General features: G+C 73.2%; 52 protein-coding genes, 3 pseudogenes and 1 riboswitch (2 of these 56 only partly in view). Of the genes and pseudogenes, 35 read left to right on the forward strand and 20 right to left on the reverse strand.

Annotated elements, in window-relative coordinates; all coding sequences use genetic code 11:
• The 4 genes from KKR89_RS16275 to KKR89_RS16290 form a co-directional block, all read left to right on the forward strand.
• Positions 1-744, forward strand: the final stretch of a protein-coding gene (locus KKR89_RS16275) for an alpha-amylase family protein (RefSeq protein ID WP_214765521.1). 951 nt of this gene lie to the left of the window's left edge; the window shows 744 of its 1,695 coding nt (coding positions 952-1,695); its start codon lies beyond the left edge, outside the window; its stop codon occupies positions 742-744.
• A gap of 131 nt (positions 745-875) precedes the next feature.
• A complete protein-coding gene (locus tag KKR89_RS16280) occupies positions 876-1,844 on the forward strand; it encodes an FKBP-type peptidyl-prolyl cis-trans isomerase (RefSeq protein WP_208287404.1) in 969 nt (322 codons plus the stop codon).
• Between the two features lie 164 nt (positions 1,845-2,008).
• Positions 2,009-4,066 carry an elongation factor G gene (locus KKR89_RS16285; RefSeq protein ID WP_214765524.1) on the forward strand — a complete coding sequence of 686 codons (2,058 nt, stop codon included), beginning with the start codon at positions 2,009-2,011 and terminating at the stop codon, positions 4,064-4,066.
• 127 nt (positions 4,067-4,193) lie between these two features.
• Positions 4,194-4,541 (forward strand): nucleotide pyrophosphohydrolase, encoded by a 348-nt coding sequence (locus KKR89_RS16290; protein ID WP_208287402.1) that lies wholly within the window; start codon positions 4,194-4,196, stop codon positions 4,539-4,541.
• Between the two features lie 76 nt (positions 4,542-4,617).
• Here KKR89_RS16290 and KKR89_RS16295 read toward each other — a convergent pair whose 3' ends face one another.
• Positions 4,618-7,194, reverse strand: coding sequence for an ABC transporter permease (locus tag KKR89_RS16295; RefSeq protein WP_214765527.1), 2,577 nt, complete (start codon positions 7,192-7,194; stop codon positions 4,618-4,620).
• Entirely contained in the window at positions 7,194-8,000 is an 807-nt protein-coding gene (locus KKR89_RS16300; protein WP_406565533.1) for an ABC transporter ATP-binding protein, read from the reverse strand. Before KKR89_RS16300 ends, KKR89_RS16295 begins: the two co-directional genes overlap by 1 nt.
• Positions 8,001-8,285: 285 nt before the next feature.
• On the opposite strand from KKR89_RS16300, the gene KKR89_RS18490 reads away from it, so the two are divergent.
• From KKR89_RS18490 to KKR89_RS16310, 3 genes are read left to right on the forward strand one after another with little or no spacing between them, the layout of a single operon-like run.
• On the forward strand, positions 8,286-8,414 hold the full coding sequence (locus KKR89_RS18490) for a hypothetical protein (protein WP_255540142.1): 129 nt from the start codon (positions 8,286-8,288) through the stop codon (positions 8,412-8,414).
• 52 nt (positions 8,415-8,466) lie between these two features.
• Positions 8,467-9,084, forward strand: coding sequence for an L-threonylcarbamoyladenylate synthase (locus tag KKR89_RS16305; protein WP_191783764.1), 618 nt, complete (start codon positions 8,467-8,469; stop codon positions 9,082-9,084).
• A 13-nt stretch (positions 9,085-9,097) separates the two neighbouring features.
• Positions 9,098-9,871: a uracil-DNA glycosylase gene (locus KKR89_RS16310; protein ID WP_372440640.1), complete on the forward strand. Its 774-nt coding sequence runs from the start codon at positions 9,098-9,100 to the stop codon at positions 9,869-9,871.
• Positions 9,872-9,928: 57 nt separating this feature from the next.
• On the opposite strand, the gene KKR89_RS16315 is transcribed toward KKR89_RS16310, so the two are convergent.
• The 3 genes from KKR89_RS16315 to KKR89_RS16325 form a co-directional block, all read right to left on the reverse strand.
• Positions 9,929-10,588 (reverse strand): NAD(P)H-binding protein, encoded by a 660-nt coding sequence (locus KKR89_RS16315; protein ID WP_214765533.1) that lies wholly within the window; start codon positions 10,586-10,588, stop codon positions 9,929-9,931.
• The gene (locus tag KKR89_RS16320; protein ID WP_208287398.1) at positions 10,588-11,478 is read right to left on the reverse strand and encodes an SDR family oxidoreductase; all 891 of its coding nucleotides are present in this window, start codon (positions 11,476-11,478) and stop codon (positions 10,588-10,590) included. The genes KKR89_RS16315 and KKR89_RS16320 overlap by 1 nt, the downstream gene beginning before the upstream one ends.
• A gap of 89 nt (positions 11,479-11,567) precedes the next feature.
• Positions 11,568-11,984 carry a CBS domain-containing protein gene (locus KKR89_RS16325; RefSeq protein WP_208287397.1) on the reverse strand — a complete coding sequence of 139 codons (417 nt, stop codon included), beginning with the start codon at positions 11,982-11,984 and terminating at the stop codon, positions 11,568-11,570.
• Positions 11,985-12,123: 139 nt separating this feature from the next.
• Between KKR89_RS16325 and KKR89_RS16330 the strand changes: the two genes are divergently transcribed.
• Positions 12,124-15,774, forward strand: coding sequence for a TM0106 family RecB-like putative nuclease (locus tag KKR89_RS16330; protein ID WP_214765536.1), 3,651 nt, complete (start codon positions 12,124-12,126; stop codon positions 15,772-15,774).
• 68 nt (positions 15,775-15,842) lie between these two features.
• A complete protein-coding gene (locus tag KKR89_RS16335) occupies positions 15,843-16,259 on the forward strand; it encodes a hypothetical protein (RefSeq protein ID WP_214765539.1) in 417 nt (138 codons plus the stop codon).
• 45 nt (positions 16,260-16,304) lie between these two features.
• Here the strand turns inward: KKR89_RS16335 and KKR89_RS16340 are convergent, their stop codons facing one another.
• A complete protein-coding gene (locus KKR89_RS16340; protein ID WP_214765804.1) occupies positions 16,305-17,060 on the reverse strand; it encodes an RDD family protein in 756 nt (251 codons plus the stop codon).
• Positions 17,061-17,114: 54 nt separating this feature from the next.
• Positions 17,115-17,231, reverse strand: a pseudogene (locus tag KKR89_RS18645) (DUF2510 domain-containing protein); the annotation flags it as partial.
• Positions 17,232-17,369: 138 nt separating this feature from the next.
• Here KKR89_RS18645 and KKR89_RS16350 point away from each other — a divergent pair.
• Entirely contained in the window at positions 17,370-17,555 is a 186-nt protein-coding gene (locus KKR89_RS16350; protein ID WP_214765541.1) for an antitoxin, read from the forward strand.
• A gap of 140 nt (positions 17,556-17,695) precedes the next feature.
• On the opposite strand, the gene KKR89_RS16355 is transcribed toward KKR89_RS16350, so the two are convergent.
• Positions 17,696-19,186 (reverse strand): MFS transporter, encoded by a 1,491-nt coding sequence (locus KKR89_RS16355; RefSeq protein WP_251140928.1) that lies wholly within the window; start codon positions 19,184-19,186, stop codon positions 17,696-17,698.
• Between the two features lie 208 nt (positions 19,187-19,394).
• On the opposite strand from KKR89_RS16355, the gene KKR89_RS16360 reads away from it, so the two are divergent.
• Positions 19,395-19,826 (forward strand): NUDIX domain-containing protein, encoded by a 432-nt coding sequence (locus KKR89_RS16360; protein ID WP_214765543.1) that lies wholly within the window; start codon positions 19,395-19,397, stop codon positions 19,824-19,826.
• A 46-nt stretch (positions 19,827-19,872) separates the two neighbouring features.
• Here the strand turns inward: KKR89_RS16360 and KKR89_RS16365 are convergent, their stop codons facing one another.
• Together KKR89_RS16365 and KKR89_RS16370 are read right to left on the reverse strand one after the other, a co-directional pair.
• Entirely contained in the window at positions 19,873-20,040 is a 168-nt protein-coding gene (locus tag KKR89_RS16365) for a hypothetical protein (RefSeq protein WP_208287391.1), read from the reverse strand.
• Positions 20,041-20,149: 109 nt separating this feature from the next.
• The gene (locus KKR89_RS16370) at positions 20,150-20,953 is read right to left on the reverse strand and encodes a TetR/AcrR family transcriptional regulator (RefSeq protein WP_214765545.1); all 804 of its coding nucleotides are present in this window, start codon (positions 20,951-20,953) and stop codon (positions 20,150-20,152) included.
• A gap of 97 nt (positions 20,954-21,050) precedes the next feature.
• Here KKR89_RS16370 and KKR89_RS16375 point away from each other — a divergent pair, with 97 nt between their 5' ends.
• Together KKR89_RS16375 and KKR89_RS16380 are read left to right on the forward strand one after the other, a co-directional pair.
• Positions 21,051-22,010, forward strand: coding sequence for an ABC transporter ATP-binding protein (locus KKR89_RS16375; protein ID WP_214765548.1), 960 nt, complete (start codon positions 21,051-21,053; stop codon positions 22,008-22,010).
• Positions 22,007-22,774: an ABC transporter permease gene (locus tag KKR89_RS16380; protein WP_214765551.1), complete on the forward strand. Its 768-nt coding sequence runs from the start codon at positions 22,007-22,009 to the stop codon at positions 22,772-22,774. The genes KKR89_RS16375 and KKR89_RS16380 overlap by 4 nt, the downstream gene beginning before the upstream one ends.
• 83 nt (positions 22,775-22,857) lie before the next feature.
• Here the strand turns inward: KKR89_RS16380 and KKR89_RS16385 are convergent, their stop codons facing one another.
• Positions 22,858-23,061, reverse strand: coding sequence for a hypothetical protein (locus tag KKR89_RS16385; RefSeq protein WP_208287387.1), 204 nt, complete (start codon positions 23,059-23,061; stop codon positions 22,858-22,860).
• A gap of 102 nt (positions 23,062-23,163) precedes the next feature.
• Positions 23,164-24,072: a hypothetical protein gene (locus KKR89_RS16390; RefSeq protein ID WP_214765554.1), complete on the reverse strand. Its 909-nt coding sequence runs from the start codon at positions 24,070-24,072 to the stop codon at positions 23,164-23,166.
• 422 nt (positions 24,073-24,494) lie between these two features.
• On the opposite strand from KKR89_RS16390, the gene KKR89_RS16395 reads away from it, so the two are divergent.
• The 9 genes and pseudogenes from KKR89_RS16395 (at position 24,495) to KKR89_RS16430 (ending at position 37,970) form a co-directional block, all read left to right on the forward strand.
• Positions 24,495-25,445: an ABC transporter ATP-binding protein gene (locus tag KKR89_RS16395; protein ID WP_214765557.1), complete on the forward strand. Its 951-nt coding sequence runs from the start codon at positions 24,495-24,497 to the stop codon at positions 25,443-25,445.
• Entirely contained in the window at positions 25,442-26,299 is an 858-nt protein-coding gene (locus KKR89_RS16400; RefSeq protein ID WP_214765560.1) for an ABC transporter permease subunit, read from the forward strand. Before KKR89_RS16395 ends, KKR89_RS16400 begins: the two co-directional genes overlap by 4 nt.
• A gap of 28 nt (positions 26,300-26,327) precedes the next feature.
• Positions 26,328-27,875 (forward strand): sensor histidine kinase, encoded by a 1,548-nt coding sequence (locus KKR89_RS16405; protein ID WP_214765563.1) that lies wholly within the window; start codon positions 26,328-26,330, stop codon positions 27,873-27,875.
• A complete protein-coding gene (locus KKR89_RS16410; protein WP_214765566.1) occupies positions 27,872-28,546 on the forward strand; it encodes a response regulator in 675 nt (224 codons plus the stop codon). Before KKR89_RS16405 ends, KKR89_RS16410 begins: the two co-directional genes overlap by 4 nt.
• Before the next feature lie 129 nt (positions 28,547-28,675).
• Positions 28,676-29,935, forward strand: a complete 1,260-nt coding sequence (locus KKR89_RS16415; RefSeq protein WP_214765569.1) for a hypothetical protein — start codon at positions 28,676-28,678, stop codon at positions 29,933-29,935.
• A 181-nt stretch (positions 29,936-30,116) separates the two neighbouring features.
• The gene (locus tag KKR89_RS16420; RefSeq protein WP_214765572.1) at positions 30,117-36,053 is read left to right on the forward strand and encodes a DUF3320 domain-containing protein; all 5,937 of its coding nucleotides are present in this window, start codon (positions 30,117-30,119) and stop codon (positions 36,051-36,053) included.
• A gap of 104 nt (positions 36,054-36,157) precedes the next feature.
• Positions 36,158-36,382: pseudogene (locus KKR89_RS18650) on the forward strand (DUF6301 family protein); the annotation flags it as partial.
• Between the two features lie 136 nt (positions 36,383-36,518).
• Complete coding sequence (locus tag KKR89_RS16425; RefSeq protein ID WP_214765575.1) at positions 36,519-36,680, forward strand: hypothetical protein; 162 nt, start codon at positions 36,519-36,521, stop codon at positions 36,678-36,680.
• Between the two features lie 624 nt (positions 36,681-37,304).
• Entirely contained in the window at positions 37,305-37,970 is a 666-nt protein-coding gene (locus tag KKR89_RS16430) for a DUF4352 domain-containing protein (protein WP_214765578.1), read from the forward strand.
• A gap of 506 nt (positions 37,971-38,476) precedes the next feature.
• Here the strand turns inward: KKR89_RS16430 and KKR89_RS16435 are convergent.
• Entirely contained in the window at positions 38,477-40,078 is a 1,602-nt protein-coding gene (locus KKR89_RS16435) for an Eco57I restriction-modification methylase domain-containing protein (protein ID WP_214765580.1), read from the reverse strand.
• Positions 40,079-40,093: 15 nt separating this feature from the next.
• Positions 40,094-41,224: a hypothetical protein gene (locus KKR89_RS16440; RefSeq protein ID WP_214765582.1), complete on the reverse strand. Its 1,131-nt coding sequence runs from the start codon at positions 41,222-41,224 to the stop codon at positions 40,094-40,096.
• 597 nt (positions 41,225-41,821) lie between these two features.
• On the opposite strand from KKR89_RS16440, the gene KKR89_RS16445 reads away from it, so the two are divergent.
• Both KKR89_RS16445 and KKR89_RS18415 read left to right on the forward strand, forming a co-directional pair.
• Positions 41,822-42,121, forward strand: a complete 300-nt coding sequence (locus KKR89_RS16445; protein ID WP_214765806.1) for a hypothetical protein — start codon at positions 41,822-41,824, stop codon at positions 42,119-42,121.
• Between the two features lie 804 nt (positions 42,122-42,925).
• Positions 42,926-43,084 carry a hypothetical protein gene (locus KKR89_RS18415; RefSeq protein WP_251140929.1) on the forward strand — a complete coding sequence of 53 codons (159 nt, stop codon included), beginning with the start codon at positions 42,926-42,928 and terminating at the stop codon, positions 43,082-43,084.
• A gap of 35 nt (positions 43,085-43,119) precedes the next feature.
• Here the strand turns inward: KKR89_RS18415 and KKR89_RS18420 are convergent, their stop codons facing one another.
• The 3 genes from KKR89_RS18420 to KKR89_RS18425 all read right to left on the reverse strand — a co-directional run bounded on the left by KKR89_RS18420 (position 43,120) and on the right by KKR89_RS18425 (position 47,550).
• Positions 43,120-43,935: an NERD domain-containing protein gene (locus KKR89_RS18420; protein WP_251140930.1), complete on the reverse strand. Its 816-nt coding sequence runs from the start codon at positions 43,933-43,935 to the stop codon at positions 43,120-43,122.
• A gap of 219 nt (positions 43,936-44,154) precedes the next feature.
• Complete coding sequence (locus tag KKR89_RS16455) at positions 44,155-45,591, reverse strand: ADP-ribosylglycohydrolase family protein (protein ID WP_214765584.1); 1,437 nt, start codon at positions 45,589-45,591, stop codon at positions 44,155-44,157.
• A gap of 864 nt (positions 45,592-46,455) precedes the next feature.
• Entirely contained in the window at positions 46,456-47,550 is a 1,095-nt protein-coding gene (locus KKR89_RS18425; RefSeq protein ID WP_251140931.1) for an antitoxin, read from the reverse strand.
• Positions 47,543-47,654, reverse strand: a riboswitch (SAM riboswitch). It overlaps the preceding gene by 8 nt.
• A gap of 497 nt (positions 47,655-48,151) precedes the next feature.
• Between KKR89_RS18425 and KKR89_RS16470 the strand changes: the two genes are divergently transcribed.
• From KKR89_RS16470 to KKR89_RS16510, 9 genes are all read left to right on the forward strand, one after another.
• Positions 48,152-48,646 carry a DUF6318 family protein gene (locus tag KKR89_RS16470; protein ID WP_256443256.1) on the forward strand — a complete coding sequence of 165 codons (495 nt, stop codon included), beginning with the start codon at positions 48,152-48,154 and terminating at the stop codon, positions 48,644-48,646.
• Positions 48,647-48,678: 32 nt separating this feature from the next.
• Entirely contained in the window at positions 48,679-49,536 is an 858-nt protein-coding gene (locus KKR89_RS16475; protein WP_251141117.1) for a hypothetical protein, read from the forward strand.
• Between the two features lie 169 nt (positions 49,537-49,705).
• Entirely contained in the window at positions 49,706-50,938 is a 1,233-nt protein-coding gene (locus KKR89_RS16480; RefSeq protein ID WP_214765588.1) for a Fic family protein, read from the forward strand.
• Between the two features lie 199 nt (positions 50,939-51,137).
• Complete coding sequence (locus KKR89_RS16485) at positions 51,138-51,425, forward strand: hypothetical protein (RefSeq protein ID WP_214765592.1); 288 nt, start codon at positions 51,138-51,140, stop codon at positions 51,423-51,425.
• Positions 51,422-52,759 carry a putative T7SS-secreted protein gene (locus KKR89_RS16490; protein ID WP_214765595.1) on the forward strand — a complete coding sequence of 446 codons (1,338 nt, stop codon included), beginning with the start codon at positions 51,422-51,424 and terminating at the stop codon, positions 52,757-52,759. Before KKR89_RS16485 ends, KKR89_RS16490 begins: the two co-directional genes overlap by 4 nt.
• A gap of 32 nt (positions 52,760-52,791) precedes the next feature.
• Entirely contained in the window at positions 52,792-53,385 is a 594-nt protein-coding gene (locus KKR89_RS16495; RefSeq protein WP_214765598.1) for a hypothetical protein, read from the forward strand.
• Positions 53,382-53,996 (forward strand): hypothetical protein, encoded by a 615-nt coding sequence (locus KKR89_RS16500; protein WP_214765601.1) that lies wholly within the window; start codon positions 53,382-53,384, stop codon positions 53,994-53,996. The genes KKR89_RS16495 and KKR89_RS16500 overlap by 4 nt, the downstream gene beginning before the upstream one ends.
• Entirely contained in the window at positions 53,993-54,598 is a 606-nt protein-coding gene (locus tag KKR89_RS16505) for a hypothetical protein (RefSeq protein WP_214765604.1), read from the forward strand. The genes KKR89_RS16500 and KKR89_RS16505 overlap by 4 nt, the downstream gene beginning before the upstream one ends.
• Before the next feature lie 96 nt (positions 54,599-54,694).
• Complete coding sequence (locus tag KKR89_RS16510) at positions 54,695-55,300, forward strand: hypothetical protein (RefSeq protein ID WP_214765607.1); 606 nt, start codon at positions 54,695-54,697, stop codon at positions 55,298-55,300.
• A 52-nt stretch (positions 55,301-55,352) separates the two neighbouring features.
• Here KKR89_RS16510 and KKR89_RS18655 read toward each other — a convergent pair.
• The 3 genes and pseudogenes from KKR89_RS18655 to KKR89_RS16520 all read right to left on the reverse strand — a co-directional run.
• Positions 55,353-55,613 (reverse strand): annotated as a pseudogene (locus KKR89_RS18655) (TY-Chap2 family putative peptide chaperone); the annotation flags it as partial.
• Between the two features lie 215 nt (positions 55,614-55,828).
• The gene (locus tag KKR89_RS16515; RefSeq protein ID WP_214765610.1) at positions 55,829-56,089 is read right to left on the reverse strand and encodes a dual specificity protein phosphatase family protein; all 261 of its coding nucleotides are present in this window, start codon (positions 56,087-56,089) and stop codon (positions 55,829-55,831) included.
• Entirely contained in the window at positions 56,083-56,385 is a 303-nt protein-coding gene (locus KKR89_RS16520) for a hypothetical protein (RefSeq protein ID WP_214765613.1), read from the reverse strand. The genes KKR89_RS16515 and KKR89_RS16520 overlap by 7 nt, the downstream gene beginning before the upstream one ends.
• Before the next feature lie 120 nt (positions 56,386-56,505).
• On the opposite strand from KKR89_RS16520, the gene KKR89_RS16525 reads away from it, so the two are divergent.
• Positions 56,506-57,105 carry a DUF6318 family protein gene (locus KKR89_RS16525; RefSeq protein WP_214765616.1) on the forward strand — a complete coding sequence of 200 codons (600 nt, stop codon included), beginning with the start codon at positions 56,506-56,508 and terminating at the stop codon, positions 57,103-57,105.
• A protein-coding gene (locus KKR89_RS16530; RefSeq protein ID WP_251140932.1) for a hypothetical protein crosses the window boundary here: on the forward strand, positions 57,102-57,286 show its 5' end (the start). It continues 709 nt past the right edge of the window; the window shows 185 of its 894 coding nt (coding positions 1-185); its start codon is at positions 57,102-57,104; the stop codon falls past the right edge of the window. Before KKR89_RS16525 ends, KKR89_RS16530 begins: the two co-directional genes overlap by 4 nt.

Raw genomic sequence — 57,286 nt, forward strand, 5'->3', positions numbered from 1 at the left:
GTGCGCAACCACGACGAGCTGACGCTCGACAAGCTGTCCGACGACGAGCGGCAGGAGGTCTTCGAGGCCTTCGGGCCGGACCCCGACATGCAGCTCTACGACCGCGGTCTGCGCCGGCGCCTGCCGCCCATGCTCGACGGCGACCCGCGCCGCGTGCGGATGGTCTACTCGCTGCTGTTCAGCCTCCCGGGCACGCCCGTGCTGTTCTACGGCGAGGAGATCGGGATGGGCGAGAACCTCGCGGCGGAGGGTCGGCTCGCCGTGCGCACGCCGATGCAGTGGACGTCGGGGAAGAACGGCGGGTTCTCGGCCGCCCCGGCCTCGCGGCTGGCGGGGCCGGTGACGGAGGGCGCCTACTCGCCCGCGCACGTCAACGTGTCCGACCAGCGGCGGGACCCCGAGTCGCTGCTGAACTTCGTCCAGAAGCTCGCGCGGCGCTACCGCGAGTGCCCGGAGCTGGGCTGGACCACCCGGGTCGAGATCCTCGAGCAGCCGCACGCCGGCGTGCTCGCGTACCGCTCGACGTGGCAGGACGCCTCGATGGTGACGGTGCACAACCTGGGCTCCGAGGCCGTGCGCGTGCCGCTGTACCTGCCGGACGCCGACGGGGACTGGCGGCTCGTCGACCTGCTGGAGGACGACGAGCACGCGCCGAACGACTCCGGGAAGCTCGAGATCGAGCTCGAGGGGTACGGCTACCGGTGGCTGCGCGTCGTGCAGCCCGGGTCGCGCCGCCTGCTGTGAGTGCGGCCGGGAGCCGTCCGCTGAAGCGTTTCGGCTCCGGCCCGCCCAGCGGACGTTCAGGAATGTCGCGTACCGTGCCGGAGTCCGTCCACCGATCCGGGACGGTCTCCCATGATCCGGAGGACTCTGTCGTGCGACGTCCCACCACCCGCACCGCCCTGCGCGCCGCAGCCGCAGCGCTGGCGCTCAGCCTCACGCTGGCCGCCTGTGCCGGCGACGGCGGGAGCGACGACCCGACCACGCCCGCCGCGGAGGAGTCCGCGGCCCCCGAGGGCGCACCCACGGCGACCGCGGAGGACATCGCGGCGCTGGAGGCCGTGACCGTCGAGGGCGCCGCCGGCTCCGAGCCCAAGGCGACGCTCCCCACGACCCCGTTCACGGTGTCGGCAGCCGTCGCGCGCGTCCTCGACGAGGGCACGGGCGACGTCATCGCCGACGGTGACCTCGTCGACCTGCACTCCGTGTGGGTCGACGGCAAGGACGGCGCCACGCTCTCCTCGACGTGGACCGCCGGCGCCCCCGAGCAGATCGTCGTCAGCGAGGCGTCGCTCGCCCCCGTGCTCACCGACATCCTCGTCGGCGGCAAGGTCGGCACCCGCTTCGCGTTCGCCGTGCCGTCGGGTGAGGACACCTCGTCCCTCGCCATCGCCGAGGTCTCCGCCAAGCGCCCCGGCCGCGCCGACGGCACCGCTGTCGCCCCCGCCGACGGTCTGCCCACCGTGACGCTCGCCGAGAACGGTGCGCCGTCGCTCGAGGCCGCGTCGGGCGACGCCCCGACGACCCTCACCGTCCAGCCCCTCATCGAGGGCTCCGGCCCGGAGGTCGCCGCCGGCCAGACCGCGCTCGTGCACTACACCGGCTGGCTCTGGGACGGCACGCAGTTCGACTCCTCCTGGGAGCGCAGCACGCCCTTCCCGGTCGAGAACATCGGCCAGGCCGCGGTCATCGCCGGCTGGAACGAGGGCCTCGTCGGTCAGAAGGTCGGCAGCCAGGTCATGCTCGTCGTCCCGCCGGACAAGGGCTACGGCGACGAGGAGAAGGAGGGGATCCCGCCGGGTTCCACCCTGGTCTTCGTCGTGGACATCCTCGCGGCGAGCTGACCTCCCGCACCTGATCCGCAGCTGACGCACGGGCCGGGCCGCCCCCTCGCACGAGGGGACGACCCGGCCCGTCGTCGTCCCTCACCAGGGACCCTCGTCCTGCTGCTCACGGGCACCTGGTCCTACGCTGGGCCGAAGATCACCTCCAGCGTGGGAGGGTCCACATGGACCAGGTACGGCCGTCCGCAGTCCGCACCGTCGCGCTGCTGGGCGCGTCGGGAGCCGGCAAGACCACCCTCACCGAGGCCCTCCTGCACCGCGCCGGCGCCATCCCCCGCGCGGGCCGCGTCGAGGACGGGACCACGGTCAGCGACCACGAGCCGGAGGAGATCGCCCGCGGCATCTCCCTCGGGCTCGGGGTCGCACCCCTGCGATGGCGGGCCGAGGACGGGCAGACGTACGACGTCACGCTGCTCGACACTCCCGGGTTCCTCGACTTCGCCGGTGCGGTCGACGCCGCCCTGAGCGCGGCCGACCTCGCGCTCGTCGTGGTCAGCGCCGTCGACGGCGTCCAGGCGGGCACCCACCTGGCGTGGCGGGCCGCTGCCGAGGCGGGCGTGCCGCGGGTCGTCGTCGTGACCAAGGAGGACCGGGCACGCGCCGACTTCCACCGGGTGCTCGCGCAGCTGCGCGACACGTTCGGCGACGTGATCGTCCCGCTCGAGCTGCCGTTCGGCGACGAGACGGCCTTCACGGGCGTCGCCGACGTCCTGTCAGAGGAGGGCCACGGCTACGACGGCGACGGGCGGCACCACAGCGCCCCCGTGCCGGCGGGACTGCTCGCGGAGGAGCACCGCCTGCACGAGGAGGTCACCGAGGAGATCGTGGCGCACGACGACGAGCAGCTCGAGCGGTACCTCGCGGGCGACGTGCCGTCGGTCGCGGACCTGGGCCGGACGCTCGCGCAGGAGGTGTGCGCCGGCGAGGCCGTGCCCGTGCTCGTCGCCTCCGGGACGACGGGGGTCGGCGTCGACCGCCTGGTCGAGCTGCTCTGCGCGCTGTGCCCCGCGCCCGAGTCCCGGACCCGGACCGTGCGCGCGGGCGACGTCGAGGTGCCCGTCGCCCCCGACCCGGACGGGCCCGCGCTGCTGCACGCCTTCCGCACGACCGCCGATCCGTTCGTCGGGCAGGTCACGCTGTTCCGCGTGCTGTCCGGCACCGTGCGGGCCGGTGACCGGCTCGTCAACACCACGACGCGGACCGAGGAGCGCCTGCCCGCGCTGTTCCGCCTGCGCGGCAAGGAGCACCTGCCGGTCGACGTCGTGGTCGCGGGGCAGGTGGCGGCGGTCGCCAAGCTCACGGGCACCCCCGCGGGGTCGCTGCTGGCGGCCAAGGGCACGCCCGGCGTGTCGATGACCGCCCCGCCCGTGCGCGAGCGGCCCGGCGTCTACGCGCTCGCGCTGGACCCCGTCACGCAGTCCGACGACGACCGGCTGTCCGCCGCGCTGGCCAGGCTCGCCGCCGAGGACCCGACGCTCACGGTCGAGCGCGTCGGTGACCGGACCGTGCTGCGCGGCCTGGGCGACACGCACCTGGCCGTCGCGCTCGAACGGCTCGCGCGGGTCTTCGGCGTCCACGTCACGACGTCGCCCGTGCCCGTCGGGTACCGCGAGACGATCGCGCGGCCAGTCGCGGCGGAGGGCAAGGTCAAGAAGCAGTCCGGCGGCCACGGTCAGTACGCGGTCGTGCAGCTGCGCGTCGCCCCGCTCCCGCCGGGGACGGGCTTCGATTTCGTCGACTCGGTCGTCGGCGGGGCCATCCCGCGGTCGTACCTGCCGGCCGTCGAGCGCGGCGTGCGTGAGGCGATGGCGGCGGGCGGGCCCCACGGCTTCCCGGTCGTCGACGTGCGCGTCGAGGTGTACGACGGCCGGTCCCACGCGGTCGACTCGTCCGACATGGCGTTCCGCACGGCTGCGGCAGCGGGCCTCAAGGAGGCGCTCGCCACGGCGGGGACGGTCGTCCTGGAGCCCGTGTGCCGCGTGCAGATCACCGTGCCCACGTCCGCGCAGGGCGACGTCATGAGCGACCTGTCGGCACGGCGCGGGCACATCACCGACACCGTCTCGCTCGACGGCGGCGAGGTCGTCGTCGAGGCGACCGTCCCCGAGGCCGAGCTGCGGCGCTACGTCCTGGACCTGCGCTCGCTCACGGGTGGCCGCGCCGGCCTGACGGTCCTGCCCGACCACTACGCCCCCTGCCCGGACCACCTGACACCCGCCTGACCCACCCGTCCCCACGCACCCCCCTCCGTCGAGCGCGGTGGTCCAGTGCCGAGCGCGGCAGCCACGAGTAACCGCGCCGGGCGGTGGAGTACCGCGCCCGGCGGGGTGGTGGCGGCAGGATGGGGGTGTGGCGGAGATCGAGGAGCTGGCGGCAGCGGTGCGGGAGTTCTCGCGCGAGCGGGACTGGGAGCAGTTCCAGGACCCGAAGTCGCTGGTCCTCGCGCTGGTCGGTGAGGTGGGCGAGCTCGCCGAGCTGTTCCAGTGGGTGCCCGCCGCCGACGCGGTCGCACGCTTCGCCGTGCCCGACCGGCAGGCGCGCGCCGCGGAGGAGATGGCCGACGTGCTCGTCTACCTGGTCCGGCTCGCCGACGTCCTGGGCGTCGACCTGGGCGCCGCGGCCCGCGCCAAGCTCGCCGACTCCCACCGCCGCTTCCCGGCAGCGGACCACCGCGGCGTCGCCCCTCACAAGCCCTGACCCGGCACGCCCCCACCCCCTCCCCGAGCGCGGTACTTGGCGGAAGGGGCGGGTGGGGCGCCGGCGGGGGGTGGGGTCAGTCGGGGGTGGCGATGGCGTCGAGGACGCGCAGGCGTGCGGCGCGGGCGCCGGGCCACAGCGCCGCCAGCACGCCCACGACGAGCGCGAGCGCGACCATGAGCGCCAGGCCGTCCCACGGGACGACGAGCCGGTCCAGGCCCTCCTCGGCGTACACGCGCGGCAGGACCGACGCGAGCCCGACCCCGACCGCGAGGCCGACGACGGTCCCGAACACGGCCGTCAGGACGGACTCGACCGTCACGACGCCCGCGAGCTGCAGGCGCCCCAGCCCCACGGCACGCAGCAGCCCGATCTCCCGCGTGCGCTCGATCACCGACAGCGCGAGCGTGTTGACGATGCCCAGCACCGCGATGACCAGCGACAGGCCCAGCAGCGCGTACAGGATCACCAGGAGCTGGTCGACCTGGGCGGCCATCTGGTCGACGAACTGGTCGCGGTCCTGCACCGACACCACGACGTAGGGCGCGACCGCGGCGGTGACGGCGGTGCGCAGCTCGTCGTCGCCCACCCCGGGGGCCGCGTCGACGAACACGGTGTCGCTCGTCTGCGCGGGGCCCGGCGCGAGCTCGTCGAGCACGTCCTTGGTCACGATGACCGACCCCGTCGTGACGCGCGTGTCGACGACCGCGGCCACCTCGAGCGTGCGCTCGCCCACGGCCGTGCTGACGGTCACCTCGTCACCGACCGCCCAGCCCTCCCCCGCCACGGCCTGGTTGATCACCGCGTGGGTGTCGTCGAGGTCGTCGACGTCGCCGTCGAGCACCTCGACCACGAGCGCGTCGCCGAGCACGCCGGGCCGCAGGCCCAGGACGAACGCGCCGTCCGAGGCGGCCGGCGCCACGCCGGGCTCCGGTGACGCGCCGCCGTAGGTGAAGGCCAGCGACTCGGCGCGGCCCACCTCCGGCAGCGCGGTCACGTCCGCGACCGCGCCGTCGGGGATCGCGGACGTCGCCGAGCGCAGCACCAGGTCCGCCTCCGTCGCGCTCTCGACCACGCGCACCAGGGACGCCTGCCCGGTCGCGGCGATGACGGACACGGCACCCACGAGCGCCATGCCGATGATCAGCGCCCCGGCCGTCGAGGCGGTCCGCCGGGGGTTGCGCACGACGTTGCCCTGCGCGAGGCGGCCCAGCGGAGGCAGCGCGTGCACGAACGGCACGGCCAGCACGCGCAGCACGGCACGCGCCAGCGACGGCGACGCGACGAGCACGCCGACGAGGACGACCGCGGCGCCGACCCCGAGCGTGGGCTCGGCACCCGGGGCGTCGGGACGCAGCGCGGCGAACACCACGCCGGCGGCACCCAGCGCGACCAGCGCCGCACCACCGAGCCCGCGCAGGTGCAGCGACCGCTCGGGCACGGTGACCTCGCCGCGCATCGCCTCGACGGGTGCGACGAGCGCGGCCCGGCGCGCCGGGACGGCCGCCGCGACGGCCGACACGACCGTGCCCAGCGCGAGGCACGTGACGACGCCCGTGGTCTCCAGCGGGATGTCGCCGACGAGGTCCATGCCCATCGCCTCGAACACGACGCGCAGCACGCTCACGAGCCCGAGCCCGCCGACCACGCCCAGCGCGGACCCGACGAGACCGACGACCGCGGCCTGCCCGACGACGACGCCGAACACCTGCGCGGGCGACGCCCCGACGGCGCGCAGCAGCGCGAACTCGCGCACCCGCTGCCGCACCGCCATCGCGAACGTGTTGGAGATGAGGAACCCGCCGACGAACAACGAGACCACCGCGAAGATCAGCAGGAACGACGTGACGAACCCGAGGGTCCGGTCGATGTCGCCGCGCAGCTCGTCGCGCAGGGACTGGCCCGTGACGGCCTGCGCCCCGGTGGTGCCCGCGTCGTCCAGCGCGGCCGTGACGCGGTCGACGAGCGTCTGCTCGTCCGCGCCGTCCGCGGCGTACACCGCGACGCGGGGGACGGTCGCCTCGGGGGCGAACGCGGCCGTGGCCACGTCGACGGGCAGGTAGACGAGCGTCGCGCCCGCGAGCGGACCGCCCGCGTCCACCTCGCCGACCACGGTCACGTCGCGCACCTCGCCGGACACCACGACCTTCGTCCGGTCGCCCAGGGCCAGCCCGGACGACTCGAGCGTCGCGGACTCGAGGGCCACCTCGTCGGCGGCCCGCGGCGCGGTCCCGGCGACCAGGTCCAGCCCGGGGTCGCGCTCGTCGAACGCGACGCCGAACGACGGCGCCTGGGTGGACTGCACGGCGGTGCCGTCGGCACCGACCAGGACGATCGAGCCGGCGAGCTCCGGCAGCGCGACGTCCACGCCCTCGACCGCCGCGACCTCGTCCGCGAGCGCGAGCGGCACCGGCGTGCGCTGCCCGCCCAGCGTCAGCCCGCCACCGGTGTCGCCGCCCGGGAGCGTGGTGTCGCCCTGCACGTAGGCGTTCGCGGGCGCCTGGGCGTCGACGATGCCGTGGAACGTGTCGGACAGCATGGTCCGCAGCGCGAACGTGCCGGCGACGAACGCGACCCCGAGCGTGACGGCCAGCACGGACAGCGCGAAGCGCACGGCGTGCGCGCGCACGCTGCGCAGCGTCACCCGCAGCATCAGCGGACCTCGGCGGGCGCGGTGCCGGGAACCCCGGCAGGAGCGCCGGCGGCGGCCTGCGCGCGGCGCGTCAGGACGCCGAGCCGCTCGAGGACGGCGTCGGACGTGGGGTCCCGCAGCTCGTCGACGATGCGGCCGTCCGCGAGGAACAGGACGCGGTCGGCGTACGACGCGGCGGTCGGGTCGTGCGTCACCATGACGACGGACTGCCCGAGCTCGTCGACGCTGTGCCGCAGGAACGACAGCACCTCGTGCGCGGACGCGGAGTCGAGGTTGCCCGTCGGCTCGTCGGCGAACACCACGGCCGGGCGCGTGACGAGGGCGCGGGCGCAGGCGACGCGCTGCTGCTGCCCGCCGGACAGCTCGCCCGGCTTGTGGTGCAGGCGGTCGGCGAGGCCGACGGCCTGCACGACGGCGTCGAGGTGCGAGCGGTCGACCGGCCGGCGGGCGATGTCGAACGGCAGGGTGATGTTCTCGAGCGCGGTGAGCGTCGGGACCAGGTTGAACGCCTGGAAGACGAACCCGATGCGGTCGCGCCGCAGCCGGGTCAGCTGCCGCTCCGACATCGCGGACACCTCCTCGCCGTCGACCACGACCGTGCCCGCGGTCGGGCGGTCGAGCCCTGCCAGGCAGTGCATGAGCGTCGACTTGCCCGACCCCGACGGACCCATGGTCGCGGTGAGCCGCCCGCGCTCGACGTCGAGGTCGACGCCCGCGAGGGCGTGGACGGCCGTGGGTCCGGACCCGTAGGTGCGCACGAGGCCGCGCGCCGTGGCGATGGGCCCGGCGGAGCGGGTGCTGTCGATGAGGGTCACATGATCGATGGTCCCCTCCTGACCGCGCTGCCGACACCCGGGAGGCGCCCGGCATCCACCCTGATCTCCGCCCGCCCCCGCTCAGGGTTGTCCCCGAGCGCGGAGCAGCAGGTCACGGGGGGTGACCCACCGTCGTGGCGGGGGCGGGCCGCCCCCGCGGTGGGGGGCAGCCTGAGGGTCGAACGGGGGGCCGGCCCCGATGTGCCGACGGCCCGCGGCGACGAGGCTGGCACCCGACGCGGTCGCCAGGACCGCCGGACGCAGGAGGTCGGACCCATGCTCGCAGCACTGCGCCGCGTCGGTGCCGTGGCCGGGGCCGTCGGGCTCGGGACCGCGCTGGCGCTCGCCGCCCAGCCCGCGCTGCTCACGCAGCTCGCCGGACGGCTCGTCGAGGCCGCCCCCTGACCCACGCCGGACGGCGCGCGCACGTCGCCGCGCGGACTCCTACGCTGGGCGGATGGCCCGGTACTTCGACGTCCACCCCACGGACCCGCAGCCGCGGGCGATCGCCCAGGTCGTCGCGATGCTGCGTGACGACGCCGTGATCGCCTACCCCACCGACTCGATGTACGCGCTGGGCACGCGCATCGACAACCACGACGGCGCCGACCGCATCCGCCGCATCCGGCACCTGGACGACCGGCACCACTTCACGCTGGTCTGCTGCGACTTCGCCCAGCTCGGGCAGCTCGTGCACCTCGACAACAGCGCGTTCCGGGCCATCAAGTCCGCGACGCCCGGGCCGTACACGTTCATCCTGCCGGCCACGCCCGAGGTCCCGCGCCGACTCGCGCACGCCAAGAAGCGCTCGGTGGGCGTGCGCATCCCCGACGACCCGGTGGCCCTCGCGATCCTGCGCGAGCTGGGCGAGCCGCTGCTGTCGTCCTCCCTGCTCATGCCGGGGCACGACTGGCCCATGACCGAGGGCTGGCAGATCAAGGAGGAGCTGGACGACGTGCTCGACGCGGTCGTGGACGCGGGCGACCGCGGCAACGAGCCCACGACGGTCGTCGACTGGACGTCCGGCGCCCCCGAGGTCGTCCGCGAGGGCGCGGGCGACCCGTCGCGGTTCTGACGAGGGCCGCGCCGTGAGCCCGGGCCCGGCCGGTGGGACGTCCCCCACGGACGTGCCCGCCTCGCCCGCGGACGTGGTGCGCGCGGCGGCCGCGGCGCCCGACCTGGACGCGCTCGCCGCCGCCTGCACGACGTGCCGCGCGTGCCCGCGCCTGGTCGCGTGGCGCGAGGCCAGCGCGGCCGACCCGCCCGCGCGGTACCGCGGGCAGACGTACTGGGCGCGCCCGGTCCCGGGGTTCGGCGACCCGGACGCGCGCGTCGTCGTCGTGGGCCTGGCGCCGGCCGCGCACGGCGCGAACCGAACGGGGCGGATGTTCACGGGTGACCGGTCGGGCGACTTCCTGTTCGCCGCGATGCACCGCGTGGGCATGGCGTCGCAGCCCACGTCGACGTCCGCGGACGACGGCCTGACGCTGCACGACGTGCGCGTCACGGCGCCCGTGCGGTGCGCTCCCCCGGCCAACGCGCCGACGCCCGCCGAGCGCCGCACCTGCGGACCGTGGCTGGCCCGGGAGATCGAGCTGGTGGCACCGCGCGTCGCAGTCGTGCTCGGCGGGTTCGGGTGGCAGGCGCTGCTGACGACGCTGGCCGAGCAGGGCTGGGCGGTGCCGCGCCCCCGCCCGGCGTTCGGGCACGGCGCCGAGGTCACGCTGCGGCACACCACGCAGGCGCGCGAGCTCACCCTGCTCGGGTGCTACCACGTGAGCCAGCAGAACACCTTCACGGGACGGCTCACGCCCGCGATGCTCGACGCGGTCCTGCGCCGCGCCCGGGACGTCGTGCGCTGACGGCTCAGCCCGCGAGGCGGGTCGCCCCCCGAGGGACGACCCGCGGTCGTCGCGCGCTCAGGTGCCGACGGCCGCCGCCAGCGCTTCGGCGACGGGGGTGTCGCCCCCGACCAGCTCCCACTGGTGACCGGCCGTCGCGTCGTCGAGCAGCACGGCGGCGATGACCGCCGCGACGTCGGCGCGCGGGATCTCGCCGCGCTCGACCTGCTCGCCGAGCGTGACGCGTCCCGTGCCCTCGCCGTCGGTCAGGCCACCGGGCCGCAGGATCGTCCACCGCAGGTCGGTGTCCCGCAGCGCCTCGTCCGCGTCCCGCTTGGCGACGACGTACGCCGCCCACACGGCCGCCATGTCGTCCGTGATGGGCTCGTCGACCCCGATCGCCGACACCTGGACGAAGCGTCGGACGCCCGCCCGGCGCGCGCCCTCCTGCGACTTGAGCGACCCCTCGAGGTCCACGCTGCGCTTGCGCCCGGCGTTCCCGTCGGCGCCGGCGCCGGCGGCGAACACCACGGCGTCGGCGCCCGCCATGACGGCCGCGAAGTCGTCGGCGTCGGACTCCTCGATGTCCAGCAGCGCGGGCTGCGCGCCGAGCGCCGCGAGCTCGTCGGCGTGCTCCTGGCGGCGGACCAGCGGCACCACCTCGTCACCGCGGGCGACCAGCAGCGGCGTGAGCAGCCGCGCGACCTTGCCGTGGCCGCCCACGACGACGACGCGCATCAGGAACGGCCGCCGGTGACGAGGATGCGGTCACCGGTGACGTACGACGACTCCTGCGACGCGAGGAAGACGTAGGCCGGCGCGAGCTCGGCCGGCTGCCCCGCGCGGCCCAGCGGCGTGTCCGCACCGAAGTCGTCGACCTTCTCGGGGTCCATGGTCGCGGGGATCAGGGGCGTCCAGATGGGGCCGGGGCACACCGCGTTGACGCGGATCCCGTCCTCCGCGAGCTGCTGCGCGAGGCCCATGGTGAAGTTGTAGATCGCGGCCTTGGTCGACGCGTAGTCGAGCAGCGGCGGGCTCGGGTCGAACGCCTGGATCGACGACGTGTTGACGATCGACGCGCCCTTGCCCAGGTGCGGCAGGGCGGCCTGCGTGATCCAGAACATCGCGTAGACGTTGGTCTTCAGGACGCGGTCGAGCTGCTCGGTGGTGATGTCGGCGAGCCCGCCGGTCTGCGCCATCTGGTAGGCGGCGTTGTTGACGAGGACGTCGAGACCGCCGAACGCCTCGACGGCCTTGCCGGGCAGCGAGCGCGCGTGCTCCTCGTCCCGGATGTCGCCGGGCAGCAGGAGGCCGCGGCGGCCCGCCTTCTCGATCCACGAGAGCGTGACGCGCGCGTCGTCCTCCTCCTCCGGCAGGTAGGAGATGGCGACGTCGGCGCCCTCGCGCGCGAACGCGATGGCCACGGCCCGGCCGATCCCGGAGTCGCCGCCCGTGATGAGCGCGCGCCGCCCCTCGAGGCGTCCCGAGCCGCGGTACGACTCCTCGCCGTGGTCGGGCTCCTGCTGCATGTCGTCGGTCAGCCCGGGGTGTGCGATCTGCTCGGCGCCGTGGGAGCCGGGGTCGGGCTGCTGCGTCGTGGGGTCCTGGGGTGTCGTCTGGTCTGCCATCGCTCCATGGTGGCGGCACGACGGCGGACCGGCATCCCGAGAGGCCCGCCCGGCGCGGCGCGGCGGACGGGCCTCTCGGGGCGTCCGGCTCAGTCCTGCGCGGGCGCCTCGGAGATCTCCGCGAGCGCCGACGTGGGGTCGAGCTCGGCGGCGAGGTCGCCGATGGTGAGCACGCCGACGGCCAGGCCGCCCTCGACGACGGGGACGCGTCGCACGGCCTGCTCCCGCATGATGCGGACGACGTCGGCGACGTCGTCGTCGGGCGCGACGGTCACGACGTCCTCGGTGGCCAGCTGGCCGACCGGCGCGTCCAGGCCGATGCCCTGGGCCAGGCCGCGGACCACCAGGTCGCGGTCGGTGACGATGCCGACGACCGTGCCGTTCTCGGCGACGACGAGCGAGCCGATGTCCTGCGTGGCCATCGTCTGCGCGACGGCGCGCAGCGTGTCGGTGACCTCGACGACCGTGGGGTGGGGCGTCATGAGCTCGGAGACCGTGCGGGGCATGGGTGCCCTCCTCGTGCTGGGACGTGCGGGCGTGGTGCGCCCGCGGGCGGCGGGGGACGCCGCCCGGCGTCAACGGTCGTTCACGACGGGCCGGGGCGCATCTCGGGAGCATGTCGGTGGGCACCCGTAGCCTGCCGGTGTGATCCTGCTCGACGACGGCACCCTGACGTACTCCGCGAGCGACCTGACGTCCGCGGCGCAGTGCGAGCACGCGGTGCTGCGCGCGCTCGACGCACGCCTCGGCCGGGGCCCGGAGGTGCAGCCCGACGCCGACGTGGTGCTGGCCCGCGTGTCGCACCTGGGCGACGAGCACGAGCAGCGTGTGCTGCGCGGGATGGTCGCGCGGTACGGCGTGTGGCGGCCGGGCGGGCGCGGGGGCCTCGCGCAGGTGCCCGCGACGCGCGACCCCGGCTCGCGCGCGCACCTCGAGGCCGCGCACGCCGCGACCCTGGACCGGCTCGCGTCCGCGGACGTCGTGCACCAGGCCGCGTTCTTCGACGGACGCTTCGTCGGACGGGCCGACTTCGTGGTCCGCGACGACGACGGCGCGTGGTCGGTGCGGGACGCCAAGCTGGCACGCAACGCCCAGCCGACGGCGCTGCTGCAGGTCGCGGCGTACGCCGACCAGCTCGCGCGGGCCGGGCTGCCCGTGGCGCGCCACGTCGAGCTGGTCCTCGGTGACGGCGCGGTCACGCGGCACGCGGTCGCGGACCTGGTGCCCGTCTACCGGGAGCGGCGCGTCCGGCTGCAGGAGATGCTCGACACGCACCGCGCGCAGGACGCGCCCGTGGCCTGGGGCGACCCGCGGTGGGCGGCGTGCGGCCGGTGCTCGTCGTGCACGGCCGAGCTCGAGGCGCGGCGCGACGTCACGCTCGTGGCGGGCGTGTACGAGCGGCAGCGGGCGGCGCTGGTCGCCGCCGGGATCACGACGATCGACGCGCTCGCGGCCGCACCTGACGGCCTCGAGGTCGAGGGGCTGAGCCCCGCGGTCGTCGAGAAGGCGCGGCTGCAGGCCCGGCTGCAGGTCGAGCAGGAGGCCCGCAACGCCGACCCCGCGCACCCGATCGACGTCCCGTGGGCCGTGACCCACCCCGAGCGGATCGCGGAGCTGCTGCCGCCGGCCGACCCCGGGGACATCTTCTTCGACTTCGAGGGCGACCCCCTGTGGTACGACGCCGCGATGGCGGGAGAGCCGGACGCGTGGGGTCTGGAGTACCTCTTCGGCGTCGTCGAGAACCCGCCGGAGCCGGGCGTCGAGGCGCCGTTCGTCGCGTTCTGGGCGCACGACCGCGCGGCCGAGCGGGTCGCGCTGCGGGAGTTCCTCGCCTACCTCGCCGCGCGCCGCGAGCGGTTCCCCGGCATGCACGTGTACCACTACGCGGCCTACGAGAAGTCGACGCTGCGACGGCTCGCGGGGCGTCACGGCGAGGGCGAGGCGCAGGTCGACGCGCTGCTGCGCGAGGGTCTGCTGGTCGACCTGTACGCCGCGGTGAAGGCCGGCGTGCGCACCGGGCAGCGGTCGTACTCGCTCAAGAAGCTCGAGCCGCTCTACATGGCCACGGGCCGCGGGGACGGCGTGACGAACGCGGCGGACTCCATCGTCGAGTACGCCGAGGCCGTCGCGGCCCGCGACGCGGGACGCCTCGACGACTGGAACGAGCGCATCAAGGCCATCGAGGTCTACAACCACTACGACTGCGACTCGACGCTGGGCCTGCGCGACTGGCTGCTCGCCCGCCTCTCCGAGGCGGGGGTCGCGCCCTCGCGTGCCGTCGTGCTGGACCCCCAGGCCGCGGCCCGGGCGGCCGAGCTCGGCGCGCCCGACCCGCTCGAGGACGACCTGCTCGCGATCGCGGGCCCCGGTCCGGGCGAGGGCGTCGTGCGCAGCCCCGCACGGCAGGCGGTCGCGCTGGTCGGTGCGGCGCTGCGCTACCACCAGCGCGAGGACAAGCCCTACTGGTGGGGCCACTTCGACCGGCTCTCGGCCCACCCGTCGGACTGGACCGAGCGGCGCAACGTCCTGCTGGTCGACCGCCCGGGATCCGTCGAGGTCGTGACGGACTGGCACCTGCCGCCGGGCAAGAAGGTCGAGCGGCGCGTGCTGCGCATGACGGGTCGCCTCGAGCCCGGCAGCGACCTGCGCGCGGGGGCGCAGGCCGTCGGGCTGTACGAGCCGCCGCTGCCCGAGTGCGTCAAGACGTCCGTGGACGGGCCGCGCGGCTGGTGCGAGCGCATGACGGTCCTCGACGTCGCCGCCGAGGTGGACGGGCCGCGGCCCCACGACGTGCTGCTCGTCGAGGAGACGCGGCCGCGCGGGTCGGACGCCTTCGCGGAGCTGCCGATGGCGCTCGCACCCGCCGGGCCGCTCGGCACCGGGCCGCTGCGCGACGCGATCCGCGGGCTCGCGCAGCAGGTGCTCGACACCGCGACGTCGCTCGATGCGGGGACCGGGGACGTCCGGCTGCCGCGCGCCGCGGTCCTCGACCTGGCGCGCCGCACCCCGCCGCGCACCCGGTCCGGCTTGCCGCTGCCGTCGGCCGACGGTGACCTGGTCGACGTCCTCACGCGTGCGGTGCTCGACCTCGACGACTCCTACCTCGCCGTCCAGGGGCCGCCCGGGACGGGCAAGACGTTCACGGGCGCGCGAGTGATCGCCGCGCTCGTGGCCCGCGGGTGGCGCGTCGGGGTCGTCGCGCAGTCGCACGCCGTGGTCGAGAACATGCTGCGCGGCGTCGCCGCGGCGGGCGTCGCCCGCGAGGCGATCGCCAAGAAGGCGCCCGGTGCGTCGGACGGGAGGGTCGCGGACCCGGCGGCGCCGTGGACGTGGGTGCCCGACGCGGGGTTCGGCGCCTTCTGGGCCGCGCGTCGCGGTGGCGCACCCGGCACGGGCGCCGTGCTCGGGGGCACGGCGTGGGACCTCGTCAGCACCAAGCGCCGCCCGGCCCAGCCGCTCGACCTGCTCGTGGTCGACGAGGCCGGGCAGTTCGCGCTCGCCACCACGTTCGCCGTCGCCGGCGCGGCCCGCAACCTGCTGCTGCTGGGCGACCCGCAGCAGCTGCCGCAGGTCAGCCAGGGCACCCACCCCGAGCCGGTCGACCGCAGCGCGCTCGGCTGGCTCACCGACGGGCACGACACCCTGCCCGCCGACCTCGGGTACTTCCTGCCGGTGACCTACCGGATGCACCCCGAGCTGTGCGCGGCGGTCTCGACGCTCGCGTACGAGGGCCGGCTCGTGGCCGCGCCCGACGCCGCCGCGCGGTCGCTCGACGGGGTCGCCGCGGGCGTGCACGGCGTGCTCGTCGACCACGAGGGCAACGCCGTCGCGTCGACCGAGGAGGCCGACGTCGTCGTGCGGCTCGTCACGGACCTCGTGGGGCGGACGTGGCGCGACCCGCGCGCCGCCGAGCCCGAGCGTCCGCTGACGCCCGCCGACGTGCTGGTCGTGGCCGCGTACAACGCGCAGGTGTGGACGGTCCGCCGCGCGCTCGACGCGGCCGGTTTCACGGCGACCCGTGTCGGGACCGTCGACCGGTTCCAGGGGCAGGAGGCTCCGGTCGTCCTGGTGACCACCGCGGCGTCCTCCCCGGCGCAGGTGCCCCGCGGGCTCGACTTCCTCCTCGACCGCAACCGGCTCAACGTCGCGGTGTCCCGCGGGCAGTGGGCGGCGTTCGTCGTCCGCTCGACGCACCTGACCCGCACGCTGCCGCCGCGGCCCGAGTCGCTCGAGCGGCTGGGCGCCTTCGTCGGCCTGACCACGCGCTCGGTCGTGGAAGCGCCCCCGGAGCCGTAACGTCAGGGCGAGAGGGCAGCACAGGACGCGGCACCGCACGGCGTGGCCGGGACGAGGCGGAGGAACGCATGGGTGTGGACGAGGACTTCGAGCGGGTGCGCACGTCGCTGCGCCTCGAGGAGCAGGCGCTCGCGCGGGAGTTCGACCAGATCGACGCCGAGGCCCGGGCCACGGTCGACGCGAGCGTCGAGCACGTGCGCACGCAGCTCGCGACGCAGGCCGACCGCATCCGTGAGGCGATCGCGCAGCAGCGCGCGGAGGTCGAGACCCGCAGCCGGGAGCTGCGCGAGGAGGTCGAGGCGCAGGACGCGACCGACCGGGCGTACGAGACCGACGAGACCGACGAGGCGTACGAGACCGACGAGACCGACCGGGCCGACGAGGAAGACCTGGTCGCCCAGCCCGACGGCACCGCGGTCGAGCAGGTCAGCGTGGCGACGGACGAGCCGGGCGAGACGATCGGGGACGTCGAGCGCGGTGACTGACGCCGTGGCGGCGGGCCCGCGCCACTCGGCGCGGGCCGCGGGTCCTCAGCGCACGTCGCGCAGGACCAGCGCGTGCGCGAGCTTGTCGGAGAACGTCTGGCGGCGGGCGTCCCACAGCGGCCAGAGGTAGCCCAGGTACAGCGGGAGGGCGTTCACGACGTTGGCGACGTCGCGGACGAACGCCCACCACATCCCCAGCGGCCGCTGGGTGTCCTCGCCCACCGTGCGCAGACCCACGATGCGCTTGCCCCACGACTGCCCGCCGCGTCCCTGCAGCACGACGCGGTTGACGAACCACAGCACCAGCATGACGAGCGCACCGGCACCGAACACGTTCATCCCCTCGGCGGTGGGCAGCAGGACGGGTCGCCCGTCCATGTCCGCCGTGGTGCTCATGGTCGTCTGCGCGTAGACGGCACCCGCGAGGTAGGGCGTCGCCACGATGAGCTGGTCCAGGAGCGACGCGAGCACGCGCCAGCCCCAGTGCGCCGGCGCCCCGGACGGCTGCCACCCACCCTCCGGCGCTCCGGGTGTCCAGCCGGCTGCCGGTCCGACGACACCGGCCGGCGGCACGCCGAGCACGACCGGAGCGGCGGGCGCGCCGTACGCAGGTGCCGGTGTCCCGAAGCGCGACACCCCGCCGCCGCCCCAGCCCGTCGCGGCCGGTGCGGCCCAGGCGGGCGTCGTGCCGTCGGTCGGCTCGGGCTCGGGCACCGGGTCGCCCGGGAGCCACGCCTCGGCGGTCGTGGGCAGCCAGGACCCCGCGGGGGCAGCGCCGGACACGCCACGGGCAGTGGTCACGCCCGTCCCGGTCGCGGCGGGCGCGTGTGCCAGCGACAGCTCCGGCACCGGGCGTGTGTGGTCCGTCCAGTCCCGTCCGTCGAACCAGCGTTGGACGTCACGCGTCACACCGTCGTCGTACCACCCGGGTCCGGGCGCGCCTGCAGTCGTCACGTCCCTGCACATCGGCATCCTGCCCGGCGAACCTGAGGCCGGACCGGCAAGATGTTGCGCTGACCTGCCCACCTGCGCGCGCCGGGCCGCGCGCCGCGACCGGGCGCAGACTGGGTGCGGGCCGGCTCACGGCCCCGGACACGGATGGAGAACCCCATGGGTCTCGACGACATGGTCAAGAAGGCGAAGGGTGCGCTCAGCGGCCGCGAGGAGCAGGCCAAGGGCGCCCTCGACAAGGCGGCCGAGGCGGTCAAGGCCCGCACCGGCACCGGCACGGACGCGACGATCGACAAGGTCGTCGACGCCGCGAAGGACCAGCTGGACCGCCAGAAGAAGTCCTGACCCACCCGGGGACCGCCCCGCCGCCGCCAGCCGCGCAGCGCGGGCCGTCGAGCGCGGTACTCGTCGCACCCGCGCTCGGCGGTGATGTACCGCGCTCGGCGTGAGGGCGGGCGGTGGGGGCGCGGGGTGGGTGGGCGGGGTCAGGTGAGGGACTCGCCCGTGTGGTCCGGGAGGGCCAGCGCGCCCAGCGCCGCCACGACGAAGACCGCGGCGAAGACCGTGAACAGCAGGCCGGTGCCGCCCAGCTCCCGCAGCTGCGGCACGGCCAGCGGCGCCAGGACCGACGCCGTGCGGCCGATGCCCGCGGCCCAGCCCGCGCCGGTGGTCCGCATCCGGGTCGGGTACAGCTCCGGCGTGACCGCGTAGAGCGCACCCCATGCGCCCAGGTTGAAGAACGACAGCAGCAGCCCCGCGCCGATGATCTGCGCATCGCCCGAGGCCGCCGCGAAGGCCCCGGCCGCGACCGCCGACCCGGCGAGGAACGCCGCGAGCGTCCGTCGCCGCCCCCACGTCTCGACGAGCACCGCGGCCGCGGCGTAGCCCGGCAGCTGTCCCAGCGTGATGATCAGCGTGTACGCGAACGACCGCACGAGCGTGTGCCCGTCGGCCGCCAGCACCGACGGCAACCAGATGAACGCGCCGTAGTACGCGAAGTTGACCGTGAACCACACGACCCACAGGGCCGTCGTGCGCCGCCGCAGCGCCGGTGCCCAGAGCGCGGCCAGCCGCGGCGCCGGCTCGCCGGTCGACGGCAGCCGCTCGGCCGCCGTGCTCGACGCGGTCGGTGCGGACGTCACCGCCGGGTCGGACGTGGCGGCGGGTAGCCCCGCGGGGCCCTGCGCCGCGGGGCTCTGCGCCGCGTCGCGCACCTGCGCGCCGGTCAGCCCGCCGTGCCCCACGGCGCGTGACGCCTCGAGGTCGGCGACGACCCGTTCGGCCTCGGCGTGCCGGCCGCGCGCCTGGAGGAAGCGCACGGACTCCGGCAGCCCGCGGCGCACGACGACGGAGTAGAGCGCGGGCAGGGCGCCGAGCGCGAGCGCCCACCGCCACCCGTCGTCGCCCGACGGCACCACGAGGTACCCGATGACGGCGGCGAGGATCCAGCCCACGGCCCAGAACGACTCGAGCACCACGACGGCCCGGCCGCGGATGCGTGGCGGCGCGAACTCGCTGACCAGCGTCGACGCGACGGGCAGCTCGGCGCCGAGCCCGAGGCCGACGACGAACCGCAGCACCATGAGCACCGCGACACCGCCCGCGAACGCCGACGCGCCCGTCGCGACGCCGTAGACCAGCAGCGTGAGGGCGAACACCTGGCGCCGGCCGATGCGGTCGGCGAGCAGCCCGCCGACCGCCGCGCCGACCGCCATGCCGACGAACCCCGCCGACGCGACCCACCCGAGCGTGGTCGCGTCGGTGCCCCACACGACCGCGAGCTGCGCGATGACGAACGAGATGAGCCCGACGTCCATGGCGTCGAACGTCCACCCGACGCCGGACCCCATGAGCAGCCGCACGTGGCGGCGCGTGACGGGAAGACCGTCGAGGCGTTGCGCGGGGTCGACTGCCTGCCGGGCGGGGTCCGCCGCGGTGGGCGCGTCCGGGTCGCGGGGGACGTCCGATCGGGTCACGGGCTCTCCTGGGTGCCGCTGGGGACGGTCGAGGGCGACCGCGGGTGCCGGGCGGCGTCGTCGTCGCACCGCTGCGCATCGTCGCCCACCGCGGCCCGTCCCGCCAGGGCATGACGCCCCGCACCCGCCGCCCGGCGCGCACGCCGCGCCGGACCGCCGCCACAGGTCCCTGCCGTCCGTCCGTCCGTCACCGACGTACCGTCGGGCCGTGCCCAGCATCCGCGTGATCGCGCTCGCCGTCATCCGCCACCCGGACACCGGCGCGCTCTTCGTCGACGAGACCGTCGACCCGCTCACAGGCCTCCTCTTCCACCGGCCCGCGGGCGGGGGCGTCGAGTTCGGTGAGCGGGCGGCGGACGCGCTCGTGCGTGAGCTCGACGAGGAGTACGGCCTCGCGGTCGTCGTCGGGCAGCGGCTCGGCGTGCTGGAGAACCACTTCACGTTCGCGGGCCGGGCCGGCCACGAGATCGCCCTCGTCTTCGAGGTCACGCTGGCGGACGCGGCCGATGACGCGCCGGACCGCCGCCCGTGTCGCGACCAGCCGCACGTCACCGGTGTCTGGCGCTCGTCGTCCGAGGACGCCGTCCCGCTCTACCCGGAGGGTCTGTCACGGCTCGTCGACGGCCTCGGGACACACTGAGGGGACCCGCACGCGGCGGGTCCCCTCAGGCCGTGCCGGGCGCGACTCAGGCGATGCCGTCGCGTCGGGCGGTGAAGGTCTTGACGACCGGTTCGCGCTCGGTCTGACCTGCCTCGTTCTCGCCGGGCGCCGGCTCGGCCTGGGGTTCCGTCGCCTCGACGGGGTCCGGGACCTCGTCGGGGGTCGGGGTGACGGTGTCGTCGGGGACGGACATCGGTGGCCTCCCTGTGATCGGTGAGCTCGATCGTGGCACGGGGGCCCCGCCCTCGCGCGCTGGACGAGCGGCGCACGCGGGCCTCGACCAGCGGCCGTGCCCGGGGGGGTCAGCCCAGCAGGCGCGCGATCACCCGCGCGCCCGCCGCGGCGGTGATGTGGTCGGACCCCAGCAGCAGGGCACCCAGCGGCGCGACGTTGAGAAGCGCGACGACGCCGAGCGTCGTGTCGCGGTCGTCCTGCGTGGTGCCGGGCGCCGACGCGCGGCCCTCGCGCGCGTCGCGGGCGCGGCGCAGGTCGGCGACGTGCTCGACGAGCGCGTCGAAGGCGCGGGCGTAGAAGCCGGCGAGCTCGTCGGCGTCCTCGGGGTGGCGCAGCGCGTACGCGAGCACCTCGACGGCGAGCAGCAGCTGCGGGTCGCCGGTGGACAGCGCGAGGGCGTCGGCGAGGGTATCGACGTCGACGCCGGCGGGGCCCACCCCGGGCACCGTGTGCTGCGACGGGTCCCCGGCCTCAGCGAGGCGGGCGCGCGCGACCGCGAGGAAGAGCTCGCGCTTGGACCCGAAGTGCGCGTAGACGGCGCCCTTGGTGTACCCGGCGTCGGCGGCGACGTCGTCGACGGACGCGCCCTCGAAGCCGCGGGCCGCGAACACCCGCGCGGCCGCGTCGAGCAGGTCGGCGCGCGTGCGGTCGACCTTGCGGCGGCGGCGCTCGTCCTTCGTGCGCGTCTCGTCCGTGAGGAACGCGGTGACGTCCGCGAGCTCACGGGCCGCCTCGCGCAGGCCCTGCGCGACGGCCTCGCCGGCGTCGGGGATGGCACGTTCGGCCTGCGCACCGAGGGCGCGCGTGAGCTCGGCGGCCGCGTCGGCGAGGGCACGGCTGGCGGCGCTGAGGCGGTCACGGTCGTCGGCCATGGGCTCACGATACGCCCGCGCATACCCAAGGGTTGATACCGAAAGGTATCTCTGCGTACTGTCATGTACGTACCGAACGGTATCTGAGGAGGACGAGATGACCGGTCAGGACGTGCTCACGGTCCGCGGGCTGCGCAAGCGGTACCGCGGGCGGCGTGGTGTGCAGGCGAACGACGGGATCGACCTCGACGTCGCCGCGGGTCAGGTGGTCGGGCTGCTCGGCCACAACGGCGCGGGCAAGACGACGCTCGTGCACCAGGTCGTCGGCCTCGTGCGGCCCGACGAGGGCAGCATCACCGTCACGGGCGTCGACGCGGTGGCCCACCCCGAGCACGCGCGCCGCCTGGTGTCGATCCAGGCGCAGGCCAACGTGCCGATCAGCGGCCTGACGCCGCGGCGCGCCATCGAGCTCGTCGGCCGCATCCGGGGCGCCGCGCCCGCCGACGTGCGCCGCCGCGCGACGGACCTGCTCGACGCCCTCGACCTCGGCGCGTGGGCCGACACCCCGGCCGAGAAGGTGTCCGGCGGCGTCGCCCGGCTCACCGCGTTCGCGATGACCACGGTCGTCCCCGGGCGGCTGGTCGTGCTCGACGAGCCCACCAACGACGTCGACCCCGTGCGGCGACGGCTGCTCTGGCAGCAGATCCGCGGGCTGGCCGACGCCGGGCACGGCGTCCTGCTCGTCACGCACAACGTCCGCGAGGCCGAGCGCGTCGTCGACCACCTCGCGGTCCTCGACCGCGGCGTCGTCCGCGCCGCCGACTCCCCCGCCGGCCTCACCGCGCGCCTGCGCGGCTCCCTCACCCTGGAGGTCGACACCGTGCCCGGCGTGCCCGTGCGCTGGCACCCCGCGGCCCGCGACGCCGCGCCCGGCCACCTGCGCGCGACCGCGACCGTCCCGTCCGACGCGGCGGCCGACGTCGTGCGCTGGGCGCAGGACGAGGTCGAGGCCGGGCGGCTCGAGCGCTACGCGCTGACCCCCGCGTCGCTCGAGGACGTGTACGTGCAGCTCGTCGGCGAGCCTGCCGACGTCACCGAGGAGGCACCGGCCGCATGACCACGCTCACCGCCACCGCGCCGACGCGCACCGACGGCCTGCGGCAGACCCTGCTGCTCGCGCAGTGGCAGCTGCGCCGGCAGTCGCAGTACCTGCCGCTCATGGTCGTGGTCCAGGTGTTCATGGCCGTCGCCACCGTCGTCGGCTACGGGCTGCTCGTCGGGGACCCGGACCCCGTCACCGCGCTGTTCCTGGCCACGGGCGCGCCGACCATCACGCTCATCACCGTCGGCCTGGTGATGGTGCCGCAGATGGTCGGGCAGGCGCGCATCGAGGGCTCCCTCGACTGGATGCGCACGCTGCCCGTGCCGCGCGTCGCGTTCCTGCTCTCCGACCTGCTGGTGTGGACGCTCATCGCCCTGCCCGGCATGGCGCTCGGCGTCCTCGCGGGGGTGCTGCGCTTCGACGTCGACCTGTCGATCGCGCCCTGGTTCCTGCCCGCGACGCTGCTGGTCTCGCTGACCGCCGCGGCCGTCGGGTACGCGATGGCCACGGTCCTGCCGCCGCAGCTCGCGATGCTGCTCACGCAGGCGCTCGTCTTCATCGTGCTGCTGTTCTCGCCCGTGTCCTACCCGGCCGAGCGCATGCCCGCGTGGCTGCAGACGGCGCACGAGTGGCTCCCCATCGAGCCGATGGCCCAGCTGGTGCGCGCCGGTCTCGCGCAGGAGACGTTCGCGATGCCCGCGCGCTCGCTCGTCGTGCTCGTGACGTGGGCCGTCGTCGCGCTCGCGGGTGCGGCGGTCGCGCTGCGCCGCCGCGCCTGACGACACCGGACGCACGCCCGACGCACGCCCGACGCACGCCGACGGTGGCGCCCCACGCGGGCGCCACCGTCGTGCTGTGCTCGTCAGGCGAAGCCGCTGCTCGCCCGGTTGCCGGGGATCGGCAGGATCGTGCCCTCGTCGGCGGGCTGGTCGGCTCCCGCCGGGTCCTCGTCCGGCGCCGGGTCGGCCTCGGGGGCCGTCGCGGTGACGGGGTCGGGGAACGCGTCCGGCGTCTCGGCGGTGGTGTCGTCGGGCGTCGGGGTGGCGGTGTCGTCGGGGACGGACATCGGTGACCTCCCTGTCGTCGGGGCCTCGATCGTGACACGCGACACTGCCGTCCGCTCGCGGACCGCTGCCACCTGCCGATCGGCGCCGAGGGACCTCGCTCGTCAGAGTGCCGGGTACACCTCGTACGTGGTGTCGGCCGGGAGCGCGGTCATGAAGTTGACCTCGAACCGGGCCTGGACGCCGGGAGGCAGGCGATCGACGAACGAGAAGTCGGCATCGATGATCTGGCCCTGCGCGTTGCGCGCGACGACCACTACCTTGACAAGACTCTGCTCGTCCACGAACGACCCCGAGAGGTTGCCGCCGACCGTGGTCGACCACTCGTCGGTCGCGGCAGCGACGTCTGTGACGGTGAACGAGCCCGCCCCGGGCTTGTGCAACGCGTCGGTCACGTCAGGTCCACGGAGGTCCAGGTGGTCGATGACACCCGTGCCGACCGACATGAAGCTCCCGGTCAGCGCGACCCGCCCGGGGAGGACGTCTACGTAGGTGGATCCCGAGTCCAGGATCGTCCCGTCCGCGCCGATCGCCTCAACGTCGAGCCCCGCCAGCGGGAACACGTGCTCGGCGTTCGGGTTCTCGACGATGACGACGTACCACCACGTGGTCGGATCGTACGTGTTCTGCCCGAAGGCGCTCTCGACCACGGCGAGCTCTCTGACGGCCGACGCGGCCGACTCGTCCTCGTCGGCAGCTGCGTCCGCGGTCGCGTCCGCGGACGCAGCGCCCTCGAGCTGTGATGTCGATGCGCTGTCGAGCTCCTCGACGAACTCGTCGAGGACCCGGCCGTACGCAATCTGCGTGGTGACGACGACGACCAGGGAGACGACCGAGATCACGACCGCGGCGACAGCCATGCCCTTGCCGGGACGTCCCTTGCGTGCCGCATTCACGAGGCCCACGATCCCGAGCACGAGGGCGACGAGGGCGAGGAATGCCGCGCCGTTGTTGATGATCGGAACCCAGCTGAGCATCAGCGCCACGATCGCGACGACGAAGGCAGCGATCACCAGACCCTTGCCACCCGAGGCGGGAGCACCGGCAGCGGCTCCCGCGAGCCCATCTCCGGGAGCGCCCGGCGCCATGCCGTACGGGGACTGCGCCGCGACACCCGGGGCGACGGGCACGGCGACCGCCGGTGGGCCGGCCGGACCGGGGGGGTCGGACGGGGGCGGTGCCACCATCCCGGGTTCGCTCGTGCTCATAGTCGTCTTCTCTCCTACGCATCGTCGGACGAATCAAAGTCATCGGTCCATCGGCTGCCCGACGCTGCGACATGAGACGTGGGTGCTGCGGGGCATGTCACACCCCGGCGGCTGACCGGGGTCATCCCTGCGGCGTATGCCACCGGCCCACACAGATGCGCCCTGCGGGCGTCCCCGTGGCGCAGCGCTCTCCGTACGTTCGAACCACACCCGAACGAGGAGGACGCATGATCGAGGCCATCGGTCTGACCAAGAGGTACGGCGACAAGACGGTCGTCGACCACATGGACTTCACGGTCCAGCCGGGCAGGGTCACGGGCTTCCTGGGCCCCAACGGCGCCGGCAAGTCCACGACCATGCGCATGATCGTGGGACTCGACCGCCCCACCGCGGGCAGCGTCACCGTCAACGGCAAGCCGTACGCGCAGCACCGCGCGCCGCTGGGCGAGGTCGGCGTGCTGCTCGAGGCCAAGGCCGTGCACCCCGGACGCTCCGCCCGCGAGCACCTGGTGGCCCAGGCCGCCACCCACGGCGTCGGCCGGCGGCGCGTCGAGGAGGTCATCGAGCTGACGGGCCTGGGGCCCGCCGCCCGCAAGCGTGCGGGGAAGTTCTCCCTCGGCATGGGCCAGCGGCTCGGCGTCGCCGTGGCCCTGCTGGGCGACCCGCACACGCTGATCCTCGACGAGCCCGTCAACGGCCTGGATCCCGAGGGTGTCCTGTGGGTCCGCACCCTGCTGCGCGGCCTGGCCGCCGAGGGCCGCACCGTCTTCCTGTCCTCGCACCTCATGTCGGAGATGGCGCTGACGGCCGACCACCTGATCGTCATCGGGCGCGGCAGGGTCGTCGCCGACGCCCCCGTCGCGGACGTCATCGCGCTCGCCGGTGCCCCGGCCGTGCGCGTGCGCACCCCTGACGCCCGCCGCCTCGCCGCGCTGCTCGCCCGCGAGCCCGGCGTCGAGCTCGCGTCCACCGAGTCCGACGTCCTCGAGGTCACCGGCAGCACCACCGAGCACGTCGCGCAGGTCGCGGCCGCCGCCGGCGTCCCGCTGCACGAGCTGACGCTCCTGCAGGTCTCGCTGGAGGACGCGTACCTGCAGCTCACCGGCGACTCGGTCGAGTACCGCTCGACCGCCGCCGCCGACGCCACCACCCGTCCCGTCGCAGGAGCCCACCGATGACCGCCGCCCTCCCCTCCACGTCCCTGCCCGCCGCCGGCACGCGTCCCCGGACCGTCGTGCAGCCCGTGACCTTCGGCCGCCTCGTCGCCGCCGAGTGGGTCAAGATCCGGTCCCTGCGCTCGACGTGGTGGGCGCTGGCATCGACGCTCGCGCTCTTCGTGCTGCTCGCGGCGATCCGGACCGCAGACATGGCGAGCATCGCCGACCACATGCCCGAGCGCTTCCTCGTCATGCCCGTGTACGCCACGTCCGGCGTCGTCATCGCGCAGTTCGTGCTGTGCGGGCTCGCCGTCGTCGTCATCACCGGGGAGTACCGCAGCGGGCAGATCCGCGCCACGCTCACCGCCGCCCCCACGCGGCTGCCGGCGCTGTGGGCCAAGCTCGCCGTGGTCGTCGGTGTCGTGCTCGTCACCGGGACGGTCGGCACCCTCCTGGGCTGGGCGACGTCCGCGGTCTGGTTCGACGAGGTCGGCAAGAGCATCGACATCACCGACCCGGAGCACGCGCGGCTCCTGCTGGGCGTCCCGCTGTACCTCGCCGCCATGACGGCCCTCGCGTTCGGGATCGGCGCGGCCATCCGCAGCACCGCCGGCGGCATCACGGCGATGTTCAGCCTCGTGTTCATCATCGAGCCCGCGTTCTCGTACATCCCGTTCAAGCCGCTGCAGGAGCTCGCCATGTACCTGCCCACCGCGGCAGGGTCCCGGCTGGTCACGTCGGACACCGTCGGATCCTTCATCTCCGGCTCGCAGTCCACGACGCTCGGGCCGTGGGCCGGGTTCGGCGTGCTGCTCGCGTGGGTCGCCGTCACGCTCGTCGTCGCCGCCGTGCTGCTGCGGCGCCGGGACGCCTGAACCTCCGAGCGACTGGGAGGATGCGCAGGTGACCGACACCCTGCACCGCGGCGGACGGGCCGAGACGCCCGCCCGCCGCGGGCCCGTACCGGACACGTCGGCGGCCGGCCGGGCCGCGGAGCTGCTCTCGGGCCTGCGCGGCGGCCCCGCCCCCGCCTGGCTGCGGGTGCTGGCCACGACGGGCCTGGTCACGGCGTTCGTCCTGTGGGGCCTGCTGTTCGGCGTGGGCGCCGAGTCGATGTACCTCCTCAGCGACTACGTCGGGGAGGACCAGTCGTTCGTGATGGCGGCCTCGTCCGTCACCCTGACGGCCGTCGGCGTGCCCCTGCTGCTCGTCCGTCACCGGCGGCCCGTGCTCGTCGCGGGGGTGATCGGCGCGCTCGCCGCCCTCGTGCTCCTGGTCGCCGGTGCGGGCAACGGGTACGAGCTGGCGGTCGCGGCCGCCCTGTACGCCGTCGCCGCCGCGCGGTCGCCGCGCACGACGTGGGTCGTCGCAGCGGCCGTCACCATCCCCCTGCTCGCCCTCGCGCGCTTCGCGCCGCGCGTGGGGCTCGTCGGGGGCCTCGCCATGGGAGACCGACCCGACGAGGCCGACTCCATCGTGCGGGTGCGCCTGCCCGGCGTGCTCGGCGAGGCGCTGCCCCCGTCGTGGCTGGCCACCGCGGCGCCGTTCGTCGTGCTCGCGCTGCTCGGGGTCGCGTTCGGCGTCGCCGCGCGGGACGCGCGCCTGCGTGCCGCCGAAGCCCTCAAGGCCACCGCCGCGCGCGCCGCGGAGGAGGAGCAGCGCGCCCGCGTCACGCAGGCCGACGAGCGCGCCCGCGTCGCCCGCGAGATGCACGACGTCATCGCCCACTCCATCACCGTGATGATCGCGCTCGGCGGCGGGGCCGCCGCGGCCCTCGACAAGTCCCCCGAGCAGGCGCGTCGTGCCCTCGACGAGCTCGTCGACACCGGACGCGTCGCGTTGGAGGACGTGCGGCGGATCCTCGGGGTCCTGCACTCCCCCGACCCCACCACGCCTGGCACGGCCGCGGGGGGCCCGCACGGCACCGACGACGACGGCGACGTGCCGATGGCGCCGGCGCCCGGCGTCGAGGACCTCGACCGCCTGGTCGAGCGGTTCCGCACCGCCGGCCTGCCCGTGCGCACCGCCGGTCTCGCGGCGGCCGGGCTCGACGGCCTGGACGCCACGGTGCAGCTCGCGGTGTTCCGCATCGTGCAGGAGTCGCTCACCAACACGCTGCGCCATGCGCCCGGCACGGCGTCCGTCGACGTCGCCGTGCGGCGGCTGGCCGACGCGGTCGAGGTCGTCGTCGCCGACCGCGGCCCCGGTCACGGCGCCGACCCCGTCGCACGCACCTCCGGGTCGGGACGCGGTGTCGCCGGCATGACCGGACGCGTCGCGGCGTTCGGCGGCACGCTCGAGGCCGGTCCGTACCGGGGCGGGTGGCGCGTGCGCGCCCTCCTGCCGCAGCCCGGCGGGGCGCCCGGTGCACCGCAGGTCGGTGACGCACCGTCCGACGACACGGCGGTGACCGTGACCACCGCACCTGCCACGAACGAGGGAGAAGCATGATCCGCGTCCTGCTGGTCGATGACCAGGCGCTCATCCGCATGGGTTTCCGGCTGCTGATCGACAGCACCGACGACCTCGAGGTCGTCGGTGAGGCGCAGGACGGGCAGGCCGCGGTCGAGCAGGTCGCGGCGCTGCACCCCGACGTCGTGCTCATGGACGTGCGCATGCCCGGCGTCAACGGCATCGACGCGACCGCCCGCATCGTCGAGACGCACCCCGACACGCGCGTCCTGGTGCTCACGACGTTCGACCTCGACGAGTACGCGTTCGCGGCGCTGCGCGCCGGGGCCAGCGGGTTCCTGCTCAAGGACGCCGCCCCGGCCGAGCTCGCGACGGCCGTGCGCACCGTGGCGTCGGGCGAGGCCGTCGTGTCCGCGCGCATCACGCGCCGCATGCTCGAGCTGTTCGCGGACCACCTGCCCGCGGGCGCCGACGTCGCGACGTCCGACGGCCCGCACCCCCGCCTCGCCCACCTCACGCCGCGTGAGCTCGAGGTGCTGCGCGAGGTCGCCGAGGGCCTGTCCAACGCCGAGATCGCGGGGCGGCTGTTCCTGTCCGAGGCGACCGTGAAGACGCACGTCGGACGCATCCTGGCCAAGCTGGGGGTGCGCGACCGCGTGCAGGCGGTCGTGGTCGCGTACGAGACGGGTCTGGTCCGCGCGGGCGGGTGAGGGGCGTCCGCCCGCCGTCCCCGGCACGCGTCTCGCAGGCGAGTGAGGGAGGATCTGTCGGACGAGCGAGATCCCCGGCGCGTCGCGCCCACCTCAACACGACCGTCCGACCTGCCGATCGGTGACCTCATGAGCCTGCCTCCCGACGACCTGCCGCGCTCCCCCTCGGGACGCGTGCCGCGGTGGGTCGCCGACGAGGCCGCGGGCCGGCCGCCCGAGGGCGCGGCACCGGGCGCGTGGGGCGGCTACGCCCCCGCCGAGCCCGCGCCGCCGGCTCCGCGACGACGCAGCCTGGTGACCCGCCTGGCGGTCGTCGCCGTGCTGGGGGTCCTCGCGTGGTGGCTGGCCACCGCGGTGCTGCCGGGCCTGCTGCGCAGTGCCGACGCCCCGTTCCTCGACGGCGTCGTCGCGGGCCGCGTCCCCGAGCCGACCGAGGAGGTCGCCGCGCTGGCGGGCGAGATGTTCCTCACCGACGAGGGCCGCGACCTGCTCTACATGGCGGAGCCCGAGCTCCTCGGCGCCGAGGAGTTCGCGGGGCGCTGCGACCGCGGCGAGTCCGGCGCGACCGGCGCGGCGGGCGGTGCCGTCGGCTGCTACCACAGCACCGCCGGCGGCATCGAGACCGGCGGCCGCATCGTCATCTACACGCCCGCCGACCCGCGGCTGCGCGGGTTCGTCGTCGAGACGGCGGCGCACGAGCTGCTGCACGCCGCCTGGAACGAGCTCACGGACGACGAGCAGACCGCCGCCACGACGGCGCTCGCGACGGCCCTCGACGGCATCGACCCGGCCGACGACATCCACACGCAGATCTCCGGGTCCGTGGGCACGCTGCCCGCCAACCGGCCGACCGAGCTGTTCGCGTACATCGGCACGCAGGTCTGGCAGCCCGGCGGCCTGGACCCCGCGCTCGAGGCCGTCTACGCGCGGTTCATCGCGAACCGCGAGGCGCTGGTCGCTGTGCACACCGCGTTCCAGACGCAGATCGACACGATGACCGCCGAGGTCACGGCCGCCCAGCAGGCCCTCGCGCAGCGCCAGTACGACCAGTCGGCCGGCACCGCGCAGCTCCAGGCCGACATCGCGAACCTCGCGCAGTACCGCGGCACCATCGAGCAGGAGGAGGCACGGCTCGCCGCCCTGCCCGAGTCCGAGCGTGCCCGCTCCCTGCTCTCGTGGACGTGGCGCGACGGCACCGCGCTGCCCGAGGCGCCCGCCGCCGAGCTCCTCGCCGACGCCCGCGCCCTGCTGGCCCGCGACGAGGCGGAGATCGCCGCGCGCGGCGCCGCGCTGCAGGCCACCGCCGCGGAGGTCGCCGCGGAGCAGACGCGCGTCGACACGATGCGCACCGAGCTCGAGGCGCTGTTCGCGCAGCTCAACCCGGGCTGACGCGGGCCGGCGCCCACCGCGCCGCACCGACGTCACACTCTGCCGCGGCACCCGCCGCGCGTCCGCGTCGGACCGCGTCGCTACAGTGCGGGAGCGTCCCGGTGGCGCCGCTCCCGGACGGAGCGGTGCGTCGACGTGGAGACGACGAGGGCGCGCGCGCCCGACGGCCGAGAGGACGCCTGTGAACGACGAGGACCACCACGGCGACGTCACGACCCGGATCACCGCGCCACCCGTCCTCAGCTACGCGATGGCCCACAGCCGCATCGGCGTCATCGACGAGATCACCGTGACGCCCGTCGCGGCCGACACCCGCGGCGCGTCGCTCGAGGTCGACGTCGTGTGCGCGACGGGGTCGCTCGGCGGCCCGAAGGTGCACCTGCTCGACCTCGCCGCCGGCCGGCCCACGACGCTGCGCGACGTCGACCTCGTGCTCGACCCGGCGCGCATGCTCGCGGTCGACGAGCAGCAGCCGGGCCGGATCCGCACGGTGCTGCGCGACGCCGCGGGCACCGTGCTCGGCACGGGGTCCGCCGACGTGCAGGTCCTCGCGTCCCACCAGTGGGTCGCCCGGCCCCCGCAGCTCGCGCTGGAGATGCTCGCCGCCCACGTCCAGCCGAACGCGGCCGCGATCGCCCCGCTGCTCGTCGAGGCGTCGGACCTGCTGCGCGCGTCCACGGGGCGCTCCGCGCTCGACGGCTACCAGTCGGAGGACCCCGAGCGCGTCGACGCGATCGCGGCCGCGGTCTACGACGCCGTGCGGGCGCGCGACGTGCGGTACGCCGAGCCGCCCGCGTCGTGGGGCGACGTCGGCCAGAAGGTCCGCACGCCCGCCGAGGTCCTCGAGGGGCGCCTCGGCACGTGCCTCGACACGACCGTCACGTACGCGGCGGCGCTCGAGCAGGCGGGCATCAACGCGACGCTCTGGCTCCTCGCGGGGCACGCGGTCGTCGGGTACTGGCGGCAGGAGACGACGCTCGGCGTGGTCGCGACGTCCGACGTCGCGGACGTCGTCAACCTCGTGGACCTCGGCCTCATCGGCCTGGTCGAGACGACCGCGCTCGCAGGCGGCGTCGAGTCGAAGCCGTTCGAGGTCGCGCGCCGGGCGGGCAAGAACCGCCTCGCAGGCGACCTGACGCAGGTCGTCGGCGTGACCGACGTGCGGCAGGCGCGGCTCGCGGGGATCTACCCGCTGCCCAGCCGGTCGGTGGACGCCGACGGGCAGGTCGTCGTGCACACGTACACGGCCGGCGCCGGCCCCACCATCGCGGCGTACCGCGGCACCCCGTCGCCGCGCGGCGACGAGGACCGGCGCGAGGTGCCCGCGCGCGTCGGCCGGTGGAAGAACTCCCTGCTCGACCTGAGCCTGCGCAACCGGCTCATCCACTACACCGACCGGTCCGGCTTCCGCCTCGAGGTGCCCGATCAGGCGCTCGCGCGCCTCGAGGACCAGATCAGCGCGAACGTCGCGATCACGCTCGTCGCGTCCGACGTCGTCGCGGAGGTCGACGCGGCGCGCGGCACCCGGTTCGGCCGGGACCTGCCCGAGGACACCCGCGAGATCCTGCTCGCCGACAAGCGCGCCGCGTACGTCGACATCACGAGCGCCGCGTACACGGGCAAGCTGCGGTACCTGACGTACAAGGCGAAGACGATCGTCGAGGAGACGGGGTCGAACAACCTGTTCCTCGCGTTCGGCATGCTGCGCTGGCGGTTCAACGACCGCGACCTGCGCTCGCCGCTGGTCCTCGTGCCGGTGCAGCTGTCGACCACGAGCCGCGGGCAGACCTACCGCATCCGGCTCGACGAGGCGGGCGTCTCGACCCCGAACTACTGCCTGCTGGAGAAGCTGCGCGTCGCGTTCGGGCTGGAGATCCCCGGGCTCGCGGAGCCGGGCGAGGACTCCTCGGGCATCGACCTCGCGGCGGCCTTCGAGGCCGTGCGGCTGGCGATCGCCCAGGCGGGGCTGCCGTTCCGCGTCGAGGAGACGGTCGACCTCGCGATCCTGCAGTTCGCGAAGTTCCCGCTGTGGCGGGACCTCGACCGGCACTGGGAGACGTTGACGCGCAACCCCCTGGTGCACCACCTCGTACACACACCGCTCGACGCGTTCACGGACCCCGCTCCCCCGCCGCAGGACGTCGACCTCGACGCGCTCGGCGCCGCGGTGCCCGTGCCGGCCGACAGCTCGCAGCTCGAGGCCGTCGCGGACGCCGTCGCGGGCCGCACGTTCGTGCTCGAGGGCCCGCCGGGGACGGGGAAGTCGCAGACGATCACCAACCTGCTGGCGCGCTCGCTCGCCGAGGGGCGGCGCGTGCTGTTCGTCGCCGAGAAGCGCGCGGCGCTCGACGTCGTCAAGAAGCGGCTGGAGGCCGTGGGCCTGGCCCACCTGTCGCTCGACCTGCACGACAAGGGCGCGCGCCCGGCCGCCGTGCGGGCGCAGCTGCGCGCGGCGCTCGAGCTGCACGCCGCGCCGGACGTCGACGCGCTGCGGGCGGGCTCGGAGACCGCCGCGGCCGCACGCCGGCGCCTCGCCGCGTACGCGGCCCGGGTGCACGAGCAGAACGGCGCCGGGCACTCGCTGTACTCGGCGCGCAGCTTCGACCTCGCGTCGGACCAGGCGATCACCCCGCTCGACGTGCCCGCCGCGCTCGTCGCGACGGCCACGCCGCAGCAGCTCGCGGAGATCCGGGACGTCCTGCGCGACCTGCCCGAGCACGCCGACCTCGCGCGGCCCCGCCCGCGGCACCCGTGGCGCTTCGTCGACGTCCGCCCCGGCACCGCGTTCGACGTGCCGACCGCGCACGCCGCGGCGCAGCGCCTGGACGCCGCGATCGGCGCCGCGCAGGACGAGGGCCTGGACCTGGCCCGGCTCGGCCGGCTGCGGTCGGTGGACGACGCGACCACGTGGGCGCGGCTCGCCGTCGCACCGCGGTACCCGCTCACGATGGTCGACGCCCGGCACGACCCGGCCTGGCGCCCGCACCTGCAGCGGCTGCGCGCCGCCGCGGACGCGCTCGCGGCCGGGACGGGTGCGTGGCGGCAGGTCGTCGGGCCGGACGTCATGCTGCGGGACGTCGCGGCGATCCACGCGGCGGCGCTGGCGGCGGACGTGTCGGGGTTCTTCCGGCGTCGCGGGCGGCGGCGCGCGGTGCTCGCCCAGCTCGCGGACGTGCTCGTCGTGGAGCCGCGGGAGGTGCCGCTCACGACGATCTCGACGCTCACCGCCGAGCTGGCGGCGACGTACGCGCAAGTCAGCGAGCTGCGTGCGCTGGTGCAGGAGGCGACGCTGCCGTTCGCCGCCGACGGCTGGAACCCCGGCGACCCGAAGGCGGCCGCGTGGATGCGCGACGAGGTCGACCGCCTGGTGTGGCTGGGTGAGGTGCTCGAGGCGGACGGCTCGGCGCTGGCGGACGACCTGCGGACGTTCTACGCGGGCACCGCGAGCGGGGACGCGTCCGGCCCGCTGACCGAGCTCGCGGAGAGCTGGTCGGGGTTCTCGGCCGCGGTGGCCACGGACCGGGAGGCGCTGGACCGGTGGTGCGGTGACGACGGGTTCCTCACCGCGTGGTGGGCGACGCGGGGCGAGCGCCGGCTGGAGTGGGCGGCGTCGCTCGAGCGGTGGGTCGGGCTCGTGCAGCACGTCGAGCCGCTGCGCCGGCACGGCATGGACGTCGCGCGTCGCGGCATCCTCGACGGGCGCGTCGTCCCCGACGACGCCGTGCCCGCCTTCGACCGCGGGGCCGCGCGCGCGTCCCTCGTCGAGCGCGCGGACGCGACCGCGCTCGGGGACTTCGACGTCACGGCGCACAACCGCACGATCGAGCGCTTCACGCACGCGACGCGCGCGGTGCGGGCCGAGCTGCCGCAGGCGATCCCCGAGCAGGTGCTGGCGATGCGGCGGTTCGACGTCACGTCCGGCGCCGGGCAGATCGGCGGGCTGGTCCGCCAGCTCAAGCGCGAGCGCGGCGGCATGACGGTGCGCGCGCTCATGGAGCACTACGGCGAGCTGATCACGCAGATCATGCCGTGCACGCTCATGAGCCCGGAGTCCGTCGCGCGGTTCTTCCCCGCCCGCGCGGGCCTGTTCGACGTCGTCGTGTTCGACGAGGCGTCGCAGATCCGCGTCGCCGACGCGATCGGGGCGATGGGCCGGGCGTCGTCCGTGGTCGTCGTCGGGGACAGCAAGCAGATGCCGCCCACGCAGGTCGCCGAGACGAACGTGCGCGCCGAGGACGACGAGGACGTCGCGGTCGAGACCGTGGTCGACGAGGAGTCGATCCTCTCCGAGTGCGTGCAGTCGCGGGTGCCGAGCAGGTGGCTGTCGTGGCACTACCGCAGCCAGGACGAGTCGCTCATCGCGTTCAGCAACCGGCTGTACTACGAGGACCGCCTGTCGTCGTTCCCCGCGCCGCTGCCGAGCGACACCCGGCAGCACCCCGCCGGGTACGGGATCTCGCTGGTGCGCGTCGACGGGAAGTTCGAGCGGTCCGGCAAGGGCACGGCGCTGCGGACCAACCCCGTCGAGGCCGACGCGATCGTCGCCGACGTGCGTGCCCGCTTCGCGGCGTCCCCGAGGCGCGCGCCGTCGCTCGGGATCATCACGTTCAACGCCCCGCAGCGCGACCTCATCGACAACCTGCTGCGCGACAGCGGCGACGACCGCATCGTCGCCGCGCTGGACGACGCGGACGGGCTGTTCGTCAAGAACCTCGAGAACGTCCAGGGTGACGAGCGCGACTGCATCCTGTTCTCCGTCGCGTTCAGCGCGAACGACCGGGGTGTCGTGCCGCTGAACTTCGGGCCGCTGTCCAAGCCCGGTGGCGAGCGGCGGCTCAACGTCGCCGTGACGCGCGCGCGGCGGCAGGTGGTGCTGTACGCGAGCTTCGCGCCCGAGGCGCTGCGCGCCGAGGAGTCGACGCAGGTGGGGACCAAGCACCTGCGCGCCTACCTCGATCTCGCGGCCCACGGGGTCGAGGTCGGGGTGGGGGGCGGCCGGCGACGCAGCATCGTCGACCACCACCGCGACGACCTGGCCGCCGAGCTGCGGCGTGCCGGGTACGCCGTGCGGACCGACGTGGGGCTCTCGGACTTCCGCGTCGACGTGTCGATCGCGACCGCCGACGACCCCGACCGGCCGCTGGTCGCCGTGCTGCTCGACGGTCCGACGTGGCACGCGCGGCGGACGGTCGCCGACCGCGACGGGCTGCCGGTGGAGGTGCTGCAGGGGCTGATGCGCTGGCCCGGGGTGGAGCGGGTGTGGCTGCCGGAGTGGGTGCAGCAGCGGCAGGCGACGCTGCTGCGGCTGATGGAGGCGGTGGAGCGGGCGCGGGAGGCGACGCGCGGGGTGGTGGTCGACTCGCTGCCGGCTGGGGAGCTTGAGGTCCCCGCGCTGCGGGTCGAGGTGGACGGGGACGTCCTCGAGGGCGACGGGGACGAGGTCGAGGTCGTCACGGGGTCGGTGGGTGTCGTGACGGGGTCGGTGGGTGTCGTCGCGGCGGGCGAGGCGCATGTCGGCGCGCGGGCGTCCGTCCTCGACCGGGCGCCGGTGCGGCGGCACCCCGCGGTGCGGGACCACGAGGAGTGGGCGCCGGGGGTGCTCGGCAAGGTCTCGACGCTCGACCGGCTCCCTGCCGAGCGGGCCGCGGCTGAAGTGCGTGCCGCGATCGTCGACGCGATCACCGTCGAGGGCCCGGTCCACCCCGACCGCCTCGCGAAGATCGTCGCGGGCGCCTACGGGCTCGGTCGCGTCGGTGAGGAGCGCAAGGCGTCGATCAGACGGCTCGTGCCGCCGGAGAACCGGCCGGCGGACGACGACTTCTACTGGCCCGCGGGGGTGGAGCCGCGGACGTGGTTCGAGGTGCGGTCTGCCGTGGACGGCGAGAGCCGGCCGGTGGACGAGGTGTCGCTCGTGGAGATCGCCAACGCCCTGCGCGTCGCCGCCGAGGAGACGGGGGGTGCGTCGGCGGACGAGCTGAAGCGTCGGGCGCTGCAGATGTTCGGAGGGAAGCGGGTCACCGAGGCGATCGGGAAGCGGCTGGACGCGGGGCTGGCGGTGGGGCTGGAGTGGGGACGGGTGCGGGTGCGGGGGGTGGGGGTGTACGTCAGCGGGGGGTGAGGCCGCCCCCATCGCTCCGTGCAGAGACGTCGACGCCGGATGGTTGGCCCAGCAACGCTCGGCATCCGCATCATCGACAAGTGAGCAACATAGGAGTGCCCTCCATGCGAACAGCGGCACCCGAGCAGATCACCGCGTTGCTCCTCGCGTTCGAGAGAGCCCGGTGGCCTGCGAGCAAGGACGTCGCCAGCGCACTGGCGGGCGAGCTCGGATGGTCGGTGGGATCCGACCTGCCGAACGGTGTGCACTACGTGACCGCCCTGGCGACGAACGACAGGCGGGCCAACGTCCTCATCGAACCGGACGGCGCAGGCGGCGGGACGTTCGTAGACCTGACCGTCCAGGTCCGACCGCGTCGCCTACGCGCCCGCCGACCTCGATCAGGCCTACCGGTCCGTCGGCTCGACGGTCGACGACAGGCTCGGCACGCCGGTCCGCACCGACGGCTGAACCAATCGCCGTACCGTGTGGGATCTCGCCATCTGGGGGCGGATCGCCGTGCAGCGCCTCAACGCGGGCGCGTCGCTCGTCCTTCTCTCGCAGCAGGTCGCGGACCTCGAGCGGGAGGAGGACCGGCTCGCGGTCGACCCGGACCGTGTGCCCGGGACGGGGCACGAGGGGCTCTGATCGTTGCTGCGGTGCTGCGGCGACCGCGCGCAGGCCACCGGGGTAAACAGCCGGGACAGGCTCGTCGCACGGGCAGCGGCCTGGTGAGCTCGGCCCTTGGAGCGCGAGCGGCAGGTCGAGACGTCGAGCACGCCGACCGCCTGGAGCTGCTTGGGTCGCCGGACGCCACGGCGCGCGAGCGGGAGCTCCCGCGGTACCGCTGCAACGACTGCAGGGCGGAGCTCGACGAACCGGTCCTGACGGACATGGCGGCGACCCGGGACTCCGCCGTCCACGGCTCGTCGTGGCGCACGCTGGACCCGCCGATGTCTGGCGCCACGGCACCGCCTGTCGGCGTCAGCCTCGGCCCGGCACCGCCGAGCCCGCCAGCGCCACGAGCATGGCGACCTGCACCCGCCCCACCACGCCGCACCCGGTACACCGCACGTCAGACCGGGGAGGACGTCGACATGCCAGGAGCGTAGATCGGACGCCGCCCTCCTACGTCCACCGGCCGGCCGGCCGGCCGTCACGAGCCGGGTGTCGTCCGACCGGCCAACCGAATCGAGCCGATCGGTCGACCCGGCGGAGGCGCGCGCCGTCGAAGGATCGGACCACACCCAGGCACCGACCACAGGAGCAGCGATGAGCCACCCCGCCCCCACCGATCCGTCCGGCGCCACGCCCCCGGCCACGACGCCCGCACCGAAGCGTTCGTGGTTCGCCCGCCACAAGGTCCTCACCACCATCGGCGCGGTCGTCCTCGTGGTGATCGTCGGCGGCGCGCTCGGCGGTGGCGACGACGACACGGCCAGCTCCGCATCCCCGGCCAGCGCCACGGCGACCGACGCAGGGGCCGTCTGTTCCGCCGCCGACGAGGCTGCTGCCGGCGAGGCGACCGCACCGGATCCCGCAGCCGCCGGCATCGGGACCCCCGTGCGTGACGGCAAGTTCGAGTTCACCGTGACGGCGATCGAGCCCGGTGTCGCCCGCATCGGCGATGACCTGTTCGGCAAGGACGCGCAGGGCCAGTTCACCCTGGCCGACGTCACCGTCACGAATATCGGCGACGAGGCCCAGTATCTCGACGGGTCGAGCCAGAAGCTCGTCCACGGGCAGGGTCGAAAGCACTCGGCCGACACGTCCGCGGCCATCTACCTGGGCGACGCCGAGTCGTTCCTCGACCAGATCAACCCCGGCAACAGCGTGCAGGGAACGGTCGTGTTCGACCTGCCGGCCGACGCCGCGCCCGCGAGCCTGGAGCTGCACGACTCGATGCTCTCCGGCGGGGTGACCGTCACCGTCGGCTGAGTGGTCGGCGGTCGGTGACGGCGCGCCCGGGGCAGGGGGCCGGGCGTGTCGGCCGGCGTAGGCGGCGTGGTAGGCGCCCGGGCAAACTACGGTTCGCGGCCGATCGGCTCGACCCCGAACTGGTCCCTGTGCTCGTCGATGTACACCGCGATCAGCAACGTTGGCGGCCGAGCGGCGCCGCGGAGAAAGCCGACGCGCCTTGCGAGATCCCGTTGGCCCGGCACGGACCGCCGTTCTGCCGCTCCACCTCGGCCCGCCGCTGGGCACCCGACCTTGTCGGCCCGGACGGTCGCCAGCGTCGATCGGCCTGCTGGACGCACCCGCGCGGCGGCTCGGCCGATCCGGAGCTGCTCGCCGATCCGCCGCGCGCTCGACCAAGTGACCGGGTATTTCCGCGCATCGATCACGACCCGGATCGCCCGCTCGCAACTCGTCCGGGCACTTCCTCGGTGCAGCGACAGCCCTCATCCTCCGTGGGTTGAGAGCCTCCACGGAGCCCGGGCGGTTCACCGATCCACATGGTCCGACCGGCACCCTTTCTCTCCCGGCAAGAACCTAGCCTGAGCAAACTCCGTGTTCTCGTGCGTGAGCAGGAGGCGATCAGCGTAGTCAGGGACGATCAATCTGTTTATCTGCGCCACGAGAGCAAGCGGATGCTTAACGTTCTCCTGCGCCGCCCCGGCATTCATCTTGTAAACCTTGTTCACTCGCTCAGACTCTTCAAGAAGCCCAACAAGCGAGTCGTCAACTTTAAAGTCGGGGATAGGAAGGGATAGCAGAGTCTCCTGCGAGAGTGTCATTCCACCATCTCGAACACGCCACCACCAGTACATCAAGGAGCTGTTGATCAGAAGGTAGGCCCGATCACGCTCCTCGTCCGTCTTGAAGTACAGCACACGTTGCGACGCACGCTTCACGCTCGACTTTAGTGCCGGGATGAAGTATCGCGGCGCAGACGGAACATAAAGAGGATAGGACGTCCGCGTCTTCTGACAGAGCGAAGCAAGCCTTGGGCTGCCATCAAGACGCTTGTATAGTTCAAGAAATACCCCACTGACCTTGGGGAAGAACGCAGGTGTCAGCGGCGCCTCACTGAGGAACATCTCTACCTCTTCGAAGAGTCGCGTTCTTTCTGCTGTGCGCCACCGCATCAACGAAGTAATCCGACGCTTTCCTCCACCGGGCAATGCGACCGTGATCGCAGCACGGATACTGTTGGCAGTGTTGCTGTTCTTACTGCCGAACTTGATGCCGCGGAAAACGTTGCCAGGAATATTGTCGAACGTCAGAATCTCGAGACTCTCGAACGAACGCAGAAGGAGGGCGCGCAAGTCCTGAAACTTTGCCGCGTTTGTAAATGATTGCGGCGTAACGCTTATAAAGCCCTTGCTTGTCTTGATAATGTTCTCAAGGAAGTACGCATACAGATCAGCAGACCTCGCTGTTTCAAACCTCATATCCTTGGATTTGATGGCAAGATATGGTGGGTTAACTATGACATAGTCATGCTCAGGGATTCCGATGAGACTGGACGGCTCGTTGGGTGCTGCTGACGAATCGACGGTCGGAACGGATAGAAAATCAAACTGGACAAAATTGTCGCGAATTTCATGAAACAGATTCGGACACTGATCCTGGAACGCAGATGTTAGTAACGTGCGTGCGATTAGGAGCGCGAGATCATCGACATCAGACAGAACCATCCGGTGTCGGAGAAACTCCTCCGGGTTCTCCTGCTGAGCTACGAGATGCCACGTGAGATTTCCGATGCCAGAGCACGGATCAAGCCATCGCCCGCTGGGGAATCGCGTGGCGAAGCGGGCCATGAACTTGGCGACATCGTCTGGAGTAAAGAATTGCCCGTTAGATTTCCGAGAACGGTGGTCAGCCATGGCATGGCTGTATTCGTAAAGCACACTGATCTCGCCAATCGTGAGACCCGCAATCAGGTCAGATTTGAGAACCTCGGCGTCAGAGAACTCGCGACTCTCGAGAATGTACGTCAGGTCCTCTCTGTCGCCAAGGGCGGTCGCAAGGATGCTGAGCCACGTCTTGCGAAGCCCATACTGAGAGATCAAGTGGTCGATTGCGGCCGAGTCGAACGACACGATTCCTGGCAAAATTTACTCCGTACCTAGATAGTAGTCCCGGACCGATGCCGCGTTAAGGCCCCTAAAGAACATGTGGGCCGCGATAGTTGGTTTGAGCTGTTTCACATTGGCGAGGCTGAACTCTGCGGCGCCGCCGTGAACTACCACGTCGACTGCGCGCACAAAGTACAGCGGACTGATCTTGTAGCGGGAAATCGCGATCCCTCCGCCGCGAGCAGTCGCCGTTGCGAGTCTTCGAAGCGGGACCTGCACGGCGCCATTGTGGACTGTACCTCCGAGGCTTTCGATCGTTTTTGCGAGATGCCCGGGAGTCCAGACTTCGTAGTGATTGCGCCCGGCCGGCCTAATCTCGCCTTTCGTGTCCGCCCAGCGCCCGGCTTGATTCGATGGAATCATCGCGAGGTTGCCAAAGTCGTCCTCCGTGCAGATGACGTCGGCGAACTTCTTGCCACTGTAATTCTCCGTTACGGCGACCTGGATGCTCTCCAGGAGGAAATCGTGGTAGTTACTTCCGGCCACGTCAAAGAAGTTCAGACCTTTCGCATCCTCGACCATCCGCACGAACTGAGGGTACCTTACGCGCCACTCGTCCGTTATCGTGAGGAGCCCATCTTCTCCATACTTTGGGAGATCGGGTTCTGATGTCTTCGAGCTCGGCTCTTTGAATTCGATTGTGTATACGTTTCTGTCGACGACGGAGATCAGCGCACCATCGACTCCGCCATGGCCGCCCGCTTGGATCAGCATCCTAGTCGCTTGAGCATTACTATAGATATACCGGGCGAAGAGGTTATAGGAGGCGAGGAGCGCCTCGATGTCCGTCGTCAGCCATCTTGGCCTGAGGGTGTAGTTTGTAAATTCAGTGAGGGAAAAATGATCTGCAAGCGCCTGTGCATATACGCACTCGCTGAAGACCGCAGACTGTATGTTCCTCCCTGACTGGACGGCTTTTTCAAGCTCCGCGACGAGTGCCGGACCTTCGCGCTCGAGATGGAGGTTCGACGGAAGCCTCCTCTGCGCCTTGAAATCGCGCCAAACCTGATCTCGTCTTTGCTTGGTAAGTAGCAGTCGACGGATGGGGAGTGAATAGAATTCGGATATGAGTTCTTCCTGACTCCTGGTCAGGGGAATGCGTGGAGGCATCGTTACCTTTCACGTCGCGAGGGGCGCCTCGTCGGGGATAGCAGGCGCGGCCGTCGTTGCTGCAGTGGTGCACCGTTGGACGCATGGGTCCGGGTCAATATATTCCCACGCCCACCGACATCGATCCGCAAGTCCAGAGTGAACTTCGCGAGATGCCGGCTTTGCGTATTTTCGCAGGTTCTTTTGCACTTCTTCATCTATACTGCGTGAGCGGCGAGCGAAGGTTGAGAAGGGCACCGTGGGTTCGGAGGGAGCCGCAGCCGCGCGTGGCGTCGGCTGCGTACGCGGGCCGACCGTACTGAGGCCGCTGCCGCGACCATGGCGTTCACGCCGGACCGATGCTGCCCCACACCGTCGACGCGCGTGATCCGACCCGCCTGGGGGTCGTCCAGCTGGTCCGCCGCAGCCATCAGGGCCTTGCGGACCGCTCGCACCTCGGTGGCTCAGGCCTTGCGCCTCGTCAACATCGCACCTGCGCGCTTGGTCGCCTCAAGGCCGCGGTCGTCAACATGGACACGTTCGTGTGGGTCGAGGACGCGACGACTGCCGTCTGTCACCGCTTCCGTCCCGGGCGTGTGGTCACGCGTCGAGGCCCGCATGACGGCGACGCACCTCGACGCGCCCGGCGCGCAGGACGCGGCCTGTCTGACCACGGGGACCCCCTACACGCCCGGCATGACCGAGTCGGACTGCAGGATCGGGTTCACCCGCTCCAGCGCGAACGAGCCGGTCAAGTCCGGGCAGACGCTGCCCACCTCCACCCTGACCGCCACGGCGGTCTGGGAGGCGGAGTGGACGTCCTCGGTGGACCCGACCCCGCGCGAGCTCGAGGTGCAGGACGTGACGACCACGGCCGAGGTCCCGGTCGGCGAGATCCAGTCCGCCGTCACGGGGTGATGCGCGGCCGGCTGACGATGTCGAAAGCCTGGCCGACGTGGTGGAAAACGACCCACCGCTCGCCGTCCGGGCCGAGCTCGACCGTGTCTGTCGCGACCGTTGGACACGATGTCGCCTCGGGGTTCCCCGCGGTGCTGCCGAGCACCTAGCCGCCAGCCGCCACTCCCACGCATCCCCCAACCGCTTCCGCACCGCCTCCCCACCGACCTCCTCCACGTACCCCCGCGGCCCCACAACCACGAGTAGCACCCGCGCCCGCGACAGCCCCGTGTAGAGCGTCGTACGCGCCCGCGCCGCGTCCCGGACCCCGTTGACGGCCAGCACGACGACGGTCCGCTCCAGCCCTTAACCCGAGGACGTGCCCGTAGAACAAGTACTTGCCGGCGAAGAACCCGTCCCAGTACTCCTGGTAGCCAGCGAGCCCGACGGTCTCGATCTGCATGGGATGCCGCCGCCCCGAGGTGAGCAGGGCGATCTGCCCCGGCTCCCAGCCCTCGTCGAGCAGCGCCTGGACGACGTCGTCCAGCAACACCGACAGCCTCCTCGGTGGGGACGTCGACAACGCGCACCGGCGAGCCCGGCCACCCGCGTGGTCGGGTGACGCCCTCGTGCAGAGCGCCGCAGAGCTGGGCGATCTGCTTGGTGGAGCGCAGGTTCTCGTCGAACTCGATGACGGTGAGCTCGACGGGCGCGGTTACGGAGCGGCGGAACACCCGCTGGCCGTCGTCGGAGAGAACACCGCGAGGCGGCCGACGTCGGGGTCGCGCAGGCAGCGCAGCAGTGCGGGCCCCCATCGTCGCCGAAGTGCTGGACCTCGTCGACGACGACCGTATCGAACAGGTCGGCCTGGGGGCGTCGCGCGGCGAGGTCGCCGAGCTCGCGCGGCAGGCGCTCCTCCCAGTCGGTCGGGTCGGCATCGTTACCCGGCACCGCGCCCCACCGCACCGGCAGCTCGTGGAATAGGCAGACGTACGCGGGCCGTTACCGCACCGGCCACGTCACGGTCGTCCGCTCCAGGTACCGCGCCAGGCCGCGCGAGTAGCACATGAGCACGACGCGCTCCCCGCCCGGGCCCGTCGATGCGCGTGCTCGAGGGCGAGCCACGTCTTGCCCGTGCCCGCCCCTCCGACGACGTGCACCCGCGGCACCGCGTCGAGGAACCGCATGGCGTGCGCCTGCTCGCGCGTCAGCCGGTCGAGGTGGTCCTCGTACTCGGCAGCGACCGCGAGGGTCTCCGCCTGGGACGGGAACCCACCGGTCAACCACTCGACCAGCGCCTCGGCGGCCGGCTCGTCGAGGGGCGCGTGACCGGCCCCGTGCTCGTCGATCGCCCGGCGCACGAGGTGGACAGCGCTCCCGCCGTCGGCGACGTCCGCCCGGTCGAGCAGCATCGTCCGGGGCAGCTCCGGCGCGTCCCAGTCCCCCGGCAGGTAGGTGTGCGGCAAGGCGACGAGATGCGCAGTCCGGGTGAGCGCCGCTGCCAGGCCCTGCCGGCGCAGCAACGCGAGCAGGGTGTGCTTGGCGTCCTGCACCTGCCGGACCGGGTTGAGGGGGTGGCGCCCGGCACCGGACCCCTGCCACCACTGACCGTCGGTCCGGGTGACGTGCCCGCCCTTCACCTCGATCGCGGCGACACCCAGCCCCGGCCACACGACGAGCAGGTCGATCTCACGTTCCTTGGGACCGTCCTGCAGCGCGGTGCCCGCGAGGAGCACGGCGTCGTCCGGCAGGTGGTCGCGCAGCGCCTCCCAGACGGTCTGCTCGGCACCACCGTCCTCGGGGAACGCGGGGTGCTCGGGGTAGGTGCGCGCCACGGTCGTGACCTCCTCGGTTGGGTGTCCCTCTTCAGCATCGACACCCCACGGTGCGTGCTGGAGGGCCCGTCCGGTCGACGTGCCGACGTCGGTCGTCAGCGATGCCCGGGTCGCGCGTGGCCAGGCACAGACGCGGCTCACCGCGGAGGCCTCCCCGAGGGACGGCACCGAGGCCGGCCTGGCGCCTCAACCGAGGTCCGCAGCGCCGGCTCGGTCGTCTCAGACTTCGCCGCCCGCCCCCGCGACCTGCTCCGCGATCCGCCCCACCGCATCGAGCAGGAACTGCTTAGGCGCGTAGTCCGGCAGCGCCGCCTGCAGCCCCGCGAGCGCCTCGCCCTTGGGGACCCCCCGGTGCCTGATCGCGTACACCGCAGCGACGGCGGACGTGCGCGAGCGCCCCTCCATGCAGTGCAGCGCCACCGTCTGCCCCTCGGCGCGCAGGTCGGCGATCGTGTCGGCGGCATCGATCAGCACGGCGTCCACGTCGGCGTTGACGCCGTCCTCGTCGAACAGCCAGAACTCGACGTGCTCCCGGGACGTCTGGCGCCGACCGATCCGGCACATCGAGACGACCGTGGTGACGTCGTCGGGCAGGTGGACGAGGCCGTCGAGGGACGCGAGCACGACGCCCTCGTCGTGCGGGTGCGTGACGAGGGTGCGGACGCCGGAACCGGTGATCCGCAGGGCCGTCGGCCAGCCACGGCTGTCGGGTTGTCCGCCGGTGGCGGCGAGCGCCGCCAGCTCCACGAGCCCACGGCTGTCCATGCCTGGCCAGCCGTGCAGGATCCGCCGCCAACGGGCTGGCACGGCCGTCCCGCCCGCCGCGGCGCCGACGAGGGCACCGGCGATGGCGGCGACGGTGTCGGTGTCCTTGCCGCCGCGGACCGCGCGCTCGAGCACGTCGACGAGCCCGTCGCCGTGGTGGATCGCGGACCACGCGCCCTGCAGCGCCTGCACCACCCAGCCGTTCTTCGGGAAGTCCCGCGGCTGGGACGCCTCCGCCTCGGCGATGACCGCCGCCCATCGCTCGCGGCGCGACGCCGGCAGATGCGGGAGCTGACCGACCAGGTCGATCTCACCGGTGCGGATCGCGTGCCGGATCGCCATCGACCACAGGACGCACGCGTCACCGGCGTCGGGGTCGCCGTGGGTGAGGTCGGAGACGGCGCGGGCTGCGTTCGCGAGCGCGCGCTCGGTGCCGTCGTCGAGGTACCCAAGCGCGACCGGGCCGGTGCGCATGAGGGTCCCGTTGCCGCCGGAGCTGCGCGGGGCGTCGGCGAACCGTGCCGCAGCCGCCTGGCGCGCCGCCTCAGCGATCGGCACGTGCAGGGAGCCCAGGAGCGCGCTCGTCTGCACCCCGACGTCCTTGGCGTCCTGCGCCCAGGACGCCCACGCCGCGACAATGCTGTCCAGCGACGCCTCGTCGTCGAGCGACCCACCATCGGCCAGCACCTGCGCGATCGGGATCGCCATGGACGTGTCGTCCGTCCACTCCCCCGGCTCCCAGTCGAACCCGCCGCCGCCCTTCATCGCGACGGGCGCGTCGTCCGGCAGCGGCGGACCGAACTCGTATCCCGCCCCCAACGCGTCACCGGCGGCGGAACCGAGGAGGGCACCGACTGCGCGGTCGATCTGGACCGGGGTGAGGTTGAGCATCGGACTCCTGGGCATCGAGCGCGGCGTCAGGCGACGTCACGCGGTGTGCGGAACGCCTGGCGACGTCACGCGGTGTGCAGAACGCCTGGCGACGTCCCTCCAGTGCATCGGCCGTCCGAACCCCTATGTGAACTCAGGTGGGCCACGGAGGGGGTGAAGCTCGAGGTCGTCAGCCGCGGACGGCGACCGTACCTCGGACCAGAACGAGATCACCCGAGGTCCAGGAGGTTGCCTACGCCATGAGGTCTGCCCAGCGGACCGCGTCCTCCGCCACGACGAGGACCCGGCCGTCGCTGGCCGCCCACTCGCTGATGTTCCCGCGTCGTCGCTTCGTGTTCCGAACCACCGGCGTTCCCGAGGCCATCAAGCGGGCAGTGTCGTCCGGCCCGAACCAGGTGAACCCGCAGGAGCCACCACAGCCGCACGGGTCCCAGGCTACGGGCGCGCCAACCTGCAGAAGGGCACGCGCCTGCGCTTCACTGATGCTGCTCCTGCTAGGCCGCCACCGCGTCCCTTCCGGGTCGGTCACGCCGTCGGGCTCCGGCTCGCTGACCGTCGGCTGCCGGGCGCGACGGCGTTCACCGTGATGCCGTGGTCTGCGAGCTTGAGCGCCGGGACCTGCACAGCGGGCCCAGGCCGCCCTTGGCGGCGCAGTAGGCCGCGGAGCCGACCTCGGCGCGTGCTCGGGCACGCTGGTGATGGCCACGATCCGCCCGCCGGTGCCCTGGCGGACCATGTGCCGCGCGGCCGCCTGCAGTCACACGAACGCACCGTCGAGGTCCACGGACAGCACGTGCCGCCACTCCTGCCAGGTGCTGTCGACCCGTCCGGGCCGGGCACCGCGCCCGGCCCGGACGGATGTCGTCACTGGTCGCCGATCTTCTTGTCCGCCGCCGACTGCGCCTTGTCGAGCTGCTCGTCGTGCTTGCCGCCAGTGGCAGACGACGCCGCGTCGGACCCCTTCTCCAGGGCCGCGTCGCTCCCCTGCTCGCCCTTCTCGCCCTGCGCCGCGTCGGACGCCTTGCCCTTGAGGTCGTCGATGCCCATGCGTGTTCCCCCTCGGTCCTGCGGAGGGCCTGCCCGGCACCCGGGGCGACGAGCGGGCCGCACCGGGCGCCCCGGCGCCGTTCCATCCTGCGTCGGCCCAGCGGCGCCCGCACCCGCACCGCGGCATCCGGACGAGCACCGGCGCCTGCCGGGGCGCCAAGCCGACCTGCACATCACGACGCGGCGATCAGCGGGACATCTCGTGAGTCGACGGCCATCAGCTTTCCTCCACTGGGGCAGAGCGATCTCGTAGCCGAGTCCCTGCAGGGCTCGGACGTGATCGATCCCGTCGTCGTGGCTGCCCGGCAGGTCCCAGGGCGACACGAGCCGGCCGGTCGCGTCGGCCTCGTAGATCACCGTGGATCCTCCAGCGTCGCGCTGATGTGCCAGGACGAGCACCCAGTCGATCGGAGCGTCCGCTACCCGGCGCAGCCGGTAGGGCGGGTCGAGGTGGTAGAGCGTGGCCGTGTGCGGGGGGACGAGGTCAGCGCCCTCGGCGTCCGCCTGGGGCTGCAGCATGGCGACGAGCCACGCCACCCGCGTACCCGGTCGGCGCGTCGTCGCTCGCACGCAGGGGGTCCAGTGCTCGCGGGACGTGACGGCGACGTACCGTTCGCCGACGCGCACGACCCCGAAGTCGTACATCCACACCGTCGGGTCGCCGGTACGAAGGTGCCTCACGAACGGCTTCGGGTCGTGCAGCCACCAGCTCGCCCGCTCACCCGAGGGATCGACGAGCTGGATGCGATGCGGACCGACCCGCGTCAGCCGCCACGGGGTCCCGTCAGCCCGGACAGCGCGGGCGACGAGGTCGGGCTGGACGACGTGCCCGGGAGCGTCGGAGACGCACGCGAGGTGGGTGGGGTCGTCGAGGTGAAGATCAGGCACGGGGTACTCCGTCAGGTCGAGCATCTTCCCGTGCCGGCGGCGCGGGCGGATCTTCCTCCGGGGGCACCGTGCGCTCAGCGCGGTTGCCAGTCGGCCAGCCGGAGGGCTTGAGGCCGAGCTTCGTGATCGGGAGAGAGCCTAGGACCGGCGGCTGACATGTGGGTCGTCGGTGTCATCGGCGTGGCGCTGGAAGTCGACCGCTCTGGCTGCCGGCACGTGCGCGCACAACTTGTTCGCGCAGGCAGCCGACGCCCGCGAGGACTTGTTCGCTTCGGGCCGCTCCGGTGGCGCGGTGGCGTCCATTGACCATCCTGCGGAGGACCGTGAGATCGACGTCGTCATGACGTGGTCCGACGGGTGGAGGATTGACGAGGTCGGCCCAGCCGCTGCACCGACCTCATGAGCACGACCCCGATCCAGGCCCTGTTGACCACCCTTTGGGAGCGACGGGTCGCTGGCGGTTGTCCACAGACACGGATGACCCTCACCGCGTCATGCCCAGAACCGGTACTTTCCCGGCATGCCCACACGTGGATCAGGACGCCGCTACGTCACGGTTCCTGCGGTGATGCTGGCACTAGGGATGGCGTTGGCGGGGTGCTCCGACGGTGAGACCGCCCCTCCGATGACGTCGACGACGGCTCAGTCATCGACGCCTAGCCCTACGCCGACGCCAACACCGGAAGCGCCTCCAGCGCCGGAACGGCCGACGGATATGCAGTCCGCTGACTCCGAAGGTGCGGCAGCTGCGGCGAGCTACTTCATGCAGCTGTACCCGTACGTCCTCGCCACAGGCGATCTCGCCGAATGGGATGCCCTGTCGGCAACGACCTGCGAGTTCTGCTCCAATACCCGCGCGGAGGTAGAGAGGCTGCAAGCGGCGGGACAGCGGAGCGTCGGTGGTGTCACGGTGCTCTCGGCGACCGGACAGGACCTCGGTGCCAACGGCTGGTACAGGGCGACTCTCAGCGTGGCGATTACCCCCTCCGAGGACATCGATAAGGCGGGTGTCGTAGTCGACACGAACGACGGCGGCACGTACACGATCGACGTGGCGATGACGTGGTCTGACGGGTGGACCATCGACTCGGCCGGCATCGTCGAGACGCCTGTCGAATGACACGCGTCGTGCGTCGGAGAGATGTCCCCTTGGTGGCCCTGGTGGCTGCCTTGCTCGTCGCATACCCGACGGCCGCCGCCGCTGCGGATGACCGCTTCAACGGCCTCATGGAGACCGACCACGTGAAGATGACCGTCGATCGATCTGAGGAGGTTGCCAGGCTGAGTCGAGGCGTTCTACCGGAACTCCGCCTCGTCGACTATCAGCGTGCGCCGTACTGCCGTGAGGCGGCAGGCATGTGGGTCAAGGGCCTCGACGACGGCACCTGCGCACCTGGCGCCGACCTGGCGCAGACCGCCGTGCAGTGCGAAGTCGGTGACACCCTCGTGATGCCGATGTGGATGCGCACGCGCGTCACCCCGGCCTCGCCATGGGGCCCGTGGGACGACATCGACGCCGGGGGCTGCGGCGTCGATCTGTTGCCCGTCCTAACCGAGGCCGACTTCCGACTGCTCCCCCTGCCCGCCCCCACCTTCACCTTGCAACCCGACCGCGGCTGGGTCCTGATCAACATCGAGACCATCGTCTCCACCGACCCCACCCCGGTCACCCTGCGCACCGAGCTCCTCGGCTACGGCATCACCGTGGAGGCCACCCCCACCCGCTGGACCTACGACTTCGGCGACGGCCACACCCTGACCACCCGCTCACCGGGCCACCCCTACCCGAACCACGACGTCTTCCACGAGTACGAGAACCCCGGCACCACCACCATCACCCTGAACGCCGAATGGACCGGCCGCTACCAGATCGACGGCTCACCCATCTGGCGCGACATCAACGGCACCGCCAACACCACCACCACCTCCCCACCCTTCACCGTCGAAGAACGCACCAGCCGCCTCGTCGCCGACCTGTGCACCGACAGACCCAAGCCACCGGACTGCTGAGGCCCGTGGCCGCGGTCGAGCAGGCCACCGAGCTGCGCCCCGATGTCGCCTCATGGACGTGCGCATACCCGTAGTCGGCGGCATCGACGGCACCGCGGTCCACTGGGAGGGATGCGTTCGCGATCGTGTTATCCATCCATAAGCCCTGATCGGTGGATAGGATCGCTGCGTGCACACCGCTGCCGACACCGGTCACCACGGAGCGACGGACCGCTCGTGGCCGGCGCTCGCATGGGAGGAGCGACCGTGGCGGTCCACCCTGCCGGCCGACCTGCTCTCGCCGTCCGCGCGTGACGCCCTCCGGCAGCCCTACCGAGCAGCGGTCACACTCCCGATCGCCGACCTCGACGTGCGCCTCCCGCGCACGGCCGCAGCCGCCGCCGAGGACGCGTCAGCAGCGATCCGAGACTTCGACGCCGAGTCCGCCGGCGACGTCGTCCCGTTCGCTGCCATCCTGCTGCGGTCCGAGTCCGCGTCCAGCTCCCAGATCGAGAACTTGACGTCCGGCGCGAAGCAGATCGCCCTCGCAGAGCTCGGCGAGGACACCCGCCGGAACGCCATGCAGGTCGTCGGGAACGTCCACGCCATGCAGGCGGCGATCGCGCTGTCGCAGACGATCGACGGCCAGGCGATCCTCGCGATGCACCGCGCGTTGCTCGAGGGCTCCGACCCCGCGACGGCCGGCCACTGGCGTACCGAGCAGGTGTGGGTCGGTGGCACCGGTTACTCACCTCACGGCGCCGCATTCGTCGCCCCGCACCCCGACCGCGTCCCCGCCGCGATCGACGACCTCGTCGCCTTCGCCGACCGCGACGACATCCCACCGCTCGTGCACGCCGCCCTCACGCACGCGCAGTTCGAGACGATCCACCCGTTCCCCGACGGCAACGGCCGCACCGGTCGTGCCCTGATCCACGCCCTCCTGCGACGCCGGGGCCTGACGAGGTCCGTCACCGTTCCCGTCTCCGCCGGCCTGCTCGTCGACACGTCCGCGTACTTCGACGCGCTGACCGCCTACCGCGCGGGCGAGCCCGCCGCGATCGTCCTCGAGCTCGCTCGCGCCGCGCACGACGCCGTGGCGAACGGCCGCATCCTCCTGGCAGACCTGCGAGCGGCGCGCGACGAGTGGCGAACCGGGATCCGGGCGCGTTCGGACTCGTCCGCGTGGCCCCTGGTCGACCTCGTCCTGCACCAGCCGGTCATCAACACCGCCACCGTCCAGCGTGAGCTCGGCATCTCGCACACCAACGCGATGCGAGCCATCGAGCGGCTCGTGGCGGCAGGTGCGCTGACGGAGGTCGGCGGCCGACGCCGCTCGGTGCTGTGGCAGTCGACGCAGGTGCTGACCGCCCTGGACGGGTTCGCCGCGCGGGCCGGGAGGCGAGCGTGGCAGCGCCCGTGAGCGTCGTCGCCACGGGACGAGTCGGCTGACGCCCCTGCCACGGGCGGGGGCCCGGATCTCCACGAACGCACGCGACTGCGGGAGGTCGGGCTGATCACCGAGCACCATGCTGCGGCGCCTCCCGCCGTGCGCCCGCGTGGCGTCGAACCTGTGGACGACGCCCCCGCGTGCCCTGATTCGTCCGATACGTTCCCCTGCCATGGGGCACCTGCGGCTGAGCACGGACGAGCTGATCGCCGTCGGCACCGACCTGCGCACGGTGGCGAGCGAGTTCCAGGACGCCAACGCGACGAGCGACGCCGTCGCCGAAGCCGTCGGCCATACGGGCCTGGCCGCCAGGGTCCGGGACTTCGCGCACGGCTGGGACGGCCACCGCGCCGAGATGCTCGAGGAGATCGCCCGCCTCGCCGACGCGTGCACCGGCATCGGCGACAACTTCGAGCGCATCGACACCGAGTTCGCCGCCGCGCTGCGCGGTGACGCGTGAGCCGGCCGTACTCCTGGTACCCGCTGGCCTCCAGCGACCCCGTCCCCGGCGACCCGGCCGTCGTCCGCGCCGGTGGCGACCACTACCGCCAGGTCGCCGCCGCCATCGGCGACGCCGAGCGGGTCCTGCGCGCACTGGTCGACGCCCAGGACGCGGTCTCGGAGGCGGTCGACGCGATCCGCGATCGCACCCACGCCGTCGCCGACCGCATCCGCCGGGCGCACGCCAGGTACGACGCCGCCGGTGACGCCCTCGTGCGGTACTCGATCCAGCTCGACCTCGCCCAGACCGAGTCGCTCGACGCCCTGCACACGGCCCGGTCCGCACAGCACTCCCTGGACCTCGCCGAGGACGCCGTCCGCCGCTCGCGGATCCTGCTCGAGGACGCCACCGACCTCGGCGAGGACACCACGACCCAGCAGCGCGCCCTCACCTCCGCGCGCACGGAACGCTCCGACGCCGAGATCGACCTCACCCGCGCCCGGCTCGCCCTCGCCAAAGCCGTCGAACGCCGCGACGCCGCCGCCGCACGGGCCATGGACGAGCTCGACACCGGCATGGAGGACACGCTCCACGACGGGTGGTGGGAGGACTGGGGCGCCGACGTCGCGCAGACCGTGTCGACGTGGGCGGGGAACATCAGCGCCGGCCTCGGCATCGCCTCGCTGCTGCTCGGCTGGGTGCCGGTCGTCGGCCCGATCATCATGGCGGCGGCCGTGGTCGCGGGCGCCGTGGCGCTCGTCGCGGACCTCGCGCTGGCCCTGAAGAGCGGCGACGGAGAGGACTGGTTCAACGTCGTCATGGGGGTGGTGGGGCTCGCGTCGTTCGGGGCGGGGCGGGTTCTGGCCCGGGCGGTGGACGCGTTCGACGTGTCAGCGCGCGCGGCCACGTCGCAGGCCGCGGGGCAGGCCACGCGGTCGGTCGTCAGCCGAGTCACGCGACTGTTCTCGCGATCACGCGCGCCTGACGCGCCTCCCGCCGCGTCGGCACACTCACTGATAGGCGGCGGACCCGCATCGAGCAGCCGCCTGGCTGCCGCCTGGGACCAGGTGATGTCTGTCCGTGGCTGGGATCGGGTGCTCGCGCTCGCGGGGCACGGGGAACTGGTGGGGCACAACAACGTCCTGCGCTCCCGACTCTGGGACGCCTTCCCCTTCCAGCCAAGGACGTTCCTGACCCTGCTCGGCCCAACCGTCCAGGGCACGTTGCTCGAGACCACCGCGTCCGTGCTCTACGTCGGGGACGCCGCGATGGCTTTCACGTCGACCGCGAAGTCGGTAGTCGACCATGTCGACCGGCCCGCACTCGACCCAGCGCAGCGCCTCGACCTGTGACATCCCGTCCGGTCGACCACCCCGAGGGAACCATGCCCCATCACACCGACATCGCGACCATCAGCTGGGGACTGCCCGACGACTGGGTGGACTGGACCCACGGCGACCTCGGCCAGGCCGAGGCGGACGTAGCGGCGCTGGAGGACGACCCCACCGCTCGGGCCGCAATCATGGCGGCCGTTCGGAAGTTCGACTCCATCATCACCGAAGGGATTCCCGGCACGGCATGTGCGGCGATCTGGACCCCCGGTCCTCGGTACCGCAAACCGCAGGCGAACGCACTCCTGCGCCTGGGATCGCCACCCGCCGCTGGTCCGATGAACGTGGAGACGCTGCTCGACGCCGTCCGCACGGGCGCCAGGCCGCGCTGGGCCGGACGGCTGCTCGAGGTGGCCGCCTTCCCCTCACATGTGACGGCAGGGGACGCGGTTCTCCGGATCGTCGACAGGGCACCTCGCCTCAGCCGCCGAGTCAGCCGCGAGTGGACATGGTTCATCCTTCCCGCGGACACGGGACAGTTCGTGTCCTGCCAGTTCGAGTCGTCCTCCGTCGAGCACTTCGACCACATCGCCGAGGTGGCCACAGACGTCGCGAACATGGTCGAGGTCACCTTGAGGCAGGGATGACCCGCCACGTCACCCCCGGGACGGTGGCCGTCCTCCTCCCCGACGACTGGGCCGTCCTCGACCTCGAGGACGACGCAACGCGAACGGCGTGCGTCGAGGAGCTGGTCACGCGCCAGCTGGGCGGGGTGCCGGACCTCGCGCCGTTGCAGGCCACCATGCGGCAGGAGCTGCTGCGGAGCACCGAACGCGCCGCCCGCGCGGGCGGTGTGCTCATGGCGCTGGCCGGCGGCGCCCCGGCCGTTCCCGCGTCCCTCACGGTGTACCGGGTGCCGGGGAGCCTCGACGCCCGGGGACGCGCCGCCATGGCCGGCGTGCTCGCGAGCGACGAGCCGGGGCACACGCTCGATCTCGGCGAGGGGCCCGCGGGCACCGTGCTGCGCCGGGTGCGGCCGGCCGGTGCGTCGTCCGGCCTCACGGGCGACCGGGAGGTCCCCGCCCTCGTCGCCGACTACTGGGTCGAGCCGACGCCCGGCACCCAGCTCGTGTACCTCGTCTTCTCCAGCCCGCTCGTCGACCTGCGGGACGAGCTCCTCGGCCTGTTCGACACCGTCGTGTCGTCGGTCCGCGTGCTCCAGCCCGCCACGCCCCACACCACCCAGGAGGACCTGTGAACCGCCAGTCGACCGCCCGCACCCTGCAGGTCCTGGGCGTGCTCGTGTTCGCGGTGCTGTCGTGGCGCCGGGCCGTGTCGTCCGAGGTGCCGTGGTGGCCGTCATTCCTCGCTGCCGTCGTGCTCGTCGCCGCCATCGCGGCCGGGGTGTGGTGGTGGTCCCGACGCGACGACGCGAGGCGGCGGCGCACCGTCGCCACGCGGCCCGGGTGGCACACGCACGCAGTGTGGGCGGAGGAGACGCTCGGGGCGTCGCTCGCACAGCTGGGTGCGCCGGCCGGCAAGGTGCGAGGCGGCACGCGGCTGACGTTCACGTGGTCGTCGTCCGGCGTCGAGCTGTGGCGCGGCGAGGCCGTGCTGCTGAGCCTGCCGTGGACGCAGGTGTGGACGATCACCCCGACCACCGGCCGTGGGGCGTCGACCGGCAACCCGGCCGTCGAGCTGGTCACGCCCGAGGCGGTGCGGGTCGTCGTGGTGCCGACGCGGCGGCCCGACGGCGGCATGCTGCCCGCGAGCGCCGCGCAGGTCGCCGGGCTGGTCGCGTTGCTGCGTGAGGCTCGGCAGGCGGCGCAGGACGGGACACCCACCCCGACGAGCGGGTGAACTGCCGAGGACGCGGGCTTCTACCTTCCCGGGCGGACGGGCGTCGTCGTATCGTCGGCCCCGTCCTGGCCACGCCGCACGACCCCTGGAGAGCCCGTGACCTGGCAGTCCGCGCGCGCAGCCCTGACGACGGTTGGTGTGCTCACCCTGGTCGTCCTCGCCGGTTACTGGATCGCAATCTCCCCGGAGCCCGTGTGGTCGCTGCTCGCGCTCGTCGTCGTCGTCGGGGGTCCCGTCGGGTGGTTCTCGTGGAGGGCACGCCGTGACGACCGCGCGAGGCGCGAGGCTGCGGTGGCACGGCCTGGGCGCCGCACGCACGCCGTGTGGGCGGACGAGCACCTGGAGTCGGCCCTCGCGGACCTCGGAGCGACGGCCGGCGGGCTGCCGGGCGGCACGCGGCTCACGCTCGCGTGGTCGCCGTCCGGCGTCGAGCTGTGGCGGGGACGCGTCGTGCTGACGACGCTGCCGTGGACGCAGGTGGCGACGATCGGCCGGACCATCGGACGTGCGGCGTCGGCGGGCAACCCCGCCGTCGCGCTCGTGACGACCGAGGCGGTGCGGCTCGTGCTCGTCCCCGCACGACGCCCCGACGGCGGCATGCTGCCGGCGCGCGTGGCGCAGGTGGACGCTCTGGCAATCGAGCTGGAGGAGTCACGCAACACCGCCGCGGACGCCTCGCGAATACCGCCGGAGCCGGTGTGAGAATCCAGAGGTGGTGCATCGCCTCCACGTCGTCGGTCGACGAGGTCAACGTCCGCGCGTGAGCGACGGCCGCGGGATGTGAGGACTCGAGACCGTAGAAGAAGTCCTCCGACAGGTCCTCCCCCACCTGGAATCCGATCCGGACGTCCCACGGGTGACGGTCGTCCACGGCCCGCAAGCGCGCGATGACCCGGTAGGTGAGCGACCGACGCGTCGTCTTCCGATGGGGCTGAGGGCTCAACCCCATGGTCATCTGGGCCCGACGCACGACCGCGTGCGGGTCGGGTTGCGCGAGCACCTCCTGCCAGGTCATCCATCCCGTGTGGGCGGGGTGGATGTGGAGCCTCCCACCGATTCATCCCAAGGCTCGCGCCGCCGCTGCTTGTCCCTGCTCTCCGGACGCCCAGGACGTCGTAGCCGCAGGGCTGCGAATCGAAGACCTCGAGCCCGTTCCGGCGCGCGATCTCCGACGTGATCCACCAGGACGGCGCGATGGTGAACCGCATCGCAGGCTCGAGCGACTCCGACTCACTCGTCACCCTCCTCCTGGCCCGAATCGACTGCCTCCGCGATCCGCCCCACCGCGTCGAGCAGGAACTGCTTCGGCGCGTAGTCCGGCAGCGTCGCCTGCAGCGCCGCCAGCGCCTCGCCCTTCGGGACCCCCCGGTGCCTGATCGCGTAGACAGCAGCGACGGCGGACGTGCGCGAGCGCGCCTCGGCGCAGTGCAGCGCGACCTTCTGCCCCTGGGCGCGCAGGTCGGCGATCGTGTCGGCGGCTTCGATCAGCACGGCGTCGACGTCGGCGTTGCGTCGGCGCCGTCCTTGTCGAAGAGCCAGAACTCGACGTGCTCCCGGGACGTCTGGCGGCGACCGATCCGGCACATCGAGACGACCGTGGTGACGTCGTCGGGCAGTTGGACGAGACCGTCGAGAGACGCGAGCACGACGCCGTCGTCGTGCGGGTGCGTGACGAGGGTCCGGACGCCGATACCGGTGATCTGCGAGGCGGTCGGCCAGCCACGGAGCTCGAGGAACGACTGTCCGGCGCGACCGTGGGTGAACTGCCGGGGGAAAACCCGGGGCACCCGTGTGCGCGGTGGACGAGGGCTCGCTGCACCCTTCTCGGGGACGACGAGTCGGCGGTGTTTGTCCACAGAGCGGGCCGACCTGGACCGCCACCCGCGCAGAACCGGTACTTTCCCGACATGCCCACACGTGGATCGGGACGACGCGCGCTCGCAGTGTCGGCACTGATGCTGGCACTGGGGATGGCGCTGGCGGGGTGTACGGACGGCGAGCCAGTCGCACCGACGCCAACGGCCGTCACGTCACCCACGGTGAGCTCGATCCCATCCCCCACGCCGACGACCGGCTCGGTGACCGCGCCAGCACAGCCCGAGTCAATGGCGACACCGAGCGCCGAGGGTGCAGCCGCGGCAGCGGGCTACTTCCTCTCGCTCTACCCGTACGCGCGGTCAACGGGCGACGCAGCTGCGTGGCAGGCGCTCTCAGGAGAAGAGTGCGAGTTCTGCGCCTCCGTGGCGGATGAGGTGGCGACGCTCGTCGCGGAGGGCACCGCCGTCAAGGGCGGTGACATCTCGATCGAGTCCGCCGAGGGCACCGAGGTCATCGCGCTGGAGTCGTACTCAGCGAACCTCACATTTGCTGAGGCCCCGACTGAGAAGTGGGAGGACGCCACCATCCTCTCCACCGGCGCGGGCGGCAGGTACAGCGCACTCGTCGCTCTCCGGTGGAATGGGGACGGCTGGGAGATTCGGGCGGTCGACCTCGCGCCGTCGTCATGAGCCCTCGTCAGGCGATGATGGGCGCGGTTATCGTCGCCCTCACTGCCTTCGCTCCGACCTGGACCGCGCCCACATCCGAGGACGAAGGCATCGGTGGCCACGTCAGCGACGATCGTTCGGCGATCGAGATGCTGGCCCGAGACGCCGAGCGTGCCGCGACGATCAACGGATCCATACCTGC

It is taken from the genome of Cellulomonas dongxiuzhuiae, from assembly GCF_018623035.1.
In the GTDB taxonomy this organism is placed as follows: Bacteria; Actinomycetota; Actinomycetes; order Actinomycetales; family Cellulomonadaceae; genus Cellulomonas; species Cellulomonas dongxiuzhuiae.

Excerpts from the sequence above, each read along its gene's own strand:
- KKR89_RS16365 (WP_208287391.1), bottom strand. The coding sequence starts at position 20,040 with ATGTCCGTCCCCGACGACACCGTCACCCCGACCCCCGACGAGGTCCCG.
- KKR89_RS16375 (WP_214765548.1), top strand. The coding sequence starts at position 21,051 with ATGACCGGTCAGGACGTGCTCACGGTCCGCGGGCTGCGCAAGCGGTAC.
- KKR89_RS16440 (WP_214765582.1), bottom strand. The coding sequence starts at position 41,224 with ATGCCTCCACGCATTCCCCTGACCAGGAGTCAGGAAGAACTCATATCC.
- KKR89_RS16315 (WP_214765533.1), bottom strand. The coding sequence starts at position 10,588 with ATGCGCGTCGTCGTCGTGGGCGGCCACGGCAAGGTCGCGCGGCTGCTC.
- KKR89_RS16470 (WP_256443256.1), top strand. The coding sequence starts at position 48,152 with ATGACGTCGACGACGGCTCAGTCATCGACGCCTAGCCCTACGCCGACG.
- KKR89_RS16445 (WP_214765806.1), top strand. The coding sequence starts at position 41,822 with ATGACGGCGACGCACCTCGACGCGCCCGGCGCGCAGGACGCGGCCTGT.
- KKR89_RS16430 (WP_214765578.1), top strand. The coding sequence starts at position 37,305 with ATGAGCCACCCCGCCCCCACCGATCCGTCCGGCGCCACGCCCCCGGCC.
- KKR89_RS18425 (WP_251140931.1), bottom strand. The coding sequence starts at position 47,550 with ATGCTCGACCTGACGGAGTACCCCGTGCCTGATCTTCACCTCGACGAC.
- KKR89_RS16415 (WP_214765569.1), top strand. The coding sequence starts at position 28,676 with ATGAGCCTGCCTCCCGACGACCTGCCGCGCTCCCCCTCGGGACGCGTG.
- KKR89_RS16455 (WP_214765584.1), bottom strand. The coding sequence starts at position 45,591 with ATGCTCAACCTCACCCCGGTCCAGATCGACCGCGCAGTCGGTGCCCTC.
- KKR89_RS18490 (WP_255540142.1), top strand. The coding sequence starts at position 8,286 with ATGCTCGCAGCACTGCGCCGCGTCGGTGCCGTGGCCGGGGCCGTCGGG.
- KKR89_RS16335 (WP_214765539.1), top strand. The coding sequence starts at position 15,843 with ATGGGTGTGGACGAGGACTTCGAGCGGGTGCGCACGTCGCTGCGCCTC.
- KKR89_RS16325 (WP_208287397.1), bottom strand. The coding sequence starts at position 11,984 with ATGCCCCGCACGGTCTCCGAGCTCATGACGCCCCACCCCACGGTCGTC.
- KKR89_RS16305 (WP_191783764.1), top strand. The coding sequence starts at position 8,467 with ATGGCCCGGTACTTCGACGTCCACCCCACGGACCCGCAGCCGCGGGCG.
- KKR89_RS16380 (WP_214765551.1), top strand. The coding sequence starts at position 22,007 with ATGACCACGCTCACCGCCACCGCGCCGACGCGCACCGACGGCCTGCGG.
- KKR89_RS16485 (WP_214765592.1), top strand. The coding sequence starts at position 51,138 with ATGGGGCACCTGCGGCTGAGCACGGACGAGCTGATCGCCGTCGGCACC.
- KKR89_RS16385 (WP_208287387.1), bottom strand. The coding sequence starts at position 23,061 with ATGTCCGTCCCCGACGACACCGCCACCCCGACGCCCGACGACACCACC.
- KKR89_RS16320 (WP_208287398.1), bottom strand. The coding sequence starts at position 11,478 with ATGGCAGACCAGACGACACCCCAGGACCCCACGACGCAGCAGCCCGAC.
- KKR89_RS16350 (WP_214765541.1), top strand. The coding sequence starts at position 17,370 with ATGGGTCTCGACGACATGGTCAAGAAGGCGAAGGGTGCGCTCAGCGGC.
- KKR89_RS16295 (WP_214765527.1), bottom strand. The coding sequence starts at position 7,194 with ATGCTGCGGGTGACGCTGCGCAGCGTGCGCGCGCACGCCGTGCGCTTC.
- KKR89_RS16395 (WP_214765557.1), top strand. The coding sequence starts at position 24,495 with ATGATCGAGGCCATCGGTCTGACCAAGAGGTACGGCGACAAGACGGTC.
- KKR89_RS16500 (WP_214765601.1), top strand. The coding sequence starts at position 53,382 with ATGACCCGCCACGTCACCCCCGGGACGGTGGCCGTCCTCCTCCCCGAC.
- KKR89_RS16410 (WP_214765566.1), top strand. The coding sequence starts at position 27,872 with ATGATCCGCGTCCTGCTGGTCGATGACCAGGCGCTCATCCGCATGGGT.
- KKR89_RS16400 (WP_214765560.1), top strand. The coding sequence starts at position 25,442 with ATGACCGCCGCCCTCCCCTCCACGTCCCTGCCCGCCGCCGGCACGCGT.
- KKR89_RS16495 (WP_214765598.1), top strand. The coding sequence starts at position 52,792 with ATGCCCCATCACACCGACATCGCGACCATCAGCTGGGGACTGCCCGAC.
- KKR89_RS16370 (WP_214765545.1), bottom strand. The coding sequence starts at position 20,953 with ATGGCCGACGACCGTGACCGCCTCAGCGCCGCCAGCCGTGCCCTCGCC.
- KKR89_RS16285 (WP_214765524.1), top strand. The coding sequence starts at position 2,009 with ATGGACCAGGTACGGCCGTCCGCAGTCCGCACCGTCGCGCTGCTGGGC.
- KKR89_RS16525 (WP_214765616.1), top strand. The coding sequence starts at position 56,506 with ATGCCCACACGTGGATCGGGACGACGCGCGCTCGCAGTGTCGGCACTG.